The sequence below is a fragment of the Methylobacterium sp. V23 genome, assembly GCF_002917135.1.
Taxonomy (GTDB): domain Bacteria; phylum Pseudomonadota; class Alphaproteobacteria; order Rhizobiales; family Beijerinckiaceae; genus Methylobacterium.
This window is the reverse complement of record NZ_PDHT01000011.1, coordinates 54,711-112,178: the sequence shown is the minus strand read 5'-3', so window position 1 is coordinate 112,178 and position 57,468 is coordinate 54,711. Positions and strand designations below refer to the sequence as shown.

Genomic DNA, 57,468 nt, shown 5'->3' with positions numbered 1-57,468 from the left:
CCACCCAGGAGCCTATCAACGCCACGCTTCCCAGCCTCTACTGGCCGATGACGACGCAGTCGGCGCAGGTCGATACGGCGACGGCCCGCGACATGATCTCGGCCTACCGCGCGCGAAACGGAGCAGGGCCGCTGCGCCTTGACCCCGAGTTGCAGAAGCTGGCCGAGACGGAAGCAGCCGCGATGGCCGCGGCCGACCGACCAAGCCGGGCTCAGACCGTCAAGAATGCAGTCGAGCGGCTCGGCTTCCAATCGGCGGAGGCTAATCTGTCGGCCGGTTACCACACCCTGGCCGAGGCGTTTTCAGGATGGCGTGACAGCCCGGCTCACAACGCCGCGATGCTGGCACCCGGTGTTCAGCGCATGGGCATCGCGACCGCCTACGCGCCCGGGTCAAAGTACAAGGTTTACTGGGCGCTCCTGTTGGCCCGCTAGACGGCGTTTATGCACGCCTGTCCCGGCCGGATGTTGGCTTTACCGTCAGACACGAAACTGTAGGCGCATCTTCGGAGGGGTTCCCGGACGGCTAGCGGAGGGAAACTTCACCGTTGCGGATGACGCCGCCCGATCCGACCGGGCTTTGAGCCAAACTCTGCGCGCAGCGCATCCTCGGCGGCTCAGGGAAAATTCTTCATCCGAGGCGTCGGTGACGTTTCGCTGAGGAGCGTCACGGTCACTCGGCGGTTGGCCGGGAGGTAGGGATTATCCGGAAACAGGGGCTCCGTGTCGGCTTTCCCGGTTACGGCTGCGAAACGGTCATCGGGAACGCCGCTGCCGGCCAGAATTTCGCGGACGCTGATCGCGCGGTTGGCCGAGAGCTCCCAAGGTGGAGCGGAAGGTCGCGTTCCGGGTCTCTCCGTCGCGGTGTAGCCCGTGATGGCGATACGATTGGGCATCTTGCGCAGAGTTCCGGCGACCCGCTCCAAGAGGCGTCGGGTACGGGCATTGGGCCGCCTCGATCCATCAGGAAACATTGAAGCTCCGTCCTGATCGACAATCGAGACGTCGATCCCGCGCTGCGAGGGAGCGACGATGATGTTCTTCGATAGCTCGGCGACCTCGGGCATGTCTTGCAATGCCTGCCGCAGGCTTGCTGCGGCAAGACCGGCACCGTCCGGGTAGCCCTTGTCCGGCATACCCTCGTCAACGTTGCCATCGACCGCAGGTGGGGTGGTGTGATCGGTAGCGAGGTCAGGGGGAATGTCGCGTTTGTACTTGACCTTGTCGGCGTGGGCGAGGCCGTCCTTCTCGATAATGCCAGCAAAGCGCGACTCCTTGTTGACGCCGAATGCGTCTCGCATGGAGCCGGCCACCGCCTGCATCTTCTTCTGGTCCTGAGTCGAATAGGCGGCAATCATCACGAAAAAACTCATGAGAAGTGCCATCAGGTCGGCGAAGGTCACGAACCATCCGTGGCCACCATGAGCGCCGCCGCGCTTTTTCTTAGCCATCTGCGCCGTCGCGCGTGATGTGGGTGGACGCCATTACGCCGGCTCGGCCACGAGTTCGTCGCGGTGGTTGTGCGGCAGATAAGCGATCAGCATCTCGCGCACCAGTGACGAGCTCTTGGCGTCGCGGATCAGGAGGATCCCGTCGATGATGAGTGAGCGCGACACATCCTCCTCCTCCAGCTTCACGTGGAGTTTGTCGGCAAGCGGCAGGGTGATCATGTTGGCAATCAAGGCACCGTAGAGCGTGGCGAGGAGGGCGGTCGCCATGGCCGGGCCGAGCTTCGAGGGGTCGGACATGTTGGCGAACATCGTCACCATGCCTAGGATGGTTCCGATCATGCCCCAGGCGGGGGCGCAGTCTCCGAAGGCACGGTAGATCTTCGAGCCTTCGTCGAGGTGCATCAGGAAGTTGTCGCGGTCGCGCTCCATCGTGTCCCGAATGAACTCGCGGTCATAGCCATCGGCGATGTAGCGCGCGCCCTGGGCCAGGAAGGGATCGGAGATCTCCATGTTCTCCAGAGCCATCAGCCCGGATTTCCGCACCACATCAGCGATCTTGGTGATCTCCTCAATGAGGTCGCGGGGCTTGATGGCGCGCATTGAGAAGGCATAGCGCAAGCCCATCGGCAGCCCGTGCATCATCGTCGAAAAGGGAAAGCGCATCATGGTGGCGGCGGTGGCCCCACCGAAGATCACGATGACGGCGTGCTTATCGAAATAGGCGGCGAAGTTGCCGCCATCGATCATGATCAGGACGAAGACGACGCCGAAGCCGCCGACGAGGCCGATACCGGTTGCGAGATCCATGATCACTCGAGCCTGGGCGGCTGCCCGCATGCCGCGTTGGCGCCACAGGACGAGGCGCCGTCCCCACCGTTACGGATTCAGGTTGAACGAACCGTAAAAACCCTGGCCAAACGCTACGCGATCGCGTCATGCACCGTTCAGGGAGGCCACGACATAAGGCACGGAGCGCCAAAGGTTTGGCCGCCTCTGCCGGGAAGCGTCGTCGCAACCTGGTCCGGCATCGGAGCATACGGTATCATGTCGTTGGTTCGTCTCTACGCGCGAGTCATGGGTCTTCTGGGCACCGACCGCCGCTTGGCCGCTGTCCTGGCCTGCGCGAACGTGGCCCTGGCGGTGGCAGCCTTTGCCGAGCCGCTGCTGATGGGCCGCATCATCGACCAGCTGACGCATCTCAAGAGCAGCACCAGCGCCTTCACCACGCTGGCGCCGCTGATCGGCGCCTGGGTGGGCTTCGGCCTATTCACGATCGCGGCCGGCGTGACGATCGCGCTGCATGCGGACCGGCTTGCCCACCGTAACCGCTTGTCGGCCATGGCGAATTACTTCGAGCACGTGTTGGAACTGCCGCTGGCGTTCCACTCGTCGAACCATTCGGGTCGCGTTCTCAAGGCGATGCTGGAGGGCTCGAATGGCATGTTCTGGCTCTGGCTCGGCTTCTTCCGTGATCACTTCGTGGCCTTTGTCTCGCTCATCGTCCTCCTGCCGATGACCCTGTTCGTGAACTGGCAGCTCGGCTCGATCCTCGTGGTGCTCGTCCTGGCGTTCACGGCCCTGACCACGATGGTCATGCGTCGCACCGAGACCCTCCAGGGGCGGGTCGAGGCCTATCAGTCGGGTCTGGCCGAACACGCCTCGGATGCCCTCGGCAACGTCGCGGTCATCCAGTCCTTCACGCGCGCTAAGGCCGAGAAGGACGCGATGCACGACATCATCCGCAACCTGCTCGCTGCGCAGATCCCGGTCCTGTCTTGGTGGGCGCTTGCAAACGTGGCCACGCGCGCCTCGGCGACTCTGACGATGACCGCGATCTTCATCACCGGCATCGCCCTGCATCAGCACGGTCAGGCCAGCGTCGGGGAGGTCGTAGCCTTCATGAGCCTTGCGACCATGCTGGTTTCACGTCTTGACCAAGTTGCCACCTGCATCAACGGCCTGTTTCAGCAGATGCCCAAGATCGACGAGTTCTTCGAGATCCTTGACACGACGCCGGCGGTACATGACCGCCCGGGCGCCCAGCAGGTCGCGCGGTTCGACGGCGAAGTGGCTTTCGAAGGTGTCGGCTTCTCCTACAACGCCCGCCGCAAGGCCTTGGAGGATGTCTCCTTCATCGCGCGGGCCGGCGAAACCGTCGCTCTCGTCGGCACCACCGGGTCGGGAAAGTCGACGACGCTCGGCCTTCTCCACCGCGCTTTCGACCCCGACCACGGCGCAATCCGCATCGATGGCACCGATATCCGCGACATCGGCCTGTCGTCGCTGCGCCACAACATCGGAGTGGTGTTCCAGGAGCCGATGCTGTTCGCCCGCTCGATCCGCGAGAACCTGCAGGTCGGCCGCCCCGACGCCACCGATGCCGAGATGCTCGACGCCCTCGAGCGGGCTCAGGCCAGCGAATTCATGGCTCGCCAAGCGGATGGTCTCGACACGGTGATTGGCGAGCGCGGACGCTCGCTCTCTGGCGGCGAGCGCCAGCGCCTCTCGATCGCCCGCGCGCTCCTGAAGAACCCGCCGGTGCTGATCCTCGACGAGGCTACATCCGCCCTTGATGCCACCACCGAGCGCAAGCTGCAGGGTGCCTTGGAGGCCGTGATGGAGGGCCGCACCACCTTCGTCATCGCCCACCGTCTGGCAACGATCCGTAACGCCGACCGTATCCTCGTCTTCCACGAGGGCCGGATCGTCGAATCGGGTAGCTTCGACGATCTCGTCACGCAGAACGGACGTTTTGCCGATCTCGCCCGAGCTCAGTTCATGGCGAGCGCCGAGCCGGAGGGTATGCCGCTCGCGGCCTGATCCACGCGACGCAGGTCGACAAGAGAAGCCCTCATCCGGCACTCGGGTGAGGGCTTTTTTTAAAACAAGGTCTTCGGCAAAGACTTGGAGGAGATAGACCCACGCCGCCATTGTGACCGGACGGCTATCAGGTACGGTCCGATGACCACCCAATCCGGTGCAGGCGATCAATCCGCCGCAGACAACGCCGCATCTTCCGCCCAGACCCGGAATTTTGTCAGGCGGTTCGATCCGAAGGTGTGGGTCAGGGGTACGTCCGCCGCATCGCGCCCGCGTGCCACCAGGATCCGGCCCCGACGAGGGGCATTGTTGCGCGGATCGAAGACGTGCCAGCCGCCGCCGAGGTAGACCTCAGTCCAGGCGGCAAAATCGCCTGGAGCATGCGGTTCAGGCTCTCCGATGAAGCTGAGATAGCCAGTGCAGTAGCGCGTCGGGATATTCAGGGCCCGGCAAAAGGCGACGAACAGGTGGGCATAGTCGCGACATACACCGCGCCGACTCGCGAAGGCGTCGGCAGCGGTGCGGTCGACATGGGCATACCCGTAGCCGAAGGTGATGTGGTCGTGGACGAAGTCGCAGATCGCCTGCACGCGCGACCAGCCGGGGTCAAGGTCGCCGAACAGTCCCCAGGCCTCGTTCGAAAGCAGGTCAGATTCGCAATAGCGGCTCGCCACGAGGAACGGCAAAGCCTCTTCTGGCAGATCCTCGACCGCGTGCTCCTCGGCTTCCGGCACGACTGGATCCAGGGTGCCGTCGTCCTCAGTTTCGGCATGAACGCTGAGGGTCAGGGCGCCGCCGGGAGCTACGAAGCGCACGGTCCGGTTACCGAAGACATCTCGGAAGGTCCGCAGGGGCAGCGGCGGATCGAGGGTGAGCACGTCCGGCGGTACGGCAGCCAAGCCGTTCGACGGATAGGAGTTCAGGCGGGCGATCACGGGCGTCGGCTGAGGGAAGTCATAGCCCATCTCGCAACCGAACCTAATTCGCATCGAAGCTCCCCCGGGCCGCCCGCAGCGCCGCCGCCTGCGCCCTCACTGCCCGCGCTCGGACCGAGACACTAGGCCGCCAGGGTCACAGACGGATGTCATCGCGCGCCCTGCGCGCAGATGAAGCAGTGCAGGTTCAGAGCCCTCGGGCCCGCGCCTGCTTCTCCTGCATCCGCGCCTGAAGCCGCACGCGCCGCGCTGCAATGACGGTGCCATTGATCTCACCGCCGAACAGGAACATCGCGGCAAGCCAATAGAGGAACACGAGGAACACCATCGCGGTGGCAAGGCCACCATAGGTGGAGGCGTAGGCGTTGGAGAAGCGGTCGAGGTAGTAGCCGAACCCGAGGCCGGCCAGGAACCACAGCAGCAACGTCACCGCGATTCCAGGGACCACTGCCAAGACGGAGCGGCGCCCTGTCGCCACAAACTTATGAGCGATCACCAGCACGGTGAGGAGCAGGAAAGCCGTGATACCGATCCGTCCGATCGCGACGGTCAAGCTGAGGGGCTCGAGCCCCGGCGCCACGTTGATGACTTTGCGCCAGATCAGAGGGCCCAGCACTACAAGGAGCGCAAAGGCCAGCATCGCGAAGGCGCCGCAGACGACGTAACCGATAGATTCGAGACGCGTCAGCCACCAGGGCCGCACCTCGCGCAGGCCGTAGGCGCGATTCAGCCCGACGCGCAGGCTCTCCACACCCGAGGATGAGAAGTACAGCGCCAAAAGCGCGCCGAGAGTGAGCACGCCGCCGCGTTGCTCGGTCAGCACCCGGTGCACCTCGTTGACGATGGGTTTGGCCACCTCGCGCGGCCAGGCATCAAAGATGAGGACGCTGGCTTCGTCGGCGAGCGATTTCGTCCCGAACAGGCCGGCCAAGGCCGCGAGCAGGATCAGAAACGGAAACAGCGCGGTCAGACTCGAGAGAGCGATGTGGCTGGCGATGGCCCAGCCGTCATGGGCGACGAAGCGCAGGGCGGCGACGCCTGCGATCTCGAAAGGCTTGCGGAGACGTCTCACGGGGCTGGGGGTCGTCCTCGAGCGGGGCAGGCGGGTAGGCGCGTCTTCTAAACGCAACGCAGCCTGTTCGCGCAACGTACCGTGCGTGACCCAGCGCCGTACCCGCTTGAATTCGACGCGGCCGTGTGATGCGTGGCTGCCATCATGCCCGCTCCCGCTCCGTTCCTCGTTCCCGCCCTGTTCGTTCTGATCTGGGCGACCGGCTTCGTCGCGGCCCGCTTCGTGGCTCCCCATGCCGAGGCCTTCACCTTCGTGGCAATCCGCGTGGTCGCAGTCGCGCTCGTGCTGGGGGGCCTCGCTCTAGTGCTCCGCGCACGCTGGCCGCGTGGCCGAACCGGCTGGCTCCATGCCGCGTTTGCGGGCGTGTTGATGCAGGGGATCTACGTCATCGGCGTGTTCTGGTCGGTGCAGCATGGTTTGCCGGCGGGCATCGCCGCCCTGGTGGGCAGCTTTCAGCCCCTGTTGACCGCGACCCTGGCGGGGCCCGCCCTCGGAGAGCCCGTGAGCCGGCGACGTTGGTTTGGCATCGCGACCGGTTTCGCCGGTGCGCTCTTCGTCCTGTTGCCGAAGATCGGCGCATCAGATTCGGCCGGCATCCCGGTCGCGGCTCTGGCTGCCTGCCTCTTCGCGATGGCGGCGATGACGGGTGGCACCCTCTTGCAGAAGCGATACGGGGCCGGAGGGGACCTCCTCAGCAACGCCGCCATCCAGTTCGTGGGGGCCGCTCTCCTCGCCGTACCGGTCGCCCTCATCTTCGGCACCGGTGGCTTCGATGCGTCCACCTCCCTGTGGCTCGGCCTCGCTTGGTCGGTCCTCGTCAACTCCGTCGGAGGTATCCTGCTGCTGCTCTTCCTGATCCGTCGCGGCGCGGTGGCGGGGGTCGCCGCGCTGCTGTTCCTCGTCCCGCCAGTCTCAGCGGCGATGGCCTACGCACTGTTCGGCGAGGCACTTGCCCCGATCCAGATGGGCGGCATGGTCATCGCGACCCTGGGCGTCGCGCTCGCCAGCCAAGGGTGATCGACGGGTTCGGAGATCAACTTTTTCTTTGAGAAACATCTCAATAAAATTCATCATCGCTCGAATAGCAAAGAGAAATCACGGCTTTTCAGCTTGGCGCATAATGCATTCAGGCGGGATAGTGCCGCAGTGCGGCGAGACGCCTCTACAGGCGCAGCAAACCTGCCTATAATGAACTGCAAAGCCCCATTCCTTTGCCAGCGAGCTTACCATGTCAGCCTCCCCCGTCGTCTCGACCGAACCGCAGGATCTCGTGACCATGGCCCGTGATGCGGCCGAGGCCGCGAAGGGTCTTGTCGCCGAGGCCACGCGGCGCGTGCGCGCCACGATCCTGTCGGACGAGGGCAAGATCTCGGCCGAGAAGATGGAGATGCAGCAGCACGCCACGCATGGCCTCGCCTGGATCGCAACCTACGCCGAGGGCGTGCGTGAGCTCGGGGCCTACGCCCAGCGCCTCACGGAGAGCGGGGAGTTCGGCGAGACCGAGAGCCTCTTGGTCCGGATCGGCCTCGGCGAGTACCTCGATCAGATGTTCTCCGGTATCCCGATGAGCCAGGGCGAGATGGTGCGACCCACCGGCTCCCTGGGCCTGGGCGCGCGCGAGGTCGCCAAGTTCCGTACCGAGGCGGTGGAGACCCTGATCGCCGAAGGCAACACCCCCGAGAACCGCGCTGCCCTCGTGGCCCGCATCCGCGACAATGGCGGCGCGGCCACCATCGGCAAGTCCGGCCTCGACGAGGACATGGAAGCGATCCGCTCCGAAATGCGCCGCTTCGGCCTTGCCGAGGTCGTGCCACATGCTCACGAGTGGCACAGCCAGAACGCCTACATACCGATGGAGATCGTCACCAAGATGGCCGAGCTCGGCGTCTTCGGCCTGACGATTCCCGAGGAGTACGGCGGCATGGGCCTGCCGAAGATCTCGATGTGCGTGGTCTCCGAGGAATTGTCGCGCGCCTATATCGGTGTCGGTTCCCTCGGAACTCGGTCGGAGATCGCCGCCGAGCTGATCCTGTGCGGCGGCACCGAGGAGCAGAAGCACCGCTTCCTGCCCGGCATCGCTTCAGGCGACACCCTGCCCACCGCCGTGTTCACCGAGCCGAACACCGGCTCCGATCTCGCGAGCCTGCGCACCAAGGCCGTCAGGGACGGCGATGTCTGGAAGATTTCGGGCAACAAGACCTGGATCACACACCCGGTGCGCGCCGACATCATGACCTGCCTCGTGCGCACCAAGCCGGAGGAGAAGGGCCACAAGGGCCTGTCGCTCCTCATCGCCGAGAAGCCGCGCGGCACCGATGCCGAGCCGTTCCCGGTCCAGGGGCTGTCCGGCGGCGAGATCCACGTGCTCGGCTACCGCGGCATGAAGGAATACGAGCTCGCCTTCGACAATTTCGAGGTCCCGGCTGCCAACCTGCTCGGCGAGGTCGAGGGCAAGGGCTTCGCCCAGCTGATGCAGACCTTCGAATCGGCGCGTATCCAGACGGCAGCCCGCGCCATCGGCGTGGCGCAGAACGCCCTCGACCTCGGCCTGCGCTACGCCGAGGAGCGGGTGCAGTTCGGCAAGGCCCTGATCAACTTCCCCCGCGTGGCCGACAAGATCGCCATGATGGCGGTGGAGATCAACATCGCCCGGCAGCTGACCTACTTCTCGGCTCGGGAGAAGGACGAGGGCAAGCGCTGCGACCTCGAGGCCGGCATGGCCAAGCTCTTGGGCGCCCGTGTCGCCTGGGCGGCGGCCGACAATGCCCTGCAGATTCATGGTGGTAACGGCTTCGCGCTGGAATACGCGGTGAGCCGCGTGCTCTGCGACGCGCGCATCCTGTCGATCTTCGAGGGGGCCGCCGAGATCCAGGCCCAGGTCATCGCGCGCCGCCTGCTCGAAGCCGCCTGAGCCGCGAGGACCGGCACCGCGTTGCGAGGCCGATGACGCGGGACCGCCGGGGCGATCCGATCGCCCCGGCGGTCTGGTATTCAAACAGGGTGTCGTCGAGGTCGCGCTACTTCGTGATCTTGACCGACACGGGGTCGCTCGACGGGAAGGTCTCCTCCAGGGCCTCATCGAGGCGCTCGTCGAGTTCGCCCTTCTGATTCTCGGGACGGTTCCTGTCGGATCCTTTCGGGGCTGCCTGACCCGTGGTGGAGATGATGTCGGTCTCCGGCGTCTTCTGGTGATCGGCCATCCTGGGCACTCCTTCGGTTCGTAGGTCCGCGCCTGCGTCGGCACATCGTCCGGGACAACGCCGCGGGCGCGTCCGGTTTCCATGGACGCGCCGGGATCCTCCCTCAGGGGGCTGCCGGGATCTGCGTCCGGGTCGTGGCCCGGTCGGGGCGGGCGGGCGCCGTCCGGGCCTCCCGCAGGACGAAGTCGTAGACCTGCATCAGGCGGTCGAGATGCGCATCCGACGTCAGGGGTGAGGCCCAGTAGCGTTCGTATGCCGCCCGGCTCATGCGCTCGGCGAGCGCATCGTCGGAGAGCCGGACGAGGTGCGCGGCGAGGGAATCCGGGTCACCCGAGCGGAACCAGAAGCCGGTCTCGCCATCCTCCACCGCTTCCCGGCCGGCGCAGGCATCGCTGACGATCACGGGCGCGCCGCAGGCCAGGGCCTCGTACACCGTGAGGGGCTGGCCCTCGTACCAGACGCTGGGAAAGATCAGGGCTCGGGCCCGTCGCATCAGGGCCTGGACGCCGGCCTCGTCGCGCCAGCCCAGCATCGCCGCCTCCGGATACCGGGCCGAGAGATCGGCGCGGGCCGGCCCGTCCCCGACGAAGACCGGCCGGATTCCGGCGCGGCGGGCCGCCTCGGCGAAGATCGGCGCGCCCTTCTCGGTGGAGATGCGCCCGACGAACAGGAATTCGCCCGGCGGCCCCGAGCGGAGAGGGGCCTTGTCCACCGCGATGGGGTTGTCGACCCGGTGGAAGCGGGTCGCGCTGGGAAGATGCGGGGCGACCACCCGTTCCTGCAGGGCGCTGAGCGTGACGATGTGCGGGAACAACGCCTTGAGGCCGGCCACATGCTCGAGGCCGAGGTGGCGCACCACCCGCAGCAGCTTGCGCGGGTAGCTGCGGGCATCGCAGTTCGTGCTCAGGCAGCCCAGGGACATCGGCGTGCGGTGGCAGATCCGGGCGGCCGGATACTCGTAGAAGCCGCCATTCGGGCAGACGAGGAAGAACTCGTGCATCGTGTAGAGCAGCGCCAGACCGGACGCCGCGAGGCTGCGCCCGATCGAGGGCGAGAGCGCCTTGGCGAAGGCATGGACGTGGACGACGGTGTCGCGCGGGTCGAGGCCCTGCAACGCCGTGGCCAGGCGCCGGGCGGCCGGACGGTTCCAGATCGCCTGGGCGGCGAAGGCGAGCTTGTTCGTCGTCGTGCCGATATCGTCCTGACCGAGGCAGATCACCCGGATTCCGGCCGCCTCCAAACGCGGATCGGCGGGACCGACCGCGGCGAACACCGTGACGCTGTGGCCCCGCGCGCGCAGGCCGAGCGCGGAATCCAGGGCCACCTTGGCCTGTCCGCCATTGATGAAGGCATGGTCCACGACGAGGACGAGGTGCATGGTGGACAGTCCCGGCCAACGACGAGGTCTTCGCCGATCTTTACCGAACGTACGTTGATCGCCGGTAAATCCGATCTCTTGCGGTGGTCGTCGGACGAACCGCTTCGAATTCCTCGGGCATCGACACAGTCTCGGACCTCACATGCAGATCGTCGTGTTGGCGGAGTTCGCGGTGGCGAGCGGCGGCGCCGAGAAGGTGGCCGTCGAATCGGCACGCGGCCTCGCCGAGGCCGGACTCGACGTGACCTACATCCAGGCCATCGACGGTCCGGTGGATGCCCTGCTGGCGCATCCCCGCATCCGTCGAATCGGCCTGGGCAACACCGACATCTGGCAGCGTCCGACGCATCGCGCCGCGCTCACCGGGCTCTGGGACGCGGAGGCCGCGGCCCGTCTCGGAGCCGCCCTCGACGCGTTGCCGGTGCGGCCGGACCTGATCCATCTCCATCAATGGACGCGCAGCCTGTCGCCGAGCGTCTTCCCGGCCCTGTTCGCGCGCAACCTGCCCGTCGTCACGACCCTGCACGACTACTTTCTCGCCTGCCCGAACGGCGTCTATTATCGCTTCGATCAGGCAGAACCCTGCGCGCTGAAGCCGCTCTCGGCCGCCTGCATCGCAGCGCCCTGCGACGGCCGGAGCCGGCTCCACAAGCTGGTCCGCGTCGGACGCTCGGTCTCCCTGCGCGCCGCCCTGAAGCGCCGGCGTCTCGACGTCATTCATGTCTGCGACGCGAGCGTGGCGCGCATGGGGGCGCTCCTAGAGGGCCTTTCGGTCACCCATCACCGGGTCGACAACCCGGTGGGCGTCACGAAGCAGGGGCCGGCCGATCCGGCCCGGGGCGATGCCCTGGCCTATGTCGGCCGCCTGACCCGCGAGAAGGGCGTCGACCTCGTCGCGGACGCCGCCCAGGCCGCCGGGCTTCCGGCCCTGTTCGTCGGCACCGGTCCCCTGGAGAACGAACTTTGTGGGCGCCCCGGGGTCGAACTCGTCGGCTGGCAGACACCGGAGGCGGTCTGGGCGCTGCTGCGCCGCCGGGCCCGGGCGATCGCTGCGCCGTCACGCTGGTACGAGACCGGGCCGCTGACGGTCTACGAATCCCTGGCCCACGGCATCCCGGTCCTGGCCTCGAACCGCTCCGGCGCTTCCGAGAAAGTCCTCGATGGGGTGAACGGTTATTCCGTTTCTCCGGAGCCTGAGGCCTGGGCGCGGGCTGCCGCCACGCTCCACGACGACGCCCTTACGGCCCGTCTCGGCGCCGCCGCGCATGCCCGCTACTGGGCGAGCCCGATGACGCTCGGGGCTCACAGCGATGCGCTGATCGCGGTCTACGAGCGCATCCTCGCGACGCGGGCCGTCGCGCCGGAGCACGCGCGGGCCATCGCCCCGGCGGCTTGAAGACGGCGCCGAAACTTGGCAAAATTCTGCAACTTTCGAGATCCGTGATCTTGACGCAGATGTTGCACCGCAACATAAGTCTCTCGCACTGCATTGAATGAGTCGATGCACAGTGGAGAGAAGCCAGATGAACGGTCAGACCTTCGAGATCCCCGCCGAGATGCGCGCTTTCGCCGAGAAGGGCGTCGATCAGGCCCGTACGGCCGTGAGCAGCTTCATCGGAACGGCCGTCAAGACGGCCGAGCAGATGCAGACCACGTCGAAGTCGGTGCAGGAATCCTTGCAGACCGTCGTCGCGAAGGGTCTCGACCAGGTTCAGGAGAACGCCGCCGCGACGTTCGACTTCGCGCAGAAGCTGGTCCGGACCCGCGACGTCCGCGAGGCGATGGCGTTGCAGGCCGAATTCATCCGCAGCCAGATCGCCAACCTGCAGGCGCAGGCCAAGGATCTGGGCGCCGTGGCCCAGAACACCCTTCGCCCCTCGGCCTGAGCCCGGCCTCGGACTCGCGACCCGCGGACGTCGCCGTCCGCATTGTTGGGATTCGCGGACGTCACCGTCCGCATCGCGGGAATCCGCGGACGTCGCCGTCCGCATTACGGGAACCCGCGGACGTCACCGTCCGCATCGCGGGGCGCCGGCCGTGTGCGCGGCGCCCCGCAGACATCCCGCCGATTCGGGCTATTCTTCCCCTGACGTCGTTCGTCCCCCGAAGCGGCAAGGAGACACAAAGCCATGGCCAGACGGCGCAGAACGCCCTCCAAAGCTCAGGACCGAGCCGGAACGCTGCCGCAGACCGCGGCCAGCCAGGAAGATGGGCCGATGAACACCGACATCGCACAGGCTGTCGCGGTTGGTGATCCGAAGGAGTCATCGGGACCGGAATCCTCGGGACAGGAATCCTCGGGACAGGACTTCTCGGGACAGGACTTCTCGCAGACGGAATCCCCGGGATCGGAACACGGGCGGAACGTCCATGACGCGCTCCTCGAAGGTGTGTCCCCGGGCGCGCTGGCGACGGCGAGCGACAGCGATGGCGAGCCATCCCCCGTCGTGACCGCGTCCGCTCCGGCCGCGACCGAGACCCCGGACCGCGTCGCGGATCTCACCGTGGTCCCGGAGGAGACGGCGGGACCGGCCGCGGGCGTGCGGGAAACGCTCGAGGCCGCGACCGACGCCGTCGAAACCGTCGTTCAGACCCTGCCCGCGACCATGGCCGAGCCCCTGCCGGCGGCGATGTCCACCCGCGAAGGCTCCCCGGCTTCGTTCGGCACGAGCGCCGAACGCGCCCTGTCGCCACGGATCTCCGAGGGGCGGATCTCCGGGGTGCGGATCTCCGGGGTGATGGGCGAACTCGGTGAGGTGAACACCACCGTGCTCAGCTACCTGCGCGGCGAGGGCGCCGCGGCTCTGGCCCACTGGCAGGCCCTCTCGGGGGCCAAGAATCCGGCTGATGCCATCCGCCTCCAGGTCAGCGAGATGCAGCGCGCGGCCGACGCGTCGCTCAGCTGCTTCGCGGCCCTCGCCAGGCGCGCCAGCCGGTTCACCGGCACGATCGGCCGGCGCTGACACATCCGGCGCCGGCGCCCCTCGCGCCGGCGGCCCGACCCGTCTAGATATCCCGGAATCCGTCGCGGCGCCGTCCCAGACCGGGGCAGGGCGCCGCGCCCTCGTTCCGGGAGTTTCCATGCCGCGCACGTCCCTCATGCCGCGCACCCTCCTTCTGCTCGTCCCGCTGCTGACCGCGACGCTCGCCGCCGTGCCTGCCACGGCGCAGATGATGAAGTCGCCGGCGGTCCCCGAGCCAGGCACGCCCGACAAGGTCGTCCCCCTCGCCAAGGGCCAGGTGCAGCTCTCCTTCGCTCCCGTGGTGAAGCGGGCCGCCCCCTCCGTGGTGAACGTCTACGCCTCGCACGTGGACACGCGGGGCCAGAGCCGCAGCGCCATGGACGAGTTCATGCGGCGCTTCTTCGGCGACAATGGCGGGGGCCGCGGGCGCGGCGGCGCGCCGGGCGAACGCGCCCAGAAGTCCCTCGGCTCCGGGGTGATCGTCGATGAATCCGGCCTCGTCATCACCAACAACCACGTCATCGAGAACATGAACGAGGTGCGCATCGCGCTCGCCGACCGGCGCGAGTTCGAGGCCACCATCGTGCTGCGCGACCCCCGCACCGATCTCGCCGTGGTCAAGATCAAGAGCCCGTCCGGCGGGCTGATCCCGATGGCCTTCGGCGATTCCGAGTCCCTCGAGGTCGGCGACTTCGTGATGGCGATCGGCAACCCGTTCGGGGTCGGCCAGACGGTGACGCAGGGCATCGTCTCGGCGCTGGCGCGCACGCAGGTCGGCTCCTCCGACTATCAGTTCTTCATCCAGACCGATGCGGCCATCAATCCGGGCAATTCCGGTGGTGCTCTGGTCAACCTCCAGGGCCAGCTGGTCGGGATCAACACCGCGATCTACTCGCAATCGGGCGGCAGCCACGGCATCGGCTTCGCCATTCCCGCCAGCATGGTCCGCGCCGTGGTGGAAACCGCCAAGGGTGGCGCCACCGCCGTGCGGCGCCCCTGGCTCGGCGCGCGCGTGCAGAGCGTGACGCCCGATATCGCCGAGAGCATGGGCCTCGATCATCCCACCGGCGTGCTGGTGGCCAGCCTCCAGGCCAAGAGCCCGGCGGAGGAGGCCGGCCTCAAGCGCGGCGACCTCATCCTCACGGTGGACGGCAAGAGCGTCGACGACCCGGAAGCCTTCGGCTACCGCTTCGCCCTGAAGGGGCTCAGCGGCCAGACCCAGTTCGGCATCCTGCGCGGCACCGGGCGCTCCACCGTCTCGGTGAAGCTCAGCCCCGCGCCGGAGACGCGTCCGCGCGAGACCCTCAAGGTGCGGACCCGCTCGCCCTTCCTGGGCGCCACCCTGATGAACACGTCACCCGCCGTGGCGGAGGAGCTGCAGGCCGATTTCCCCGCGGACGGCGTCGCCGTCGCCAGCGTCGACGAGGGCTCGATCGCCGCGCGGGCCGGCCTGCAGAAGGGTGACATGATCGTGGCCATCAACGGCATGCCCGTCGCCACCACGAAGGACCTCGAGCGGATCACCCGCAACAGCCTCAACATGTGGGAGGTCTCGATCAACCGCGGCGGCGAGGTCATGACCTCGATGTTCGGGGGCTGAAGGCCTAGCCGACAGCCTAGTCGACAGGGGAGGCCGTGATTTTTCCGGTTGCGGGCGACGGATACCCGCGTCTTTGATGCGCCGATGTCCGATCTGTTCGCCTCGGCCGGCTTGGCAAACGCCGCCCCCCGCCCCCTCGCCGATGCCCTGCGTCCGAAAACCCTGGCGGAGGTCGTCGGGCAGGAGCACCTGACCGGGCCCGACGGGGCCCTGACCCGGCTCCTCAACGCCCGCTCCTTCGGCTCGCTGGTGTTCTGGGGCCCCCCGGGCACCGGCAAGACCACCGTGGCGCGGCTGCTGGCGCACGAGACCGACCTGCATTTCGAGCAGATCTCGGCGATCTTCTCGGGCATCGCCGAACTGCGGAAGGTGTTCGACGCAGCGCGCGGGCGCCGGGCCATGGGGCGGGGCACCCTGCTCTTCGTCGACGAGATCCACCGGTTCAACCGGGCGCAGCTCGACGCCTTCCTGCCCGTGATGGAGGACGGCACGGTGACGCTGGTCGGCGCCACCACGGAGAACCCCTCCTTCGAGCTGAACGCCGCACTCCTGTCGCGCGCCCGCGTCCTCCTGTTCCGCGCGCTCGACGACGCGGCCATCGCCAAGCTGCTGCTGCGGGCGGAGGCCCTGACCGGGCAACCGCTTCCCCTCGACGCGGAGGCGCGGGGCGTTCTGGTCCGCATGGCCGACGGGGACGGGCGCGCCGCGCTGACCCTGGCCGAGGAGGTCTGGCGCTCGGCCAAGCCCGGCGAGATCTTCGATGCCGAACAGCTGCAGGCGATCATCCAGCGGCGGGCGCCGATCTACGACAAGTCGCAGGAGGGGCACTACAACCTCATCAGCGCCCTGCATAAGACGGTGCGCGGCTCCGACCCGGACGCGGCGCTCTACTATCTCTGCCGGATGCTCGATGGCGGCGAGGACCGCCTGTTCATCGCCCGCCGCCTCGTGCGCATGGCGGTGGAGGATATCGGGCTGGCCGACCCGCAGGCCCTGGTGGTGGCGACCGCCGCCAAGGACGCCTTCGACTTCCTCGGCTCGCCGGAGGGGGAACTGGCGCTCGCCCAGGTGACGGTCTACCTCGCCTGCGCCCCGAAATCGAACGCGGTCTACAACGCCTACAAGGCCGCGACGCGGATCGCGAAGGAACACGGCTCGCTGCCGCCGCCCCGCACCATCCTCAACGGCTCGACGAAGCTGATGCGGAAGATCGGCTATGGCGAGGGCTATCGCTACGATCACGACGAGCCCGACGCCTTCTCGGGCCAGGATTACTGGCCGGAAAAGCTCGGGCGCCAGCGTTTCTACGCGCCCACGGATCGCGGCATGGAGCAGCGCTACACCGAGCGGCTGGCCCATTGGGAGGCCTTGCGCCGGCAGCGACGCACCGACGAGGCCTGACCCTCCCGTCCTGCCCGCCGAAGGTCCGCGAACCGCGCGCGCCGGCGGGAGCCTAGTCGTCCGCGCCGAGGCGGAGATGAAAGCCGTCGCGGATGGCGCTCGGGACCGGTCCGGTGAACTCCGCCGCCTCGCCCAGGCGCAGGGCGAAGGCCGCCTCGTTGGTCAGGAGCGGCGTCGCGGCGACGGGCGGCATCGCCTGCGCCAGACAGGTGCCGAGGCCGATGGCCGCGGCGACCTGCGCGCCGATCCAGGGAAGGAGCTTGCGGAGGAGGGGATTGGGCTGCGACCCGGTGGTGGTTGCGTCCAGATTCGCCGGCAGCGTGACCAAGGTCGCCCCGGGGACCGCGCCGTTCGGCGCCAGCGGGAATTCGCTGAAGTCGAACACAGCGGAGTCGTGGCTCTGCGGAAAGGGCAAGGTATCCATATCGCTCAGACTGGATCGATTCCGCTAACATCGTCTTAACTGCTTCGACCCGCGGCGAATCTGCACCGGCGCGCAAGAAAGCAAATCTCGCGAGAGACAAGTCTTGCGAGGACCAAGTCTTGCGGGGTGTGCGCTGCCCAGCGCCGGTCGGGCCTCGGGACGAGGCGATCGCGCGCGCCGGCCTTGCAACCTGAGGGCCGCCATGGTGGGATTCGCGCCGCGGGCCGTCCGGCGCGTGACGCCCCAGACCCGTTTTCCCGCGGCCGGCCGGCACCGTGTCGTGCCCGCGCCGCGATCCGACAGGACCCTTCGAGCCAGCATGCAGGCCTACGCGATCCTCTCCGCCCGCTTCGCGCGCCTCGGCGCCCTCGGTGACGCCGCAGGGCTTCTCCACTGGGACCGCCAGACGCTGATGCCCGCCGGTGCGGCCGAGATGCGGGCCGAGCAGCTCGCACACCTCGCGGTCATCGGCCACGAGATCCTGACGGCCGCCGAGACCGGCGACCTGATCGCCCGGTCCCTCGACGACGCCGCGAGCCTCGGGCCGTGGGAACGGGCGAACCTGCGTGAGATGCGCCGGGCCTATCTCCACGCCGCCGCGGTCCCGGCCGATCTCGTCGCCGCGAGCTCGAAGGCGTCCTCGCACTCGGGCATGATCTGGCGCGAGGCGCGGGCGCGCGCCGATTTCGCGATGCTGGCGCCGGCACTGGGCGAGACCCTGCGCCTGCAGCGGGAGGTCGGCGTGGCGAAGGGCTCCGCCCTCGGCCTCGATCCGTACGATGCCCTCCTCGACGGCTACGATCCCGGGATGCGCCGCGGGACGATCGACCCGCTGTTCGCCCAGCTGCGCGCCGCGTTGCCGGACCTGATCGCGGCGGCCCACGCGCGCCAGGCGCGGGAGCCGGCCCCGCTGCCGCTGACCGGCCCATTTCCAGTGGCGGGTCAGAAGGCGGTCGGCGAACGGCTGATGCGCGCCGTCGGCTTCGATTTCGAGCGGGGCAGGCTCGATGTCAGCCTTCACCCCTTCTGCGGCGGCGCCACGGACGATGTGCGGATCACCACCCGCTACGATGACGCCGATGCCACCAGCGCCCTGATGGGCGTGCTGCACGAGACCGGCCACGCCCTCTACGAACAGGGCCTGCCCGCCGCGTGGCATCACCAGCCGGTGGGGACCGCCCGCGGCATGACCCTGCATGAGAGCCAGTCTCTGCTGGTGGAGATGCAGGCCTGCCGCTCGGAGGCGTTCTGCGCCTATCTCGCGCCGATCCTGGCGGAGGCCTTCGGCCGGGAAGGCCCCGCCTGGAGCGCCCGGAACCTGTACCGGTGCTACACGCGGGTGGCGCCGGGCTTCATCCGGGTGGATGCGGACGAGGTCACCTATCCGGCCCACATCCTCCTGCGCTACGCCCTCGAGACCGCGATGATCGCGGGCGATCTCGCCGTCTCCGACCTGCCCGGCGCCTTCAACGACGGCCTTCACGATCTCCTCGGCCTCACCGTCCCCGACGACCGGCAGGGCTGCCTCCAGGACATCCACTGGCCGAGCGGAAGCTTCGGCTACTTCCCGACCTACACCCTCGGCGCGATGGCGGCGGCGCAGCTGTTCCGCGCGGCGCGGGAACAGGTGCCGAGCGTCCCGGCCGATCTGACCCGCGGCGATTTCACGGCCCTGCGCGGTTGGCTGCGCGACGCCGTCCACGCCCGCGGGTCCCTGCTCGAGACCGATGACCTGCTCATCGCCGCCACCGGCAAACCCCTCGGCGCGCAAGACTTCATGGATCACCTGCGGCTCCGGTATCTCGGCGAGGGGGCGGTCTGAGGATCCGCACCGCCGCTGCCGGCTGCCCGAACGCGTGGCGATCTCGCGGGGGTCGAAAAGTCGGGCGGTCCAAGAGTCGGGCGGTCGAAAAGTCGCGCGGTCCAACCGTTGCAGCGCGCCGCGATCCGCCCCGGCCCGGGGCTCCGCGCGTGCAGGATGGTGGACCGGAAGCGGGTCAGCCTGTAGGCCGACGGCCCCTTACCCCAGCGGACCTGATGTCCGGAGATCCTCATGGCGGCCTGCGGCCTCGATTTCGGCACCTCGAACACCACCCTTGGCCTCGTCACCGGACAGCGCCCGCAGCTCGTGCCCCTGGAGGGGCGCCACGTCACGATCCCCAGCGCGATCTTCTTCCCACCGGGGCAGGCGCCCTTCGTCGGTCGCGCCGCCATGGCCGAGTACCTCGAGGGCACGCCGGGCCGGTTGATGCGGAGCCTCAAGTCGGTGCTGGGCTCGTCCCTCCTGGAGGAGACGACCCCGGTCGGGCGCGAGCGCATCAAGTTCCGCGACGTCATCGCGCGCTACCTCGCAGCCGTGAAGACGCGGGCGGAGGCTGAGGCGGGCCGCGCCCTCGACACGGTCGTCCACGGCCGGCCGGTTCACTTCGTCGACGGCGATCCGGAGGGCGATGCCCGCGCCGAGGACGCCCTTCGCGCGATCGCCACCGGCATCGGCTTCCGCCACGTCTCGTTCCAGTTCGAGCCGATCGCGGCCGCCCTCGATTACGAGCAGCAGGTCCGCGCGGAGGAGATCGCCCTCATCGCGGATATCGGCGGTGGCACGTCGGACTTCTCCATCGTGCGCCTCTCGCCGGAGCGTCATGCGCGGCCCGATCGCAGCGGCGATATCCTGGCCAACGATGGGGTGCGCATCGGCGGGACCGACTTCGACCGCCGGCTGAGCCTCGGCACGGTGATGCCGCTGCTCGGCCTCGGCAGCCCGATGACGCGGGGCGATATCGATGTCCCCACGGGCTATTTCCACGACCTCGCCACCTGGTCGAGCATCAACCGGCTCTACAATGCCAAGACCCTGCGCGAGATCGAGGAGGTTCGCCGCGATGCGCAGCGTCCCGACCTGCTGGCGCGGCTGCACACCGTCGTCGAAGCCGAGCGCGGGCATTCCCTGGCGATGGAGGTGGAAGGCGCCAAGATCGCCACCTCGGAAGCCGGCCAGGGCCGGATCGACCTGGACTGGGTCGAGGCGGGCCTCGAGGCCGAGATCGACCGGCAGGGCCTCATGGTCCAGACGGACGCGCTCGCGCGACGGATCGCCGAGCGGATCGAAAGGTGCCTCGCGCAGGCCGGCCTGACGGCCGACCGGATCGATGCCCTGTTCCTCACCGGGGGCTCCACCGGCCTGCCGCATGTCCGCGCCGCCCTGACCGCCGGCGTCCCGAACGCCCGGGTGGTCGATGGCGACACCTTCGGCTCCGTGGGCACCGGGCTGACCCTCGAAGCGGCGCGACGCGCAGCCTGACGCCGCCGGGAAGGCCCGAAACATCGGCGCGAACGGGCGACACGCGCCGTGCGCCCTTTGTGGTGGCGCCGTCGGGTGTTACGAGCACGCCATGACCACACGACCACCTTCACGCGGCGGCTCCGGGCGCAAGGGAGCCGGCAAAGGCCCGGGCGCCGGCAAAGGTACCGGCCCGGGCGCCGGCACCGGACGCGGCGCTGCTCCCGGCCGCCCCGGCCGGCCCGGCAAGCCGGGCGCCTTCAAGCGGCCGGACCGCGAGCGCACGGGGCCGCGCACCAGCGCCCTCGATGCCGCCCAGCGGGCAGCGCAGGCCCGCGGAGATGGCGCGGCCAAGCATGCGCCCTGGCGCCCCGGTCAGGAGGCCCGGGACCGCGAGACCGGGTCCCCTGACGGCTTTGAACGTAACGGCTTCGCGCAGGACCACTTCGAGAAACCCGACGAAGCCCCCCGGTGTGCGCCGCGCACCCGCGCCGAGCGGCCGGCACCGGCCGGTGGCGCGCCGGCGCGTCGCCCGGGCGCGGCCTCGCGCGCGACCACGCCGGTGCCGGAGGGACCGACCCGGCGCGAGCAGCGCGCGGCCGCCTCCGCCACCCTGGCCTCCGGCGTCCAGACCCTCACGGTGGAGGAGGACGAGGCCGGGATGCGGATCGACCGCTTCCTCACCACGCGTTTTCCCCAGCTTCCCTTCACCCGCGTCCAGAGCATCGTGCGCAAGGGCGAACTCCGGGTCGACGGCAAGCGTGCCAAGCCCAACGATCGGCTCGAGCCGGGCATGAGCGTGCGCGTGCCGCCGCTCAAGCTCGAGGCCCAGGGCGAGCGCCCCCGCTCGGCCGCGAAGGACGCCACCGACGCCGACTTCATCCGCTCGCTCATCCTCTACGAGGATGCCGAGATGATGATCCTGAACAAGCCCTTCGGCCTCGCGGTGCAGGGCGGCTCCGGCACCGTGCGCCACGTGGACGGTCTCCTGGAGGCACTGACGGGCAAGGACGGCCAGAAGCCGCGCCTCGTACACCGCCTCGACAAGGACACGGCGGGCTGCCTCATCGTGGCCAAGACGCGGCTGGCCGCCGCGACGCTGGCCAAGAGCTTCCGGTCGCGCTCGGCCCGCAAGGTCTACTGGGCCCTGACCGCCGGCGTGCCGCGGGTGGCGCAGGGCCGGATCTCGACCTACCTCGCCAAGGAGGAGCCCACGGACGCGGATGCGCGCATGCGGGTCGCCAAGCACGGCGACGAGGGCGCCGCCCACGCCCTGACGTATTACGCCATGGTCGACAACGCGGCGCAGAAGCTGTCCTGGCTCTCCCTGAAGCCGGTGACCGGGCGCACCCACCAGTTGCGCGCCCACGCCGCCCATATCGGGCACCCCATCGTGGGCGACCCGAAATACTTCAGCATCGAGAACTGGGAGCTGCCCGGCGGCATTCAGAACCGGTTGCACCTGCTCGCCCGCAGAATCGTGATCCCGCACCCGCGCACGGGCCAGCCCGTGGACGTCACGGCCCCGCTTCCGCCGCATATGGCGCAGAGCTGGAACCTGCTCGGGTTCGACGCGTCCCGCTACGATCCCATCGTGGAGGCGCCGGAAGCCTGAGGCCCGCGCCCACCTCCGGGAGGTGCGGCACCTCGCCAGAGGACGAGGGGGAGGGCGGCCACGGTTGCACCTTGGCAAGCGCCCGCCATACCTTATCCTCCTGATCCATCCCGGCGGGCGCGTTGCCACCGGCCAAGGACCGTCGCGCCACGATGCATCGAGACACGATCCTGACGCCGGCGATCGGCTTCGCCCTCCTGGCACTCACGGCGATCGGCGCTGGCAGCACGCTCAGCACCGCCGCGACCGCACAGGCCACGCCGCCCGCCCAGACCAAGGCGCCTCCGTCGGTCCAGGCGCCGGCATCGCCCCCGCCGCAGGCGACGCCGCCGAGTTCGGGACCGCAGCCGCCCTCGGCGGCCGCCGCCCAGCCCCAAGGGTCGGGCGCGCAGGGCCAGGGGTCGGGCGCCCAGCCTCAAGGGTCGGGCGCGCAGGGACAGGGCTCGCGGCCAGCGGGCGCCAGCCAGGCCGTGGGGACGGCCGGTGGCCGTGGCGCGGCGCAGGTCGGCCGGCCCCGGCGGCGATCCTATGCAGCCTGCAACCGCATCTCGCACACGCGCGGTCTGCGCGGCGGGGCCCGGCGTCGGTTCCTCGTCCGGTGCAAGCTCGGCTATGATCGCCCCCGAAACGGTCAGCCCCAGAGCACCCGACAGCCGTGAGGAAGGCCGCTCACAGCACGAGTCCGAACCCGTGAAGCTCATCGTCTTCGACGTCGACGGAACCCTCGTCGACAGCCAGCACCTCATCGTGGCCGCGCAGGGCGTGGCCTTCGCCGAGCATGGCCTGACGGCGCCGAGCCGGATGGAATCGCTCTCGGTGGTCGGCCTGTCGCTGCCGCAGGCCTTCCGCCGCCTGGTCGGGGACGACGGCCCGATCGAGGGCCTGTCCGAGAGCTACAAGCGCGCCTTCAACATCCTGCGCCTCGACCCGAGCTTCGAGGAGCCGCTGTTTCCCGGCATGGAAGCGCTGCTCACGCGCCTGCATGCGCGCGACGACGTGCAACTCGGGATCGCCACCGGCAAGGCGCGGCGCGGGGTCGATCGCCTGATCGAGACCCACGGCTGGGGGGGCTGGTTCGCCACGACCCAGAGCGCCGACGACGCGCCCTCCAAGCCCGATCCGGCCATGCTGCTCCAGGCGATGGCGGAGACCGGCATCGCGCCGGACGCCACCGTGATGATCGGCGACACCACCTACGACATGACGATGGCGATCAATGCCGGGGCCGCTGCCGTGGGCGTGGCCTGGGGCTACCATCCCGTCGGTGCGCTGTTCGGTGCCGGCGCCTCCATCGTCGTCGACACCGCAGAGGATCTCGGGGCCCTCTTCTCCGGCGATCCGCAGGCCGGGGCGGCGATTCGGGCCTGACCGGGCGCGAGACCCAAGGCGCAAGACGCGAGACGGAAGCGGAGAGGCGAGGCGTCTCGCAGCCCGCGCCGCGATGCCCTATCTGCAGGACCATGAGCGACGCTTCCAAACCCGATTGGCTCGGTGCGCCCGAGCCCCCCGCCCAGCCCGATCCGACCCGCGCGGCGCGCGGCCCGGGCAAGCCCGCCTTGCCCCAGCGGTTCTACGCGGAGGCCGGCCTCGCCCCGCATGGCGACGGCTTCCGGCTGACCCTCGACGGACGCCCGGCGAACACGCCGGCGCGCAATCCCCTCGCCCTGCCGACGCGCGCCCTCGCGGAGGCCGTGGCCGCCGAGTGGGCGGCGCAGGTCGCGGTCATCGACCCCGCCACCATGCCCCTGACGCGGCTCGGCAACACCGCCATCGACGGGGTCGCGCCGCGCCGCGAGGCGGTCATCGACGACCTCTCGGCCTACGCGGGCACCGACCTGCTGGCGTATCGCGCCGGCGATCCCGAGCGCCTCGTGCGCGCCCAGGCCGAGGCCTGGGACCCGATCCTCGACTGGGCGCACCGGGATCTCGGCGCGCGCTTCATCCTGGGCGAGGGCGTGATGCACGTCACCCAGCCGGACACCACCGTGGCGGCCCTGCGCCGGGCGATCGAAGAGACCGAAGGTCCTTTCCGGCTGGCCGCCCTCCACACGCTGACCACCCTGAGCGGATCGCTCGTCCTCGCCCTCGCGGTGTTGCGGGGTCAGGTCGGTCCGACCGACGCCTGGACGGCGGCCCATGTCGACGAGGCGTATCAGGCGAGCGTCTGGGGCCGTGACGCGGAAGCCGAGGCGCGCCACGCCGTTCGGCAAGCCGAGTTCGAGGCCGCGGCCCAGTTGGCACAATTGAGCCGTTAAATCGATTTTCGCGGAAAGCGCCGCGTGCTAAGGCCGGTTCAAATCGCGACCGCCAAGGTTCGTGCGGAACGCGACGGGATCTCTCCAACCAGGGCTGGGCGCGCATGAAGGACATTCTCGAGAAGCTGGAAGAGCGGCGCGCCCAGGCCCGCCTCGGCGGCGGCGAGAACCGCGTCGTGGCCCAGCACAAGCGCGGCAAGCTGACCGCGCGCGAGCGCATCGAGCTCCTCCTCGACCACGGGTCGTTCGAGGAGTTCGACATGTTCGTGCAGCACCGCTCCACCGATTTCGGCATGGAGAAGCAGAAGATCCCCGGCGACGGCGTGGTCACGGGCTGGGGCACCATCAACGGCCGCACCGTCTTCCTGTTCTCCAAGGACTTCACGGTGTTCGGCGGCTCCCTGTCCGAGGCGCACGCGGCCAAGATCGTCAAGGTCCAGGACATGGCGCTGAAGATGCGCGCGCCGATCATCGGCATCTTCGATGCCGGCGGCGCCCGTATCCAGGAGGGTGTCGCGGCGCTCGGCGGTTACGGCGAGGTCTTCCGCCGCAACGTCGCCGCGTCGGGCGTCATCCCGCAGATCTCGGTCATCATGGGCCCCTGTGCGGGCGGCGACGTCTATTCGCCGGCCATGACCGACTTCATCTTCATGGTGCGCGACACGAGCTACATGTTCGTGACTGGCCCCGACGTGGTGAAGACGGTCACCAACGAAGTCGTGACCGCGGAAGAACTCGGCGGTGCCAAGGTGCACACGACCAAGTCCTCCATCGCCGACGGCTCGTTCGAGAACGACGTCGAGGCCCTGCTGCAGGTCCGCCGCCTGGTCGACTTCCTGCCCGCCAACAACATCGACGGCGTGCCGGAGATCGAGAGCTTCGACGATCCGCTGCGCCTCGACCTGAGCCTCGACACGCTGATCCCGGACAACCCGAACAAGCCCTACGACATGGGCGAGCTGATCCGGCGCGTGGCCGACGAGGGCGACGTCTTCGAGATCCAGGCGACCTACGCCCGCAACATCATGACGGGCTTCGGACGCATCGAAGGCCGGACCGTCGGCTTCGTGGCCAACCAGCCGATGGTTCTGGCCGGCGTGCTCGATTCGGACGCCTCCCGCAAGGCGGCCCGCTTCGTGCGCTTCTGCGACGCGTTCTCGATCCCGATCGTCACCTTCGTGGACGTGCCGGGCTTCCTGCCGGGCACCGCGCAGGAATACGGCGGCCTGATCAAGCACGGCGCCAAGCTGCTCTTCGCCTACTCCCAGGCCACCGTGCCCCTGGTGACCATCATCACCCGCAAGGCCTTCGGCGGGGCCTACGACGTGATGGCGTCCAAGCACGTGGGTGCCGACCTCAACTACGCCTGGCCGACCGCGCAGATCGCCGTGATGGGGGCCAAGGGCGCCGTGGAGATCATCTTCCGCAGCGAGATCGGCGATGCGCAGAAGATCGCCGAGCGCACCAGCGAGTACGAGGACCGCTTCCTCTCGCCGTTCGTGGCCGCCGAGCGGGGCTACATCGACGAGGTGATCATGCCGCACTCGACCCGCAAGCGCATCGCCCGCGCCCTCAGCATGCTGCGCACCAAGGAGATGGAGCAGCCCTGGAAGAAGCACGACAACATCCCGCTCTGAGGGTGGGGACCGGCCCGGTGTCCGACCGGGCCGGCGTCGCGAAACATTCCGGTGGCCTATTCCCGGAACGGTGCCATGATCCCGCACCCACAACCGGGAGGAGACAGGTCATGGCGACTGAACAGAAGCGTGGAAGTCGCGAGGCGAAGAAGCCCAAGAAGCCGGTGACGAAGACGATCGCGGCGGCGCCCTCGACCAAGGGGACGGTGGTGGCCGCGCCGAAAGCCGGCAAGAAGTAGGCCCGCAGGGCACCGGTGCGGGTCAAGCCCGCGCCGGGTTGCGGCCGAGGACCCTTCAGCCCTGGGCGTGCCCGGTTCCCTGGACGGTCTTGCCCGCCGGATCGGACGCGCCGCCGAGGTTCAGCAGGACGATCTCCGGCGGTACCCCCAGGCGCACCGGGATGCGGCTGACGCCGAACCCGCCCGAGACGATCATCTGGCGGCCTTTCCGGACCACGTGGCCGTAGGCGAAATCGTTGTTGCCGTGGATCGCCGCAATGGCCGGCGAGTAGCCGAACAGGCGAACCTGGCCGCCATGGGTATGGCCCGCGAGGGTCAGGGATACGCGGTCCGGCACGTCGAGGAACAGGTCCGGCTCGTGGATCATCAGGAGCACGGGCGCGGAATCGGTCACCTTCGCGAGCGTACCCGGCAAGTCGTCGCGCCCACCCGCGTCATCGTCCACGAGGAACGGGATCTGGTCGCCGACGCCCGCGATCCAGAACGGCTTGCCGTCCTTCACGAGACGCAGGGCGTCGTTCTCCATGACGGGAATCCCGACCCCCTCCAGGGCCCGCTGCGCTTCCACGGGTCCGTCGCGGCGCGCCTGCGCCTGCTTGTCGTCCCACCAATCATGGTTGCCGAGGATCGAGTAGACGCCGAGGGGGGCGCGGAGCCCCGACACCACCTGGGCGAAGTCCGTCAGCGGGACCTTCCGGTGGGTGACGTTCGGTCCGGCCGGGTAGTCCCCCAGCATCAGGATGAGATCGGGCTTCAGCGCATTGGTGGTGTCGACGATCTCGGCGATCCGGTCGAGGGGCATGAACGGCTCGCCGACATGGAAGTCGGCCAGCACGGCCACGCGCAGGGACAAGCCGGGGGTCCAGTTCGGAAGGACAGGCGCGTAGGGCGTGACGACGAGCCGGTAGAGCGGCTCGATGCCGAAGGCGTAGACGCCCGTCGACCCGACGACACCCGCACTCGCCCCGAGCCCGGTCAGGAACTGCCGGCGGCTCGGCAGGATCAGCATGGTCAGGCTCCTCGGTCGCGCGACGGGCGCGGTGCGTCCCTCTCGCCACAAAGGATGACGAAAGCGAGGAGCGTGCCGCAGGCGCGGTGACGGATAGGCCCGCGGCGTCGAGGAGGGAAGACCGCTGCGGTGGATTCGCGCCCGGCGACGCAACCCACCCCGGTCGGTCAGGAGAGGGGCGTGTCCTCGTGCTCGAAGCGCGCCGAGCGTGTGCCGCTCAGGAGCCCCGTCCGGGCCGACTTCTGCGCCGTGGACACGGCCTGCACGGCCGCCGCCAGGGCCGGAAGCGCGACGGGCCGGAACGTCTCGGCCTGATGATCGACGATGATGGTCGAGCGATCGGAGCGTCGAGCGGTGCCTGAAATCTGTTGGCGCGGATGCATATCACCAGTGTCCTGTTGTGCTCGACAGCTTCGGTCAGGGTCTCGTGCTGAATCCTGAGCCATGAACGTCTCGCGGGCACCCAATGGTTTGACCCGGACGCCTGTCGAGCGACGTAAAGACCATACAGCCGCGGCCGACCTGAATGAAAGCTTAAGGCGCTCACGATCCCTCGACCAAAGCGCAAATCAAGACGCTTACCGACCTCCGGAACACTTAAGCAGCGACAGTTTTGCGGCGCAAAAGACATCATGCACTGCGAAGAATACCTTCGCAGTGCCGTCTCGATGGTCACGCTTCGCGGAGCGGCGCGGCCTCGAGCTTCTGCTCGGCGATCCAGGCCGCAGTCCGGTCAAGGGCGCGCGTCAGGCGATCGAACAGGGTGTCGATCTCGGACGGTGCGATCACCAGGGGCGGGCAAACCGCGACGCGGTCCCCGGCGAGGAAACGCACGATCAGCCCCTCGGCCTGGGCGAAGGCGACCACCCGAGCCGCCACACCGGCCTTCGGCTCGTATTGCCGCCGGGACGCCTTGTCGGCCACGAGCTCGATGCCGCCGATGAGTCCGATCCCGCGCGCCTCACCCACGAGGGGATGATCGCCGAGGGCCGCCAGGCGCGCCTGGAACTGCGGCGCTTTCTCGGCGACCCCCTCGACGATGCGGTCGCGCTTGTAGATCGCGATGGTCTTGAGGGCGACGGCGCAGGCGACGGGGTGCCCCGAATAGGTGGTGCCGTGCCCGAAGGTCCCGAGCTTAGCGCTCTGCTGCACCATCAGGCGGTAGAGCGGCTCGTCGACGGAGATGCCGCCGAGCGGGAGGTAGCCTGAGGTCAGTGCCTTGGCGAAGGAGAGGCTGTGGGGCCGCATACCCATCGCCTCGGATCCGAACCAGGTGCCGAGCCGCCCGAATCCGCAGATCACCTCGTCGGCGATGAAGCGCACGTCGTGCCGGTCGAGCACGGCCTGGATCTTGGCGTAGTAGCCCGCGGGCGGGAGGATGGCACCGCCGGCACCGAGCACCGGCTCGGCCACGAAGGCTGCGACGGTCTCGGGGCCCTCGCGGAGGATCACCGCCTCCAGCTCGGCGGTGAGGCGGGTGGTGAAGGCCTCCTCGCTCTCCCCCTCCTGCCCGAAGCGGTAATGGTGCGGGCAGCCCACATGCAGGAATCCCGGCAGCGGCAGGTCCCAGTCGGCGTGGTTGGCGGGCAGGCCGGTCATCGAGGCGGTGGCCACCGTGACGCCGTGGTAGCCCTTGATGTGCGAGAGGATCTTCTTCTTGCGCGGTCGGCCGAGCGCATTGTTCATGTACCAGGTCAGCTTGACCTGGGTGTCGTTGGCCTCGGACCCCGACGAGGTGAAGAAGATCTTCGAGGTCGGCACCGGCATGAGCTCCTTCAGGGTCTCGGCCAGCTCGATCGCCGGGTCGTGACTGCGCCCCGAAAACAGGTGCGTGAAGGGCAGGCGCGACATCTGCTCGCTGGCCGCCTCCACCAGTTCCTCGTTGGAATAGCCGAGCGCCGTGCACCACAGCCCGGCCATGCCCTCGAGATAGGGTCGGCCGTCGCTGTCGTAGACCCAGACCCCGTGGCCACGCTCGATGACGAGCGGACCCGTCTCGCGAAAGGTCTCCAGGTTGGTGTAGGGATGGATCAGGGTTTCGACGTCGCGGGTCGCGAGGTTCGAGAGCATATTTTTGCCTGACGGTTGGCTGATGGCCGACATGGGTGCGAGACTGTAACGAGGGGCGCCCGCCGTAGAAACCCGCGCGTCGTCGCAACCGGACCCGAACCCATGCTCGACCCCGCAACCATCGTGGCCCACCCCGCCCCCGGCCGCGTCTGCGGAACCTGCACCCTCTGCTGCAAGGTCTACGACGTGCCGGCGGTGGAGTCCGTTGCCGGGCAATGGTGCCGGCACACCAAGCAGGGGCGGGGCTGCGCCATCCACGCGACCCGGCCCGATCATTGCCGTGCCTTCCACTGCCTCTGGATGACCGAAGCCTGGCTCGGCCCGGAATGGAAGCCCGAACGCGCCAAGATGGTGCTGAGCCTCGACCCGGTCTCGCGGCACATGAACGTGCAGGTGGATCCGGGCCAGCCGAATGCCTGGCGGCGCGAACCCTATTACGGCCAGCTCAAGCGCTGGGCCGTGTCGTCCCTGGCCCAGAAACGCCACGTCCTGGTCCATCTGAACAAGACCACCACCGTGGTGCTGCCCGACCGCGACGTGCCTCTCGGCGCCTTCGAGCCGGGGGACCGCATGGTGGCGCGCGAGCGCATGACCCCGCAGGGCGTGGTGATCGAGGTCGAGAAGGTCCGCGATGCGGCCTGAGACCCTGGGGACGACGATCCGCGGCATCCTGTTCGACAAGGACGGGACGCTGGTGGATTTCGACCGGACCTGGGGACCGGCCGCCTATTCGGTGATGTCCGCGCTGTCGGGGGGCGACCGGTCGCGGCTCGAGGCCCTCATGCGGGTGAGCCACTACGACGAGGTCGGCCAGCGCTTCGCGCCGACCTCGCCGCTCATCGCCGGCTCCTCGGCCGGCTACGGCCCCCTCTGGGCCGAGGTCCTGGACCGGCCCGCCGGCCCAGCGCTCTACGCCGAGATGGACGCGCTGTTCCGCGCGGCCGGCCTCGCGGCGCTCACGCCGATCGGGTCACCGTCGGACCTCGCCGCATGCCTCGTCGCCGGCGGCTTCGCCCTCGGGATCGCCACCAACGACGCCGAGGCCTCGGCGCGGGCTCAATGCGCCGCCCTCGGCCTCGCGTCGCACTGCGCCTTCGTGGTGGGCTATGATTCCGGTCATGGCGCCAAGCCGCAGCCCGGAATGGTCACCGCCTTCGCCGACTCCCTCGGATGGCCCGCGAACCGGATCGCCATGGTGGGGGATTCGCCCTACGACCTCATGGCCGCCCGCGCCGCCGGGGCGATCGCGATCGCGGTGCTGAGCGGCCCGCTGGGCCCCGCAGCCCGGGACGCGATCGCCCCCCTGGCCGACGTCATCCTCGACTCGGCGGCGGACCTGCCGGCGCTCCTCGGGCTCTAGCGGTTGTCCGGGATCAGCGGGAACCGGTTAGCCCGATACGACAAACGTCAAGACAGGGATCACCGGTCTGTCCGGCTCAGGGTGATCCTGACAGACCCTCGCCGGCTTCGCCCGTGACCGGCTGCGCCCGGGCCAGATCGCGCCACCGCAACACGAGGCGCTCGAAATCCGCGATGTCCTGCGCCGGCAACTGCCCGAGGGTGCGGGCCACATACGCCTTCTGCGCCACGATCCCCCGCGTGGCGAGGTCCGCTCCCGCGGCGGTGAGGTAGAGGGCGTGCGAGCGCCGGTCGCCCGGGATCGGACGACGCTCGACGAGGCCGGCTTCGACGAGACGATCGATCAGCCCGGAGACGTTGCCCTTGGTGACGTAGAGCCGCGCCGCGAGGTCCTGCTGCGTCATGCCCTCGCGCTCGGTGAGGGTCGAGAGGGCATCGAATTGCGGGATCGACAAGCCCAATCCACGCAATTCCCCGGCCATCGCCGCGGTCACCCGCCGGTTGAGGCGAATGAAGCGAAACCAGACCCGCAGAGGATCGGCAGCCTCGGCGGGCGTCGGAGTGGGTGGGGGCGCGGGCATCGTCGGGCGGCTATAGCAGAGACGGCGCCAGTCCCGGAAGCTTCGCGATGCACGGCCCGGGTGGCGCCGGGGAGCGCGGACCGGTAAAGCTCCCAACGCACGGCCCCGCGGATCTTCCGGACAGCGAATCTCGTCACAGCATGCGTCGTCTGCCCTACGAAGATCCGATCACCCGCGCCGGCCCGGTCTCGCGGACCGTTGCGGTGCTGGCGCTCCTCGTCAGCCTGTTCGCCCTCCTGCTGGTGCGCGATCCGCGCGCCGAGGCCGGCCCGGCCCTGGCGACCCTCGGCGCCGGTCTCGTGCTGGCGGTCGTCGCGGTGCTCCTCGCTCTCGTCGCCTTCGTGCGGGTCTGGCGCGAAGGTGCGCGGGGCCTCGGGGCGGCCCTGGCGGGCCTGTTCCTGGCGAGCCTCGTCCTCGCCTATCCGGCCTACGCCGCCCTGCGGGCCGTGAGGCTTCCGGCGATCGCGGACGTGACGACCGACACCGACAATCCCCCGGCCTTCTCGCGCTCCCGCACCGCATTCGCCGCCCGCGATGGCCGCTATCCGCCCGATCCGGGCCCCGCCGCCCGGACCGCCCAGCGCGCGGCCTATCCGCAGATCGCGCCGCTGACCCTCGACCTCGATGCCGACGAGGCCTTCGAGCTCGCGCGCAAGGCGGCCGTGAACCGCCGCTGGCAGATCGTCGAGGCGATCCGCCCAGGCGGCCGTGTCGGGAACGGCCGCATCGAGGCGGTGTCGCGCGGTCCCATCCTCAACCTTGCGGATGACGTCACCGTGCGGGTCCATCCGCGGGCGGACGGGGCCCGCATCGATGTCCGCTCGGCCTCGCGCCTCGGGACGCGGGATCTCGGCAGCAACGCCGACCGCATCCGGGCCTACCTGGACGAAGTCGCCAACCTCGCCATCGCGGTGAAGTGAACGGGCGTCAGGCCGGCCTGTAGCGGCTGTCGAGCCGAGGCGGGCCGTCGCTCCGCACCATCCCGCGTTCGACCAGATCCTCGAGGTGGGCGAAGACCGACAGGGCCGCCGCCCCGCGCAGGGCGGGGCTCAGGCCCTGGTAGATCGACGCGACGATGGCGCGGATGTCCCGGTCGCCCGCCTCCAGGCGGTGGCGGATCGCGCTCTCGCGCTGGCGGCGGTGGGTGGCGAGGCCCCGCACGAAGCGGCGCGGATCGCGGACCGGTCCGCCGTGACCCGGCCAGTAGATCGTCTCGTCGCGGTCGCGCAGGGCCTCGAGGGACGCCATGTAGGCGCGCATCGCGCCGTCGGGGGGCGCCACGATGGTGGTCGACCACGCCATGACGTGGTCGCCCGAGAACAGGGCCGCTTCCTCCTGCAGGGCGAAGGCGAGGTGGTTCATGGTATGGCCCGGGGTCTCCAGGGCCTCCAGGGTCCAGCCCGGCCCCGCGACGGTGTCGCCCGTGCGCAAGGCCCGGTCGGGGACATGGTCCCGGTCGGCGCTGGCATCGAGCGGGGCGATCTCGCCCGCGCCGAGGCTGCGCGCCGCCCGGTGCGGACCGCAGCCGAGGATCGGCGCTCCCGTGCGGGCCTGGAGCAGCCGGGCGCCCGGCGAGTGATCCCGGTGGGTATGGGTCACCAGGATGGCCGTCACGGGTGCCCCGGCGCAGGCCGCGACGAGCGCCGCGATGTGCGCCTCGTCCGCCGGACCGGGATCGATGATGGCGACGGCCTCGTCGCCGACGAGGTAGCTGCAGGTCCCGGTGGCCGTGAACGGTCCGCCGTTCGGTGCGATCCGCCGCCGGACCAGGGGCGAGAGCCGGACCGTCTCACCGCTCGGAGGCGGAGCCCGGTCGAAATCAGGATCGGACGGCGTCTCGCTCATCGGAGCTCCTGAGCGCGTGGGATCGAACCCGCCCTAAGCCATCGCCGGTGCAGGGACAACGCCCCGCAGGCGGCCGGCGGCCGCTTCTACAGGCGAAGGACGGCCGGCGGCCGCTTCTACAGGCGAAGGACGGCCTGCAGCCGCTTCCACAGACGAGGGACGGCCAACGGCCGCCTTAGTAGACGAAGGGCGAGGCCATCACGACCCGGGTCGGTGCCCGGGCTGGAACGAAGCGCGGCTCGACTTCGATCGGCGGCGGCACCGGCTCGAAGCCGGCGGAGGCCGCCACGCGGATGCGGGGCGCCCGATCTGCGCTGCGGACACCCTGGCGGAGGGCGCGGGCATCGGCCTCACGGCGGACCACGTCGACCTTGGCGTCGATGTCGCGCCGCGCCCGGCGCGACAGGCCGCGCGCCTGACGGAAGTCGACGACGGTGAAGCCGCCGGCGCGGAGCGGCGTCACGACGGCCGCACTCGCCTCGGTGGCGACGACGTCGCCGGCGCGCGCGGTCATGTCCTGGAGGATCGACAGCGGCGAGGCCACACCCTGGTCGGGCTGACAGCTGCAATGCTCCACGCGCTTCGTGCGATAGAGGTTGGCCACCGCAAGGCTGCGGTAGGGCTGTCCGTCGAGGCCGACGGCACGGTCGAGTTCGGTTTCTCCGCCTCCTAAGGTGAAGAGCCGCGTTGGGGTGTTCGGGCAGGCCGCCGCGCAGGCGGCCTCGTGGACCGGCAGGTCGGATCGGGCGCCGAGGCGTCCGAGGGGGAAGACGTAGCCGTCGCAGGATCGCACGCAGACGGTGCGGGCGCCCATCGCGGTGCGGGCCGGGCCGAAGGGACCCGCCGCCAACGGCCCGACCGCGGCCGGAGCCCGGGTGCGCCGGGCTCGGATCTGCCGGGTCGCCGTCGCCTCGACGACGGGGCGCGGAGTCTGGCGCAGGGGCCGCACGGCGCTCACCCGCCGGGCGTCGGGAAGGGACACGTAATGCCCGCGCCGGCGCGCCGGCAGCGATGCCGCCGGTGCCGGGGCCGGCTCGCGGAACAGCGTCTCGAGGAAGTTGAAGAGGCCCCCCTGTTCCGAGGCCTTGACCATCGTCGTCCCCGCCGTGACTCCACCGAGGCCCAGCAGGAGCCCAGCCAGCGCCGTCGCGACCATCTGCTCTCGCGTACCGGCCGGTGCGAGACGCTGCCACTTCATACCCGCCGGCTCCGATTCCGTCGCTCTGATCATCTAGGCCGCATCGCTCAGGGCGCGGCGTCCCCACGTACGCATCATCACGGACGGGGCGCAACGGCGGCAAACCACCGAGACGGGCACGCGCGGACGTTGCTTCGGCGCCCTGGACGGTCCGGGGCCCCGCGCGGCGGCCCTTTCCTTCGCCGCTGGCGGCCTGGACCCTCCGTGAGGGACGCAGCCAAACCCTGGAAACATAACTTATGATACGCGCCAATCGCCTTATGGATCCGCTGGGCCCGACCGCTTCCCTGGAAGTGAAACCCCACCACAGGACGGCACCGCCGACGGCAAGCCCGGTCTCGGGAAAGATGACGGCCCTGCGTTCATCGGCCGAGTCTTTCGACGCCTCCTCACCGCGATCGGTCCGGAGCCGCGGGAGGCGAACCCGACGGGCGAAGAGTACGAGCAATGCTTCGTGAAAGCCGACAATATGCTTTGTGCGTATTTCACGTATGATAATGACCTGAATTACAGATCTGCGGGTTGATCACAGGGAATTGACCCGTGCTTTAATTCAGACTTAAGCCTTGTGCGCTTCCATCGGCGAGCACCCGTGAGAGTGCCAGCGGCTTCTTGCGAGGCTGCAGCAGAAACAGGCCACAGGGGATGTCGAGCGTTCCGGATCGTCGAGTCGACAACACCGTTCCCCCGGGGAATCGCGCCGCGCTTCCTCACCGGTGGCAGGGCCCGTCTCACGGCCCCCACGGAGGGCGCGGAGCTGTCGGCATCGCAATGGACCGCATCGCAGCCGAGGATTGCCCATGACGTTCTTCAACAGCCGCACCGCGGCGAAGCTCGAGGCGCTCGACCGGTCCCAGGCCGTGATCGAGTTCCTTCCCGACGGCACGATCGTGGCCGCCAACGAGAATTTCCTGAAGACCGTGGGCTATGACCTCGCCGAGATCAAAGGCCAGCATCATCGCATCTTCGTCGATGGAACGGATCGGGACAGCCCGGCCTATAAAGCCTTCTGGGCCGCCCTGGCCGGGGGAGAATTCCAGCGTGCCGAGTACAGACGGATCGGCAAGGGCGGCCGCGAGATCTGGTTGCAGGCGACCTACAATCCCATCCGGGCTCGGGACGGCCGCGTCACCGGCGTGGTCAAATTCGCCACCGACATCACGGAGGAGAAGCGGCGAAGCGCCGATACGCTGAGCCAGATCGAAGCCATCGACCGGTCGCAGGGCGTGATCGAGTTCGACCTCGACGGAACGATCCTGCGTGCCAATCGCAATTTCCTGGATGTGGTAGGCTACAGCCTCGAAGAGGTGAGGGGGCAGCATCATCGCCTGTTCGTCGACGGCCCCGAGCGGGACAGCGCTGCCTACCGGGTCTTCTGGGAGGGATTGGCCAAGGGCGTCTTCCAGAGCGGCGAGTTTCGGCGCGTCGGCAAGGACGGCCGGGCGATCTGGCTGCAGGCCACCTACAACCCGATCCTCGACCCGGCCGGGCGGCCGATCAAGGTGGTCAAGTTCGCCACCGACATCACGGCCGAGAGGCTGCGGACGGCAGAGCTGCAGGGCCAGGTGGAAGCGATCGGCCGCTCGCAGGGCGTGATCCATTTCGACCTCGCCGGGCATGTCCTGGATGCGAACCCGAACTTCCTGGCCGTCCTGGGCTACGATCTCGCCCAGATCCGGGGGCAGCACCACCGCATGTTCGTCGAACCGAGCTATGGAGCCTCGGCGGAGTACGGCGCGTTCTGGACCGCCCTGCGCCGGGGCGAGTTCCAGAGCGGTATCTTCCAGCGCGTCGGTGCGGGGGGCCGCATCGTCTGGATCCAGGCCTCCTACAACCCGATCCTGGACATGAGCGGCACGCCGTTCAAGGTGGTCAAGTACGCCACCGATATCACGGCACGGATGCGCTCGCAGATCGAGGCGGCCAGCGCCTCGTCGCAGACCCTGGTCAACGTCCAGACGGTGGCCTCGGCCGCCGAGGAACTGAACGCCTCCATCGGCGAGATCGCCAGCAGCCTCGCCCGATCGCGCCAGGAGGTGGACGAGATGGACGAGCGCGCCCAGAAGGCCGATCGGTCGACGGGCCAGCTCGCCGACGCCGCCACGTCGATGAACGGGATCGTCCAACTGATTCAGGGTGTCGGAGGACAGATCAATCTCCTGGCCCTCAACGCCACGATCGAGGCGGCGCGGGCCGGCGAAGCGGGGCGCGGCTTCGCCGTGGTGGCCGGCGAGGTCAAAAACCTCTCCAACCAAGTCACGAACGCCACCGCACGCATCGCCGAGGACATCAAGACCATGCAGACGGTCTCCGGCGACGTCGTCGCCTCCCTGACGGCGATCGGACAGGCGATCGACGTGGTTCGCGGTTTCGTCACCGGCGTGGCGTCTGCGGTCGAGGAGCAGAGCGCCGTCACCCAGGAGATCTCCATGAGCATGCAGACCGCGGCCCACGGGGTGGCGCAGATCGATCGCAACCTGCAGGCCCTGGCATCCTGACGGCCGGCGCAGTCGAACGACGCGGCATCGCAGACGCGCCGACTTAGCCGTTTGATCTTTTTATAGCCCCTGCTATAACGCGGTGGGCTGCCTGCAGGCGCCTGGCGGTCCTCTTGCCGGAAACACGCGTGCGCATGGCTCGACACGAACATCTCACGGCTCCGGGGGCCGTCTCGGCACCGGAGGGTCCCCTGGCGCACCAGGCGCCGGCGGAAGGATCCTGGCGCTTCAGCCGGGACACGGGAGCCCAGCCGAGCCTCGGACGGATGAACGGCAGCGTTCCGGTTCAGGCGACCGGCACCTGGCTGCGTCGGCTGCTCGCCTTCATCGGCCCCGGCTACATGGTCTCGGTCGGGTACATGGATCCCGGCAACTGGGCGACCGACATCGCCGGCGGTGCGCAGTTCGGCTACACGCTGCTCTCGGTCATCCTGCTGTCCAATCTCATGGCCATCGTGCTCCAGGCCCTTGCGGCCCGGCTCGGGATCGCCACGGGTCGCGACCTCGCCCAGGCCTGCCGGGATCATTACCCACGCCCCATCAGCCTGGTCTTATGGCTCGCCTGTGAAGCAGCGATCATCGCCTGCGACCTCGCCGAGGTCATCGGGACGGCCATCGCCCTCAAGCTTCTGTTCGGCCTGCCCCTCGTCGTCGGGGCAACGCTCACGGCCCTCGACGTTTTCCTGATCCTGCTTCTAATGCGGCGGGGGTTTCGCGCGCTCGAGGCCTTCGTCATCGCGCTGCTGGCGGTGATCTTCGTGAGCTTCGGGATCCAGATCGCCCTCGCGGCCCCCCCGATCCAGGCGGTGCTCGGAGGCTTCCTGCCCTCATCCGAGATCGTGCGGAATTCGGCGGCGCTCTACATCGCCATCGGCATCATCGGCGCCACCGTGATGCCCCACAACCTCTACCTGCACTCGTCGATCGTGCAGACCCGAGCCTATCCGCGTACCGAGGAGGGCCGGCGCGGAGCGATCCGCTTCGCGGTCGCAGACTCGACGATCGCCCTGATGCTCGCCCTGTTCGTCAATGCCGCGATCCTGATCATGGCTGCCTCGGTGTTCCATGCGCAGGGACGCACCGACGTTCAGGAGATCGAGCAGGCCTACGAACTGCTGTCGCCGCTGCTCGGTGCCGGGATCGCCTCGACGCTGTTCGCGGTGGCTCTGCTGGCCTCGGGCCTCAACTCCACCGTGACGGCGACGCTGGCCGGCCAGATCGTGATGGAGGGGTTCCTGCGCCTCCACATCCCCGACTGGGCCCGACGCCTGATAACACGCGCGATCGCGATCGTGCCGGTGGTGGGTGTGACTGCGCTCTACGGAGAGCAAGGGACGGCAAAGCTGCTCGTGCTGAGCCAAGTCGTGCTGTCGATGCAGCTCCCCTTCGCCGTCATCCCCCTGGTCGGGTTCGTGTCGGACCGGCAGAAGATGGGCGCGCATACGATCCGGCCATGGCTCAAAATCCTGTCCTGGGCCATCGCGGCGGTCATCGTCGTGCTGAACGGGAAGCTGCTGTTCGACACCGTGATGGGCGCCTGACGGCGCCGCACCACGTCGATCTCAACGAGAGGGCCTCAACGGCGACGGTCGGCGCGGACGCGCACGGGAACCGGCTGGGGCGCGGGCATCGGGCCTTCGAGGATCGCACCGATCAGCGAGCGGCTCGCTTCGGCGACGGTTTTGATCAGACGTCGCGCGATGGAGGCGACAGTCGATTGTCTCATGACGGGCTCCTGACCGACGGGCTGAGGACGAACGTCGCAGTCCGGGCCGGGTTCCGGTTGCGATGAGACAGAGATAGCAAGTTCAGTGTCTCCTGCTCAGGGGTCGAGGGCAATCGGCCGCATCGGTGCGAAGCGCGCAAAAAAGCACCGGCGTGGTGACGCCGGTGCCCAGAACTCGAGCAGGCCGATTCTCCTGCAACCCGATTTTCTTGCGACTTGCTTCTCCTGCGCCGCGATTCTCCTGCGCCGCGATTTCCTTGCGACGCGGTTCTCGCAGCCCGCTGGACGACGCAGGCGTCGCGCTCCGGCGCCGCCTACGGCTTGCCGCGCTTGGCCATGAGTTGCTCGATCAGCGAACCACCCTTCTCGATGGCCGCCAGTTCCTCGGCGACCGCATCCACGGTCTCGCGGATCTGCTCCGGCGTATGCTCGGAGGTGATGAAGAAGCGCAGGCGCGACGCCCGCTCCGGCACCGCGGGATGGATGATCGGCTGAACGTTGATGCCGCGCTTGAAGAGGCGGTCCGACAACGTCACCGACTTGAGGGAGTCGCCGACGATGACGGGGATCACCGCGAGGCCGAGGCTGGTCCCCGTGTCGAGCCCGTGCTTCTTCGCACAGGACAGGAACAGGTGACCGTTCTGGCGCAGGCGCTCCACCCGGTGCGGTTCGGCATGCATGATCTCGAGCGCCGTCTCGGCCGCGGCGGCGAGGGGCGGCGAGATGCCGACGCTATAGATGAAGCCGCCGGCCGTGCACTTGAGGTACTCGATCAGCGCCGCCGGTCCGGCGACGTAACCGCCGCAGGTGGACAAGGTCTTCGAGAGCGTGCCCATCCAAATGTCGACCCCGTGGGGATCGACGTCGCAATGCTCGGCGAGACCGATGCCGGTCCGCCCGAGGACGCCGAGCCCGTGCGCGTCGTCGACCATCAGCCAGGCATCGTAGCGCTGCTTCAGGGCGATGAGCGCCGCGAGGTCCGGCGCATCGCCGTCCATGCTGTAGAGGCCTTCCACCACGATCAGCGCGCGGCGATGCTCGTGGCGCGTGGCGCCGAGCAGCGTCTCCAGGGCGTCGAGATCGTTGTGGGAGAACGAGCGGCGCTGGGCCCCCGAGAGCTGGGCACCGGTGACGATGCTGTTGTGGCTAAGGGAATCGTGGAAGATCACGTCGCCCGGCTCCAGCAGGGCGCCGATCGTCGTGACGTTGGTGGCGTGGCCGCTGACCATCACCACGCAGGCCTCGGTGTCGTAGTGGTCGGCCAGGGCCTTCTCCAGGGAGAGGTGTCCCGGTCGCTCGCCGGCCACGATCCGACTCGCAGAGGCCGAGGTGCCGTAGGTCTCGATCGCACGGGCCGCCGCGGCGTTGACGTCGGGATGCCCGTTCAGTCCGAGATAGTCGTAAGACGAGAAATTGACGAACGACTTGCCGGCGATGCGAGTCGTGGCGCCGGCCTTGGTCTCGTGCACCCGGAAGAAGGGGTTGCTGAGGCCGATCAGGTCGGCCGCCGAGCGCTGAAGGCGCAGCTCCCGGTAGCCCGGCAGCGACTCGAAGTTCTGCACGGACGCATCGCCCGACGGGCGCTGGGCCGCACGGGCCGGCGCCGGCCGGTTTGCGTTACGCCCGAGGCGGTTGGTGACGAAGCCCGCCAGGGCCGCGCGTCCGCCGTCGGGTCTCGCGGAATTGCTCATGCGGCATGCCTCAAGGGGGAATCGCTCACGGGAGGATTTCTTTGATCGCGAGGCTGTTCTCTTCGACCATCGCGTGGAAGGGCTCGAGGGTGCGGACATCCACCCCCTCGCTGGCATGACGTTGGGCCAGGCTCATCACGGCCGCCGCCGCCTCGTCCACCGGCGCCGCGATCGACTGGATCAGGGTCTCGGTGAGTTCGTTGACGGTGAGGCCGGAGGAGATGCCGGACGGCGGCGCCTCGAGGGCGAAGCGCTCCTGCAGGCTTGCGCCGAGCTCGACGCCCATCAGCGAATCGAGGCCGATCTCGGAGAGATGACGCACGCGGCTGATGTCGTCCTTGGGCAGGCGCAGGATGCGGGCGATGTCCTCCACGATGGCGTCGGCCACCGTCTTGCGCACCGAGTCGATGTCCTGCGTCTTCAGGAGCAGGCCGATATGGATGGCCGCCACCGTACCGGCTTCCATCTGCTGGTCCGAACCGAGCTCCGCGTAGCTCGGGCTCTTCATGGTGGCGAGGCGCTCGCGCGCCTTGCCCCAATGCATCGACGCGATGGCGATCACGGCGTCGTCCGGGTTCGTCCCCTGGCCTTCGAGCGCGTCCGCCATGAGGTCGAGGCAGTGGCGGGCATCCATCGGCGTCACGCCGACGCGACCGGCCAGGGTCTCCATGACCGCGCGGTTGCGGGCCAGCACGCCGACATCGCCGATGGCGCCCCAGGCCACGGCGAGCGCCGGCAGGCCGAGCTTGCGCCGGCGGCGGGCGAGGCCTTCCATGAAGCCGTTCGCGGCGACGTAGGCACCCTGTCCGGGATTGCCGATGAAGGTCGTCGCCGAGGAGAACATCACGAAGTAGTCGAGCGTGCGCTCGCGCGTCGCCGCGTCGAGGTGCTCGGCGCCGATGACCTTCGGACGGATGACCGTGTCGAGGGCCGCGGCGTCGATGTTGGCGATGAGGCCATCCTGCAGCACCATCGCGCCGTGGATGACACCCGCCAGGGACCGGCCCTCGCGCTCCACCGCGGCCAGCAGCGCATCCACCGCCTTGCGGCTGGTGATGTCGCAGGCCATCGCGGCCACGTTGACGCCCCGGGCTCCGAGATCGGCCACCACCTGCTTGGCCTCGGGGCTCGCGGCCCCGTTGCGCCCCACTAGGACGATGTGCTTGGCGCCGCGATCGGCCAGCCAGCGCGCCGCCTCGATCCCGAACCCACCGAGACCGCCGGTGACGAGATGGACCCCCTCGGGCGAGATCGTGAAGGCCGATTTCTCCGCTTGCATCACGCTGCCGGGCTTCGGCGGGGCGATGACGATCTTACCGACATGCCCCGACTGCTGCATCAGCCGGAAGGCATCCGAGACCTCGTCCGCCGTGAAGGGCTGGAAGGGGAGCGGCTTCAGCCCGCCTTCCTTGAACAGGGACATCACCTCGCGGAACAGCCGCGCCCCGTCCTCGCCCTGGTGCTGAAGCACCTGGTCGAGATCGACGCCGAAGTAGGACAGGTTCCGCCGGAACGGCCGCAGGCCGATATGGGTGTTGGCGACGTAGTCGCGCTTGCCCAGCTCGATGAAGCGGCCGAAGGGCTTGAGGACGTTGAGGCTGCGCTCCATCGCTTCGCCGAACAGGCTGTTCAGCACCACGCCGACCCCGTCGCCGGTGATGCGGCGGACGTCGTCGACGAAGGCGAGGGACCGGGAGTCGAGCACGTGCTCGGCGCCCAACGCCTTGACCAGGGCGCGCTTCTCCCGCGAGCCGGCCGTGGCGATGACCCGGGCGCCCTTCATCTTGGCGATCTGCAGGGCCGCGAGACCGACGCCGCCGGCGCCGCCATGGATCAGCACCCACTCGCCGCGGCGCAGGCGGGCGCAGCTGACGAGGCCGTAATAGGCGGTGAGGAAGGCCACCGGCACGGTGGCCGCGGCCTGCGGATCGAGGCCGGGCGGACTCGGGGCGACGACGAGTTCGGGGACGACGATGTGGGTCGCGAAGCCCGACTGCGCGAAGGCCACGACGCGATCGCCGGGCTTGAAGGCATCGACGCCCTTGCCGACGGAGAGGACCCGGCCGGCCACTTCCAGTCCGAGGCGCGGACCGGCGAAGCCGTCCTCCAGGATCTCCTCCGGCAGCATCGACAGCGCCCAGAGGACGTCGCGGAAATTGAGACCCGTGGCCTCGACCGCGATCTCGACCTCACCGCGCTCGGGAGCCCGGCGCGTCGCCGGCCCCCAGGCCATCTCGTTGAGGCCGCCGGTGTTGCTGCGCTCCAGGCGGGACGCCTCGGCCGGGACCGCATCGGCGCCGGGACGGCGCGAGAGCTGGCCCGGGGAGAACCGGATCACGCGGGTCCGGTCGGCGTCGAGAATGATCTCGGTCTCGAGCGTGCCCGAGAGGATGAGATCGCGCAGGCGCTCGGCGGCAGCCTTGGTCGAGAGCGTCTCCGCGAGGTCGATCCGACGCACGTCGAGGTTGGCCACCTCGTTGGCGAGCGTCCGGCTGAAGGCCCAGACGCCGGCCTCCACGGAGCCGGTGGGATCGCCCGCATCGCGGGTGGCACCGGGGCAGACCACCCAGAGCCGGGTCTGGCGGCTGCCGAGATGCTCGACACAGCGCGTCAGGCTGAGGCAGCGCTCGCGCAGGCGGTCTGCCGCCGCGCCGGCATGGTTGAAGGCGCCGGCGAGGAAGACCACCGTGTCGGGGGTCTCACGCTCCAGTTCGAGCAGCGACTGCTCCGAATCCAGGATGATCGAGACGTGGACGCCGCTCGCCACCAGCAGGGTCGCCAGCGAGGAGGCCGTCTCCGCCGCGACGGCGTCGTGCGATCCGATCACGAAGGCGAAGGTCTGACCGGGCGCCGGCTTGGCGCGCACCGGGGCCTCGGCGATGAAGAGAAGATCGTCGCCATTGGCCGAGACGGCGCGATCGACGGCCACCCGCACGAGGCCGGTATCGCTGAGGGCACGCTGCCAACCGGTGATGTCGTCGAGACGGCCCACCGGCAGGTCGGCCGTCGCCTCGAACCAATCCGGCGTCAGACCGAACACCAGATCGCGGAACAGCGACGCCCCGGGCTCGACGGCGGCGAGGAACCCACCGGTCGCCAGAGCGTCGGCGACCTTGCCGAGCAGCGTGCGCTCGGAGCGATGCAGGACGTTGCTGGCCAGGATCACGTCGAAGCTGCCCGCGGCCAGCTCGGCCGTATCCTCGATCACCGTGACGCCGCGCGGCAGGGCGAGGCGCGCCCGCTCCGCCAGGCGACGATCGGCTTCGAAGACCGTCAGCTGCGCCTCGATGGTGTCCGTGAAGGCGGCGGCCTGAGCCGAGAGAGGCCCGAAGCCGACCTGCAGCACCCGCAGGGCACGGTCGCGGGGCAGGGCGCCGCGGCCGGACTCGGCGAGAGCCGCGATCACGTCGGCCGCGGCCCGTGCCGTCGCGCTGCGCAGGACGAAGGCGTCCAGCGCATTCTGCGACAGGGTCGGAGCCTCGCTCAGGTCCCCCGTGAGCAGGCGGCCGACCACGGCACCGATATCGGCGGTGAGCACGAGTTCGGCGGAGAGTTCGGGATGATCCGCCGCGATCCAGCGCATGATCTCGTCGGGGGCCGGCAGGGAGACATCCTTGCGCAGGGTCCAGCGCTCCCCCGTGAGGGTGGCGAGGTCGCTGCTCTCCAGGGCGTAGAGGGCGTTGAGGAGCCAGGGACGCATCGCCTCGGGCACGCGGTCGTCGATCGCCACGGTGCCGGAGCGCTGCAGGCCTTCCGCCAGGCGGTAAGCCATCGAGGTCGCCCAGCCTTCGAGAAGCAGGTGCCCCGGTGCCAGGGGTGCTTCGGCGGGTGCGACGGCGGCCTTGCAGGCCGGACGGATCGCGTCGGCGACGCGCTTCCCGCGCTCCATCGCGATGGCGGTGGGCTCGGTGGCGAGTTCGGGCCGCTGCGCGATGGCATAGGCGGCCAGATCGCTGCCGTTCTTGGCGCGGAGCGCCTGGAACCGCCCCTCGCGCAGGGTGGCGATGACGGCGCCCTCGGCATCCACCAGGGTGAAGTCGGCCAGGATGCTGCGCTCGTTGGCACGCCGGGTCCGGATCATCGCCCGGGCAATGACGGCCCCCGGCTTCACGAGGCGGATTTCCCCGAAGCGAACCGGGACATAGGCCTTGGTCGCCCCCTCGCCCATCAGACCGGCGAAGAGCAGGATCAGGCCGTGGAAGCAGGAATCGAGGCGCGCGGGGACGAGCCCGAACCGCTCGTCCGCCTCGGCGGGCAGGAGCTCCGAGACGATGGTCGTCTCGTCCAGGCGCGCACTTGCCGCGACCTGGCGGAAGCTCGGGCCGAAGCCGAGACCCGAGGCGGCGGCGAGGCGGTAGAGGCCTTCGCCCGCCACCGCCGTTTCGGCGGGAACGTGCATGTCCACCGGGGCAGGCGCCGGGAAGCTCCCATCGATGATCTTCGCCGCGGCGTGGAGCTGCCACGCGGCCTGGGTCAGGCGGGGGCGGCTGAGAATCTGGATGGCGTTGCCGGAGCCGGCGACCCGCACCGCGACCTCGCGCAGGGATTCCTCGCCGAACACCATCGGCGACTGGATCTCGAAGTCGGCGAGCGTGACGCTGTCGCTCTTCATCGCCTCGCGGGCGACGCCGAGCGCCATCTCGATGAAGGCGGCACCGGGCAGGATCGCCTGCCCGTCGATGCGGTGATCGTCGAGTTCCGGCACCGTCGCGATGTCGACGTGACCGTGCCATTCGAGGCCGTCCGGTGCGACGCGGGAGCCGTAGAGCGGATGATAAGGACGCGGTGTCGCCGCGCCGACGCCCTCGGTGGTCTCGGCGAGCCGGAAGGGTCGACGCTGCCAGGGATAGAGCGGCAGCGGCACGTCGCCGGTCGGATTCGTGCCGAACACTGTCGCCTCATCGACGGCGGCGCCCTGCACGAGGGCTGCCGCGACGGTGCGGGCGATCGGATCGCCGCCCGCCGGCTTGCGGTGGAGAACGCCGATGGTGGCGTTCTCGATGCCGAGGGGCTCGATGGCGTCGCCGATATGCGACAGCAGGGTCGCGCGCGGGCCGACCTCGATGAAGACGCGGGCGCCCTGTCGGGTCGCCTCCTGAACCGCCTCGCAGAAGCGAACCGGCTCACGGATGTTGCGCCACCAGTAACCGGCCCCGAACTGGTCGCCGGCCAGCACCTTGCCGGTGACGGTCGACACCATCGCGGTCGTCGCGGCATGCGGCTTGAGCCCCGCGAGATCCCGCAGCAGCGGCTTTTCGGTCGGGTTCATCAACCGGCCGTGGAAGGGGTACTCGAGGTCGAGCTTGCGCCCGCGGCGACGCTTGCGCGTCAGCGCCTTCATGGCCGCGTCGATATCCTCCACCGGGCCCGCCACGGTAATGGCCTTGGGGCTGTTATAGGCGGCGATGTCGAGGCTCGGATAATCCTTCAGGAACAGCTCGATCTCGTCGGCCGGGGCGAGCAGCACGGCCATGGTGCCGAAGCCGCGCGTCGTCTCCTGGTGCTTGCTCCGGTAGAAGATGACCTTCACGGCCTGTTCGAGGCTCAGGATCCCGGCGGCTTCCGCTGCCGCGATCTCGCCGACGCTGTGGCCGAGGACGTAGCTCGGCTTGAGGCCGCGGGCCCGCAGGGCCGTCGTCGAGGCGCTCGAGATGGCGAAGATCAGCGGCTGCGACACCCGCGTGAGGGCGAGGCGCTCCTCGAGATCCTCGGCGAACAGGGCGTCTTTCAGGGACCAGCCGGACAGGGTGTGGAACAGGCCGTCGATGCGGTCGAAGGCCTCGCGGAACGCGGCGTTCTCGTCATAGGCCTCGCGACCCATGCCGGCCCACTGGCTGCCGTTGCCGGAATAGACGAAGGCGACCTCCGCGGCGCGGTCCACGGCGGTCCCGAGAAGGGCCTCGGGGGCATCCTCGGCCTCACCGACGGCACGCAGAACCCCCGGGAGATCGGCGTCCAGGGACACGGCCAAACGCGAGGACAGGCGCTCGCGGCGATGCGCGGCGGCGGCCGCGATGCGGGCGATCTCGGCCTTGCCGGCGCCGTCGAAGCGATCGGCGTAGTCCAGGGCGAGTTCGTTGAGGGCGGCACGGCTCTGGGCGGAGAGCAGGAGCACCTCCGGCATCCGGGCCGCATCGGGCGCGACGGAATCGGCACGGACCGGCGGTCCGTCCGTGAGAACGACGTGCGCGTTGGTGCCGCCGAACCCGAAGGAGTTGACGCCGGCGAAGCGCACCTTGCCATCGCGGGTCAGCGGCAGCGGCTTGTTCGTCACCGACAGGTTCAGATCCTGAAACGGGATCTCGGGATTCAGTTCGGCCGCGTGAAGCGAGGTCGGGAACAGGTCATGCTCGAGGGCCAGGCTGGCCTTCAGGAGACCGGCGAGGCCCGAGACCGGCTCGGTATGGCCGATGTTGCTCTTGATCGAGCCGATCGGCAGCGGCGCCTTGCGCGGGCGACCGAGCTTGCCGCCGATCGCGCTCGCCTCGATCGGATCGCCGACCGGCGTGCCGGTGCCGTGGGCCTCGACGAAGACCACGGAGTCGAGGTCGATCTCGGCCTCGCGATAGACCTGCTCCAGGAGCGCGCCCTGGGCATAGCCGGAGGGCAGGGAGATGCCGGTGGTGCGCCCGTCCGAATTGACGCCGCTGGCCGCGATGACGCCGCGCACGGTGCTGCCGTCGCGCAGGGCCGCCTTGGCGGATTTGAGCACGAGCACGACACCGCCCTCGGAGCGCACGTAGCCGTCGGCGCTCGACGAGAAGGCCTGGCACAGGCCGGTGCGCGAGAGCATCTGCGCGTTCGAGAAGCAGATGAAGTTGAAGGGGCTGGCGAGAAGGTTCACGCCGGCGACGACCGCCGTGTCGATCCGACCGCTGGAGATGGCCGCCACCGCGGCGTCGAGGGCGACAAGCGAGGACGAGCAGGCCGTGTCGACGGTGAAGCTCGGTCCCTTCAGGTCGTAGATGTAGGAGATGCGGTTCGACAGGATCGAGAGCGTGTTCCCGGTGGCTGCGTAGGCATCGCCCGACGACGTGTCGAGGACGCGCAGGTTGCCGTAATCCAGGGAGGAGGCGCCGACGAAGACGCCGATCTGGGTCCCGGCCACGTCCGAGGGGCGCAGCCCCGCATCTTCCAGGGCCTCCCAGGTCAGTTCCAGCAGCAGGCGCTGCTGCGGGTCCATCTGCTCGGCCTCGCGGGGCGAGATGCCGAAGACACCCGGGTCGAACGACCAGATGTCATCGAGGACGCCGGCGGACCAGGTATAGCTCTTGCCGCGCTCCTGCGCGCGCGGGTGGCCGAACCGCTCCAGGGACCAGCGGTCGTCCGGGATCCGACCGACGGCGGATCGCGCCTCGGTGAGCAATTGCCAGAGCCCGTCGACGCTCGAAGCGCCGGGAAGCCGGCAGGCACGGCCGATGATCGCGATGTCTGTACGTTGTGTCACGTTCGATTCGCACACGCTCTTGAACGGGGGACAGGATCGACTTGTACCACCGGCGGCAACCAACCCGATCCTTAGTATGGCTCCAGGCTACTGTCCAACCGGAGCGCCCGGAATCCGGGCAATCACCAACCGGGAACAGTCACCCTGTTGCACGTATTCATCGGTCTTCCGGCAAGACGAGGGTGCAGCGCGCCGTCACGTGCGACGACTTTCACTCGATCTCAGGCAAGACTTCCAAACAAATGCCACAAATCAGATCGGCTCGCCCGGTCTGAGTCCTGTGTTATCACCGACCCGTGCCAAAGAGCCCGTGCCTTCGGCATCCCGGCCGCGGAGGGCCCGGACAGGCCGCGCGGATGCGAACCATCGTCGCCCCGAAGGTTCCGGTCTCGGTGCCGCCCTCTCCGGTACCGACGCATCGCTTTGCCGGCACCACTGAAGGTAGGCGGATAGAGCGTCCGATTACGGCGACTTTGCGGTGCGACAGGACGCCGCTGCGGCGCACCATCAAAGCCGATAGCGCGCCGCGGTCTTCGAGAGATTGGGATTGTAGTACGGATCGGCGCGCAGAACCGGTCCCCAGCGGTCCTGCATGATCCGGACCTCGCGCTCGAACCGGGCCAGCTTCTCGGGCGTGTCCTCCGCGCCGCGGCTCTTCGATTCGTGGTGGATCAGGCGCGCATGGGGTGTCCACACGATCCGGTACCCGTGCGCGCGCAGCTTGAGGCAGAGGTCGACGTCGTTGAACGCGACGGCGAGTTCGTCGGCGTCGAAGCCCCCGCTCTCGGCGAAGACCGAAGCCCGCAGAAGCAGGCAGGCCCCGGTCACGGCCGAGACTTCCTGGGTCAGGACCATCCGGGCGAAGTATCCGGAATCGTCCTCGGACAGCCCGGGATGGCTGTGGCCGGCCACGCCGCCGATCCCGAGGACGATGCCGCCGTGCTGGAGCGTCCGGTCCGGGTAGAGCAGCTTCGCGCCCACGGCGCCGATGTCGGGCGTCAGCGCGATGGACACCATCTCGCGCAGCCAGCCGGGCTCGATGACCTCGACGTCGTTGTTCAGGAACAGCAGCAGCGCGCCCCGCGCCGCTGCGGCACCGCGGTTGGAGAGGTCGGAAAAGTTGAAGGGCCCGGGCACGGACACGACCCGCACCCGCGGGTCGTTCGCGAAGCGCGCGAAGAGATCGCGCGTGCGGGTCTCCCGGCTGTCGTTGTCGACGATGAGCACCTCGATGGCCGGATAGTCTGTCCCGTCGAGAACCCCCGCGAGCGCCACGGCGAGCAGGTCCGCGCGGTCGCGCGTCGGAATGATCACCGAGACGAGGGGCGCGGGCCCCGGGACCGGACGGACGAGCCGGTTGAAACCGAGGGGGCCGCGGACCGCCGTTGCCTGCAGGGGTGCTGCAACCTCGGCCAGGGCGCGCAGCCGCGCCACCTCGCTCCGCTCCAGGGCCCGGTCCGAGAACGTCCCCGAGCCGCCGGCCGCCCGCCAGTGGTAGAGGATCCGCGGAATGTGCCGGATGCGATCCGGCATCAGTCGAGCCGTGATCCGCAAGAGCAGATCGTGGTCCTGGCTGCCCTCGAAGCCCGGACGCAGGCCCCCCACGGCCCGGATCGCCTCCGTGCGGATCACTGTGAGGTGATTGATGTAGTTCTGGCCGTAGAGCAGCTCCCGATCGAAGCCCGACTTGAAGTGCGGCTCGAAGCGACGCCCCCGGCCGTCGATCTTGTCCTCGTCGCTGTAGATTAGAACCAGTTCGGGGGCGGCACGGATCGCGGCCGCGACGTGGTAGAGCGCGCCCTCGGCCAGCACGTCATCGTGGTCGAGAAAGGCGATGAACGGTCCGTTCGCCTGCGCGAGGGCGTCGTTGGTGGCGCGCGCGATGTGACCGTTCTCCGCACGCCGACGCACGTGGATGCGCGGATCCTGCTGCGCGTGACGGGCGAGGAGGCGCGGGATGGCCGGATCCGTCGAGGCATCGTCGACGATGGAGAGCTCCCAGTTCGGGTAGAGTTGCGCGCGGACCGACCGGATGGCGGCGTCCAGGACGCGCGGCGCGGGATCGTGCACCGGCATCACCACCGAGATCCGCGGTGCGTCCGGCCACGCGTCGATCTCGTCGCGGATGCGCCGCCGATCGGCCTGCGAGAGGGTATCGAAGCGGGCGATCCAGGTGGCGTAGCCGGTCTCCGTCCGATCGTGCAGGGCCCGCAGGAGCAGCGCCCGCCCGCGGACCTTGAGCCCAAGGGCGCGCCAGTACACGGCGCGCGCGGTGAGACGGGGGTTCCGGGGCAGGGCGCGTGCGACGAGGCCGATCCGGCGGACCCGGCGGATCGTGAAGCCGTCGAGGTGGAACGCGGTTTCGCGGGTGAGGGGGGTCACCCGCAGGGCGCGCAGCCCCTCCGGGAGACGCCCCGTCCAGACGAAGCGATCCCCGCCCTCGGCCTCCTCGGAGAGGGCGACGATGCCGGGCCGACCGTCAGGCCCGAGCACCCGTGCGCTCAGCACCAGCCGGCAGACGCCCGCGCTTCCGACGTCCCGGAAGCGGATCGTCGCCCAGCTCCCGCCGAGATCGGTATCGGCCAGGTCGAGATCGCGGGCCGCTCCATCCGGGACGAAGCTCTGCGTCGCAGGCCCCCTGCGACTGCGGGGGAGGGAGGCCGCCTGCGGCGAGCCGGACCGGTTCAGGGTCGTCATCCCTGCCTCACGCCATCGTAGACCGTGCCCGAGGTGGCCCGGCCGGACAGTCCCGTACTCCGCCTCGAACGACGGGATCCCGCAGGACAGGCCCGATCCACGCGCGCGCGCGCTCGGTCGGCGTCGCCGCCCCCACCGCGAACGGCCTCTCCGCGCCCACCCTCGTCCCCGACACGCATCGTCTCAACGCAGCTCCAACCCGCCCGTGCTGGCCGCCGCCCCCCTCAGCGGACCGGACCGGACCCCGCCACCGGGACGCGACGCGCACGGCTTACCGCATTTTCAAAGGCGACACAGGGCCGATGCCAAGGTCGACGATCGGCGAACCGAGAACCCGAACATTCGCGCCGCGAGGGCTCTTGCGTACCCCGGAACCCCAGGCTATAGCCCCCTCCACCGGCGCCGAGCGCACCGGTGAGGGCGCGTAGCTCAGCGGGAGAGCACTACCTTGACATGGTAGGGGTCACAGGTTCGATCCCTGTCGCGCCCACCATTAACTGCCTGATGTCACAGGGTTTTCCCTGAAGTGCAGTTAGTGACCCCAGGTTCAGCGAACCTGGATGAGGTTCAAAATGGGTCTCTAGCAGGTTCGCCCTTGGCTCGAACCTCCCTTGCGAGATCCATGCTAACCTTCGCAAAACCGAAGCTCATTCCAGCCGAACCGAAGCTCTGGCATCAGGGCTTCCTCGACCTCCGGCCCAGTGTCGTTCCGTGCCCAAGTTTCACACTTGAGTTCTGGGGCAGCGCGCACGAGGCGTACGTCGAGTTCCTCGACCTCCTCGGCGTCCATCCCGATGTCGGCACGATCCGACCGGACTTCCGCGGCGTCATCAAGTAAAAATTAGATCTACATCTCACAATTATATCAATTCCATGCATAATAACTAATATCATTAAGTATATACAAATTTATTCCAGTACGAGTTTAATAGCTTTGATGTATATAATAATAGAGACTGCTTGCTGAGGTGTGCCGCGCTGAAGTCCCGGCTCGCTTCCGCAATGAATTTGTATTTACCCGGGTGATTTAGCTCCTCCGCGACCACAGTCAGGACTTCTGCATCCTCAGACACGGGAATGTAATGCAGCCATGGTATAAGATTGTCAGAATAAAATAGAACGTTTTCGGATTTGTATTTGATCAGAGCGCTGTTGCTAAGTAGTGCGCGTGATACCCGCGAGCATGTCGCACCATTGCCATCCAATGAAAGGATGAATTTGCCCTTGAGGCATTCTGACCAGTCTACGACTTTTCCGCCATAGCCCAGGCTGCGGAGGTACTCTTCGACCCCTGGACCGAAGCATTGCACAAGCTGGGTAATGCTGAACTCGACGTGCGGTGTATTTTTAAAGAATGCTGCAGCCCTCAGCCGAGGGATCTCCAGATTGACAGCGGCTTCCATCGTTATAGGAAGCCCACCACTTGTTGAAGACCCGTAAAAGCTAGCTAGAGTCTTCTTCTCTTCATATTCCGTAGTCTCATGCGGCAAGTTTTCGAAATAGGCGTACTCCATAAACTCGTGGTCCGGCAGTAGGATGTTTCGCGATCCTCTCTGCTTCTGAAATGTAAAAAGTGGGAACGCTGAGCAATCGCCTCGCATGTCTCCTGTATCGACGGCGATCTCAAATCTTCCAGGGATGGGAGCAAGCTTCAAGGCCTCCGATATATGCTGCCAGTAATGGTAGGCTCGGTCTTCAAAGACCTGCATCGGCGCTCCGACCGTCCGGAAGTACGCTGCTTGTGCCTTGTCCTTCAAGGTTGCCGACGACCCATCGATTTGGATCACAAATATCGTGCACTCGTTCTCGACCGCGTTATCGATCGCGGGCTGGATCTCGCGTAGCTTTATGGTCGCATCGGCCCACGGGGCCATCTGCTGAAGCACACATGCTTCAGCAAACTGAAGCATAGCTTCATTATTCGCCGCATTTAGAATTCCGTATTGTTGTGCGTCGGGTCGCTTTCTCTTACTCGAATACGCAAAAATATCTCTGATGCTGTTCAAGATGTGCGGCATTTGCGCTCAAATTTGTTGTCAGGTGACATGCGAGACCGGGTGCCCTCGAACTTATGGATCGGCGCTTCTGTGGTGGGAAGGGTGTGAAGAAAGCCGCACCCTCTGCGCCAGTTGAGCCAATCACGTCCTCACGTGGCATGCTATCCTCAGCGCATGGCTGTTTCGAATCCGACCACCGGCGACCTTTATAAGGCCAATGAGGCCCCCGACGCCGATTTGACCGCCGCGGTGGACGCCTACATGGCTGACCCGACCAACACTAGAGAGGTTTGTGGTGCGTAGGTACGAATAGTAAGCTGGCGACCCTGGCGCAAATCTTGTACCTATTTTAGGTGCAGATAAGAATTCTATATTTCTTTTTGCTGCATACTCTGTAGAGCATCAATTTTGGTTCATCTGGCTTTTTAGAATCAACGAGTGTTCGCGAAACAAGCGTGGATACAATCAATTTTTTCTTTCTAAGCACCCCTAAGGAATGATAATGCCGTCGCGAAGGCCCTTTAAAAAGGCTTTATCGCCAACTCTAGCCAGCATCAGGCGTGAAGCAGGAAGTCGTTATGGATCAAGCAAAAATGACGCTTGAAGACGTAGACCGTGAGATTGCTGCTGCTGATCAGCCTGGAGTTGACCGCGGTAAGATAATCAGCGACATCCAATACTTTCCAGATCTGTCGTCGCTGGATGGGAAGGATCCTTTTTCAGCCGAATATAAGTCGGCAATCCTCGAAATTTTCAATGATATGAAAGAAGGGGGATATTGTCTCGATGACGAGGCTATTATATTCGATAGCCCAATCGAGGAGCCAAGTCCCTACAACAGTCATCATCCCGCTATGATAGGCGGACACCTAGCTGCTATTGCAACCTTAGTCCGTCACATCGACGTGCTGCCGCCCGGTCGCGTCTTAGATATGGGCTTCGGGACTGGAGATACCTCGTTACTTTTGGCCCGATGCGGCTTTCATGTAGATGCTGTGGATGTAAACCCACGTTTTATTGAAATGTTGACCCACTGGAAAGAGCGTGTCTACGTCGGAGATAAAATCAAGGTTCTTCAGACCGACTATGACAGCTTGGAAGGCGTGGCTGGTCCTTACGATGCGATAACGTTCTTTGAGTCATTCCACCACTCTCTTAATCATGTCGACTTGTTGAAGCGACTGACCGCGATGCTCAAGCCCGGCGGTGCGATCATCTTTGCTGGTGAGCCAATCTATGATCATTTTTCGATCCCCTGGGGTCTGCGACATGACGAAGGCTTAGCTACCTATTGCATCCGAAAAATGGGCTGGATGGAGCTAGGGTTTAACACACAGTATTTTCTTGAACTCCTCGAAAAGAATGGCCTTTGCGCCACCCGAAGGACGTTCACGGACTATCCAGTAGCAAATCATTTTCGTGCGATGAAGGCGCTCAATAATATTCCGATATTAGGGCTTTGCTTAAGCGATAAATTTTCACAGGGCTGGCACCCGGCGGATGGTAAGGTTCGCTGGACGAAGGGTAGCGCAATCTTACCGCTTGCCTATTTCAAAGGTGCGAACAGTGTGTCTTTAACGCTTAGTAATCATAAGCCCGCCGACTTACAGGTAGCTATATATGCGGACGGACAAGTCCTTACTGCAAAGGTGCTCTCGCCTGGCGAGCACGCCGTTCTTAACTTCACACCTCCGTCGGACGCGGCCGTTCTTACAATCGGGTGTGATGCGTGGTCTCCATCCGAGCTTGGCTACAACGCAGATGGCCGCAAATTGGGAGTCGCCGTTCACGCAATCGACTTCCATGTTCCCTAACCCGGTACGGCTCTGAAAGGACAAAAGCCCCGCGTGGTGACTGACATTGGGGTTAGGGAGTACTGATGACTATGGACAAGGCCCTCCCGCCATCCCAGCATCCGCCTCTAACAGAAAAGCCAGATCGTTCCCCCGCTGGCCTGCGCGCAACCGCCGATCGGATCGACGAGCGCAAGGATGCTGGCTTCTTCGTGCCTGGGTCGGCCGCCGGCATCTATGCCGAGGCTATGCGCGCTTTGGCGCGGGAGCGAGAGCAGAACCCGAAATAGCGAAAGCCCCGGAGCCGAAGCTCCGGGGCGCTGTGGACGGTGGTGGATAGCTGGGATCAGTGAAGTAGGCCGACCTTCGTCAGGATCACCGAGCCGAATGCGCCCACCGCGCTGATGAGCGCGCCCCATACCCGGTTCTGTATGCCGTCAACACGCTTCTCCAGGCCCTCGATGCGTTCGTGAATTGCCTTGTTGTCCTTCTCGATCTCAGACCGGGGCACGAACGTCGAGATCGCCGCCATTACGTTGACGTGCCGAGCCTCGGCCGCTTGCTGCGAAGCCTTCGAGACCTCGACCATCGAGTTTTGCCGCTCCTCAATGCGCGCCAGCGCCACCAGGATACGGGTCTCTGTACCGCCTTCGGCGGACGGTGAATGCTCAGGCATCGCGTAGGAGCTCCGGCGAACGTGCTCCAAGAGGCCTTCACCGAGGCTCGGAGGCTGGGGCGGGGGGATCAGGTGGTCGAGCCGTTCGCCAATCGCCTCAAGGGTGTCGCGGACGTGCGCCGGACTACGCTGGCGACGCGGCCGGCGCGGAGCAGAGGTGTCAGCCATCGGAGATCAGGCCTTCAGCAGCCGCGCCGCACCGGCCCGGGCCAGCGTGGTCATGGGCGAAGAGACGAAGAACGCCGTTAGGATGGTCGCCTCGATCGGCACGTAGGTCGCGGGCAGGTCCTTCACCGGCCACCCGAGATCGAAGGTTGCCGAGAGGCACAGCGCACCGAAGTGGAACGCGGGCGGGATGCCGATGCCGTAGATCAGCCCTTTGAAGGCGGGCGCGATCGCGGCCTTGGCCGAGTTCGCCGCCATCTCCGCTTGGACGATGGAGACTGCAACGTCTTTCTGCGCGTTCTGCCCGTTCTCCAGGGTCTTGAGGATCGGTGCGAGCACGCTGTTGCCCAGCACCTTGATAATGCCTGAGCCAAATAGGCCGGCGATCTTTCCGATGGGGTTGAAGAGCCAGTCCATCAGCGCGGCCCCCGGTCCGGATCGCAGTCGGGGCGCTGCGCGCGCGCCGCGTCGCGTACGTTCTTGAGGATCGGGATCAGCGCGAGCCGGGCCAGCGAGAGCGCTGCGCCAATGGTGACACCGAGGCCCTCGTGTCCGGCCGGCAGGAGCGGGGTCCAATCGAACCCGACCAGGGCCGACAGCACGTCGGGCAAGGCGAAGACTATGGCGAGCAGGTAGATCCGCACGCCGGCGAGCCGCGCGTTGGCACGCTTGAGCATATCCATGGGGTCAGGCCTTCCGTGCCAGCGCATTGTGGATGCCGGAGAACAGGCCGTTGAGCAGGCCGCGCGTGGCGGTGCCGGTCGCCTGCGCCCCGGAACGAAGAAGCCCGCCGGTGAGGGCGGGCTGGGAGGTGAGCTTGGGAGAGGAACCGGCCGTCATCGGCGCCAGCGGGTCTGGTAGAGGCGCCGGTACCGGCTTGGCGACTGCCGGGGCGGCAATCGGGACCAGGTCAGTACGCCGAGCCTTCGGCAGCGCCTTGCCATAGGGTATACGGAACTGATCCGCCTCGGCCTGACGTCGTGGAATGATCTCGGCCGGCTTCTTCCAGAGCAGGATGGCGTCGGCGCAGCCCTGCGGGTCGCCAGCCATGAACCTGCGCAGGAAGGTCGAGCCCTGGAAGCCGCCGGGCCCGATGTTGAAGACGATCGACACGAAGGCATCGAACTGGTGCTGCTGAATGGGCTTGTCGCCGATCGCGGCTCGGACGTAGCCCGCGTATCTGGCGAAGGCACGGGCGTTCAGCTCGTCTGCCTGCGCCTCGGTGATCCGAAGCCCCGGCGTGACCTTGATGAGGCCGGAAGCTGTGGTCACGCCGCAGGCGATCGTCCAGACGCCGACGCTGTCGCGATAGGCTTCGAGGCGGCAGCCCTCGCGTTTCTCCAAGGCCTCGCGACCGATAGGGGAGAGGTCCATCTCAGGGCACCCGTGCAAAAGAAAAAGGCCGCACAGGGCGGCCAGGAAGGGCGACACGTCAGAAATGCGAGGCGCGCCGCGCCTCTCTGCCGAACGGCCTCATCGGAGATCCTCTGGGCATGAAAAAAGCCGCCCAGCGGCGGCTCTTTCAGATCAGGTGCAGCGGCGAGCTACGCGTCAGCGGCGAATCCAAGCACCGGCGCCGACCACGTAGACGAAGCTCACCGGCTGTCCGGCCACGAAACTCGTCGGCGGGTTGAGGACGGTCTGTCCTGAGACGGCGTTGACCGTCAGCGCCGTGACTGCCACCAGCGGCGATATGAAAACCTCCTGCCCGTCATATGGCGTCGCCGGCAGGGTTATCGTGTAGCTTGCGATCGTGCCTGCACCCGTGAAGACAAAGCCCTTACGGTCGCTTGTCATCGAGAATGTGCCGCCAGCAGTCATGGTGACCGAGCTACCCATCGCCAGGGGAGCCGAGAAGGCTGCGGAGGTGAGACTGGTCAGCTGACCATTAGCGATTGATGGAATAGTCGCGATCGACACATCATCGTTGGCTCCCTGGACCATACTGATAGCGGGGCCGCCATAACTGCGCGCGTAGAAATCGCCAATACGAAGGCGGGTTGGGAGGCTGGTGTTCGCGAGGTTGATTGCAGACCCCGCCGACACCTCGGATGAAAGGCGTCCATAGGAGAGGTCCATTCCGCCAGCCGGGTCGATTTGCACCGAAGAGCTTCCAGCAATCGGGGCGTTGCTCGGGCTGTTAGGAACAATACCGGCAAATTCGAAGGTCTCGAAGCGCCCTTGTGCGTATTGGAACGGCTGCGTCCCACCGGCCTTGGTATTCCAAACTCCCCACTTGCAGCTATCGCAGTAGAAGTTGCCGAAATGGACCTTGCTTGCGAAGCCAGTCGCTCCACCGGGGTCGGCCGTGGTGGACTGCTCAAATCGCACACCGGCTCGATACCCAAAGACGAAGGTATCAGGCGCTTCCAGTCCGTCCACGCGACGAAGGATCAGCACGTCGGCGTTGGCGACCTGCCAATCCATAACGCCCTGAGCCGCCGACC

The 57,468-nt window shown here is 67.9% G+C and carries 48 protein-coding genes and 1 tRNA gene (2 of these 49 running past the window's edge); 26 read left to right on the top strand and 23 right to left on the bottom strand.

What is annotated here, in order from left to right; genetic code table 11:
- A protein-coding gene (locus tag CRT23_RS12625; RefSeq protein WP_103709982.1) for a CAP domain-containing protein crosses the window boundary here: on the top strand, positions 1-434 show its 3' portion. The gene continues 37 nt to the left of window position 1, outside the view; 434 of the gene's 471 nt are visible here — the last part of the coding sequence; its start codon lies beyond the left edge, outside the window; the stop codon is at positions 432-434.
- 182 nt (positions 435-616) lie between these two features.
- Here the strand turns inward: CRT23_RS12625 and CRT23_RS12620 are convergent, their stop codons facing one another.
- Both CRT23_RS12620 and CRT23_RS12615 read right to left on the bottom strand, forming a co-directional pair.
- Positions 617-1,450, bottom strand: coding sequence for a flagellar motor protein MotB (locus CRT23_RS12620; RefSeq protein ID WP_103709981.1), 834 nt, complete (start codon positions 1,448-1,450; stop codon positions 617-619).
- Between the two features lie 33 nt (positions 1,451-1,483).
- Positions 1,484-2,257 carry a MotA/TolQ/ExbB proton channel family protein gene (locus tag CRT23_RS12615; RefSeq protein ID WP_103709980.1) on the bottom strand — a complete coding sequence of 258 codons (774 nt, stop codon included), beginning with the start codon at positions 2,255-2,257 and terminating at the stop codon, positions 1,484-1,486.
- Positions 2,258-2,494: 237 nt separating this feature from the next.
- Between CRT23_RS12615 and CRT23_RS12610 the strand changes: the two genes are divergently transcribed.
- Complete coding sequence (locus tag CRT23_RS12610) at positions 2,495-4,270, top strand: glucan ABC transporter ATP-binding protein/ permease (protein WP_103709979.1); 1,776 nt, start codon at positions 2,495-2,497, stop codon at positions 4,268-4,270.
- Positions 4,271-4,437: 167 nt separating this feature from the next.
- Here CRT23_RS12610 and CRT23_RS12605 read toward each other — a convergent pair whose 3' ends face one another.
- Together CRT23_RS12605 and CRT23_RS12600 are read right to left on the bottom strand one after the other, a co-directional pair.
- The gene (locus CRT23_RS12605; RefSeq protein WP_103709978.1) at positions 4,438-5,259 is read right to left on the bottom strand and encodes a transglutaminase family protein; all 822 of its coding nucleotides are present in this window, start codon (positions 5,257-5,259) and stop codon (positions 4,438-4,440) included.
- A 133-nt stretch (positions 5,260-5,392) separates the two neighbouring features.
- Positions 5,393-6,277: a YihY/virulence factor BrkB family protein gene (locus tag CRT23_RS12600; RefSeq protein WP_055950316.1), complete on the bottom strand. Its 885-nt coding sequence runs from the start codon at positions 6,275-6,277 to the stop codon at positions 5,393-5,395.
- A gap of 144 nt (positions 6,278-6,421) precedes the next feature.
- Here CRT23_RS12600 and CRT23_RS12595 point away from each other — a divergent pair, with 144 nt between their 5' ends.
- Together CRT23_RS12595 and CRT23_RS12590 are read left to right on the top strand one after the other, a co-directional pair.
- Positions 6,422-7,294: a DMT family transporter gene (locus CRT23_RS12595; RefSeq protein ID WP_103709977.1), complete on the top strand. Its 873-nt coding sequence runs from the start codon at positions 6,422-6,424 to the stop codon at positions 7,292-7,294.
- A gap of 211 nt (positions 7,295-7,505) precedes the next feature.
- Positions 7,506-9,188: an acyl-CoA dehydrogenase family protein gene (locus tag CRT23_RS12590; protein ID WP_103709976.1), complete on the top strand. Its 1,683-nt coding sequence runs from the start codon at positions 7,506-7,508 to the stop codon at positions 9,186-9,188.
- 106 nt (positions 9,189-9,294) lie between these two features.
- On the opposite strand, the gene CRT23_RS12585 is transcribed toward CRT23_RS12590, so the two are convergent.
- Both CRT23_RS12585 and CRT23_RS12580 read right to left on the bottom strand, forming a co-directional pair.
- Complete coding sequence (locus tag CRT23_RS12585) at positions 9,295-9,477, bottom strand: hypothetical protein (protein ID WP_055950325.1); 183 nt, start codon at positions 9,475-9,477, stop codon at positions 9,295-9,297.
- A 103-nt stretch (positions 9,478-9,580) separates the two neighbouring features.
- Positions 9,581-10,855, bottom strand: coding sequence for a glycosyltransferase family 4 protein (locus tag CRT23_RS12580; RefSeq protein ID WP_103709975.1), 1,275 nt, complete (start codon positions 10,853-10,855; stop codon positions 9,581-9,583).
- Positions 10,856-10,997: 142 nt separating this feature from the next.
- Between CRT23_RS12580 and CRT23_RS12575 the strand changes: the two genes are divergently transcribed.
- The 5 genes from CRT23_RS12575 (at position 10,998) to CRT23_RS12555 (ending at position 16,819) form a co-directional block, all read left to right on the top strand.
- Complete coding sequence (locus tag CRT23_RS12575; protein ID WP_103709974.1) at positions 10,998-12,251, top strand: glycosyltransferase; 1,254 nt, start codon at positions 10,998-11,000, stop codon at positions 12,249-12,251.
- A 127-nt stretch (positions 12,252-12,378) separates the two neighbouring features.
- The gene (locus CRT23_RS12570) at positions 12,379-12,741 is read left to right on the top strand and encodes a phasin (protein ID WP_103709973.1); all 363 of its coding nucleotides are present in this window, start codon (positions 12,379-12,381) and stop codon (positions 12,739-12,741) included.
- A 330-nt stretch (positions 12,742-13,071) separates the two neighbouring features.
- Positions 13,072-13,818 (top strand): hypothetical protein, encoded by a 747-nt coding sequence (locus CRT23_RS12565; RefSeq protein WP_103709972.1) that lies wholly within the window; start codon positions 13,072-13,074, stop codon positions 13,816-13,818.
- A gap of 136 nt (positions 13,819-13,954) precedes the next feature.
- Complete coding sequence (locus tag CRT23_RS12560) at positions 13,955-15,418, top strand: Do family serine endopeptidase (RefSeq protein WP_103710032.1); 1,464 nt, start codon at positions 13,955-13,957, stop codon at positions 15,416-15,418.
- A gap of 84 nt (positions 15,419-15,502) precedes the next feature.
- On the top strand, positions 15,503-16,819 hold the full coding sequence (locus tag CRT23_RS12555; protein ID WP_103709971.1) for a replication-associated recombination protein A: 1,317 nt from the start codon (positions 15,503-15,505) through the stop codon (positions 16,817-16,819).
- Between the two features lie 52 nt (positions 16,820-16,871).
- Here the strand turns inward: CRT23_RS12555 and CRT23_RS12550 are convergent, their stop codons facing one another.
- Complete coding sequence (locus CRT23_RS12550; RefSeq protein WP_146056372.1) at positions 16,872-17,234, bottom strand: hypothetical protein; 363 nt, start codon at positions 17,232-17,234, stop codon at positions 16,872-16,874.
- Between the two features lie 328 nt (positions 17,235-17,562).
- Between CRT23_RS12550 and CRT23_RS12545 the strand changes: the two genes are divergently transcribed.
- The 8 genes from CRT23_RS12545 (at position 17,563) to CRT23_RS29600 (ending at position 26,269) form a co-directional block, all read left to right on the top strand.
- On the top strand, positions 17,563-19,065 hold the full coding sequence (locus CRT23_RS12545; RefSeq protein ID WP_103709969.1) for a carboxypeptidase M32: 1,503 nt from the start codon (positions 17,563-17,565) through the stop codon (positions 19,063-19,065).
- A 231-nt stretch (positions 19,066-19,296) separates the two neighbouring features.
- Entirely contained in the window at positions 19,297-20,544 is a 1,248-nt protein-coding gene (locus tag CRT23_RS12540; RefSeq protein WP_055950348.1) for an Hsp70 family protein, read from the top strand.
- A gap of 91 nt (positions 20,545-20,635) precedes the next feature.
- Positions 20,636-22,138 carry an RluA family pseudouridine synthase gene (locus tag CRT23_RS12535; protein ID WP_103709968.1) on the top strand — a complete coding sequence of 501 codons (1,503 nt, stop codon included), beginning with the start codon at positions 20,636-20,638 and terminating at the stop codon, positions 22,136-22,138.
- 152 nt (positions 22,139-22,290) lie between these two features.
- Positions 22,291-22,797 (top strand): hypothetical protein, encoded by a 507-nt coding sequence (locus CRT23_RS12530; RefSeq protein WP_103709967.1) that lies wholly within the window; start codon positions 22,291-22,293, stop codon positions 22,795-22,797.
- A 31-nt stretch (positions 22,798-22,828) separates the two neighbouring features.
- Complete coding sequence (locus CRT23_RS12525) at positions 22,829-23,506, top strand: HAD-IA family hydrolase (RefSeq protein ID WP_245436169.1); 678 nt, start codon at positions 22,829-22,831, stop codon at positions 23,504-23,506.
- A 92-nt stretch (positions 23,507-23,598) separates the two neighbouring features.
- Positions 23,599-24,393 (top strand): ATP12 family protein, encoded by a 795-nt coding sequence (locus CRT23_RS12520; protein ID WP_103709965.1) that lies wholly within the window; start codon positions 23,599-23,601, stop codon positions 24,391-24,393.
- Between the two features lie 104 nt (positions 24,394-24,497).
- On the top strand, positions 24,498-26,030 hold the full coding sequence (locus CRT23_RS12515; protein WP_055950365.1) for an acyl-CoA carboxylase subunit beta: 1,533 nt from the start codon (positions 24,498-24,500) through the stop codon (positions 26,028-26,030).
- Positions 26,031-26,140: 110 nt separating this feature from the next.
- Complete coding sequence (locus CRT23_RS29600; RefSeq protein WP_277996193.1) at positions 26,141-26,269, top strand: hypothetical protein; 129 nt, start codon at positions 26,141-26,143, stop codon at positions 26,267-26,269.
- A gap of 55 nt (positions 26,270-26,324) precedes the next feature.
- Here CRT23_RS29600 and CRT23_RS12505 read toward each other — a convergent pair whose 3' ends face one another.
- The 3 genes from CRT23_RS12505 to CRT23_RS12495 form a co-directional block, all read right to left on the bottom strand.
- The gene (locus CRT23_RS12505) at positions 26,325-27,278 is read right to left on the bottom strand and encodes a metallophosphoesterase (protein ID WP_103709963.1); all 954 of its coding nucleotides are present in this window, start codon (positions 27,276-27,278) and stop codon (positions 26,325-26,327) included.
- 167 nt (positions 27,279-27,445) lie between these two features.
- Positions 27,446-27,661, bottom strand: a complete 216-nt coding sequence (locus CRT23_RS12500) for a hypothetical protein (RefSeq protein ID WP_103709962.1) — start codon at positions 27,659-27,661, stop codon at positions 27,446-27,448.
- 289 nt (positions 27,662-27,950) lie between these two features.
- Complete coding sequence (locus tag CRT23_RS12495; RefSeq protein ID WP_103709961.1) at positions 27,951-29,348, bottom strand: aminotransferase; 1,398 nt, start codon at positions 29,346-29,348, stop codon at positions 27,951-27,953.
- 102 nt (positions 29,349-29,450) lie between these two features.
- On the opposite strand from CRT23_RS12495, the gene CRT23_RS12490 reads away from it, so the two are divergent.
- A complete protein-coding gene (locus CRT23_RS12490; protein WP_103709960.1) occupies positions 29,451-29,990 on the top strand; it encodes a hypothetical protein in 540 nt (179 codons plus the stop codon).
- Complete coding sequence (locus CRT23_RS12485) at positions 29,980-30,708, top strand: HAD-IA family hydrolase (RefSeq protein WP_103709959.1); 729 nt, start codon at positions 29,980-29,982, stop codon at positions 30,706-30,708. Before CRT23_RS12490 ends, CRT23_RS12485 begins: the two co-directional genes overlap by 11 nt.
- Positions 30,709-30,784: 76 nt before the next feature.
- Here the strand turns inward: CRT23_RS12485 and CRT23_RS12480 are convergent, their stop codons facing one another.
- Positions 30,785-31,288, bottom strand: a complete 504-nt coding sequence (locus CRT23_RS12480) for a MarR family transcriptional regulator (protein WP_103709958.1) — start codon at positions 31,286-31,288, stop codon at positions 30,785-30,787.
- 140 nt (positions 31,289-31,428) lie between these two features.
- On the opposite strand from CRT23_RS12480, the gene CRT23_RS12475 reads away from it, so the two are divergent.
- A complete protein-coding gene (locus tag CRT23_RS12475; RefSeq protein ID WP_103709957.1) occupies positions 31,429-32,208 on the top strand; it encodes a DUF1499 domain-containing protein in 780 nt (259 codons plus the stop codon).
- 7 nt (positions 32,209-32,215) lie between these two features.
- On the opposite strand, the gene CRT23_RS12470 is transcribed toward CRT23_RS12475, so the two are convergent.
- Complete coding sequence (locus CRT23_RS12470) at positions 32,216-33,133, bottom strand: MBL fold metallo-hydrolase (RefSeq protein WP_055950389.1); 918 nt, start codon at positions 33,131-33,133, stop codon at positions 32,216-32,218.
- A gap of 175 nt (positions 33,134-33,308) precedes the next feature.
- The gene (locus tag CRT23_RS12465) at positions 33,309-34,331 is read right to left on the bottom strand and encodes a DUF2865 domain-containing protein (RefSeq protein WP_181017337.1); all 1,023 of its coding nucleotides are present in this window, start codon (positions 34,329-34,331) and stop codon (positions 33,309-33,311) included.
- Between the two features lie 800 nt (positions 34,332-35,131).
- On the opposite strand from CRT23_RS12465, the gene CRT23_RS12460 reads away from it, so the two are divergent.
- Complete coding sequence (locus tag CRT23_RS12460; protein ID WP_103709955.1) at positions 35,132-36,829, top strand: PAS domain-containing methyl-accepting chemotaxis protein; 1,698 nt, start codon at positions 35,132-35,134, stop codon at positions 36,827-36,829.
- 134 nt (positions 36,830-36,963) lie between these two features.
- Positions 36,964-38,370, top strand: coding sequence for an Nramp family divalent metal transporter (locus CRT23_RS12455; protein ID WP_103709954.1), 1,407 nt, complete (start codon positions 36,964-36,966; stop codon positions 38,368-38,370).
- Between the two features lie 35 nt (positions 38,371-38,405).
- On the opposite strand, the gene CRT23_RS28485 is transcribed toward CRT23_RS12455, so the two are convergent.
- The 4 genes from CRT23_RS28485 to CRT23_RS12440 all read right to left on the bottom strand — a co-directional run bounded on the left by CRT23_RS28485 (position 38,406) and on the right by CRT23_RS12440 (position 50,390).
- Positions 38,406-38,555 (bottom strand): hypothetical protein, encoded by a 150-nt coding sequence (locus CRT23_RS28485; protein ID WP_181017336.1) that lies wholly within the window; start codon positions 38,553-38,555, stop codon positions 38,406-38,408.
- A 314-nt stretch (positions 38,556-38,869) separates the two neighbouring features.
- Positions 38,870-40,246 (bottom strand): aminotransferase class I/II-fold pyridoxal phosphate-dependent enzyme, encoded by a 1,377-nt coding sequence (locus tag CRT23_RS12450; protein ID WP_103709953.1) that lies wholly within the window; start codon positions 40,244-40,246, stop codon positions 38,870-38,872.
- 25 nt (positions 40,247-40,271) lie between these two features.
- A complete protein-coding gene (locus CRT23_RS12445) occupies positions 40,272-47,693 on the bottom strand; it encodes a type I polyketide synthase (RefSeq protein WP_103710031.1) in 7,422 nt (2,473 codons plus the stop codon).
- A 507-nt stretch (positions 47,694-48,200) separates the two neighbouring features.
- Positions 48,201-50,390, bottom strand: coding sequence for a glycosyltransferase (locus CRT23_RS12440; RefSeq protein WP_103709952.1), 2,190 nt, complete (start codon positions 50,388-50,390; stop codon positions 48,201-48,203).
- 418 nt (positions 50,391-50,808) lie between these two features.
- On the opposite strand from CRT23_RS12440, the gene CRT23_RS12435 reads away from it, so the two are divergent.
- Positions 50,809-50,883, top strand: a tRNA-Val gene (locus tag CRT23_RS12435).
- A gap of 129 nt (positions 50,884-51,012) precedes the next feature.
- Positions 51,013-51,228, top strand: a complete 216-nt coding sequence (locus CRT23_RS12430) for a hypothetical protein (protein ID WP_103709951.1) — start codon at positions 51,013-51,015, stop codon at positions 51,226-51,228.
- A gap of 55 nt (positions 51,229-51,283) precedes the next feature.
- Here the strand turns inward: CRT23_RS12430 and CRT23_RS12425 are convergent, their stop codons facing one another.
- Positions 51,284-52,408, bottom strand: coding sequence for a glycosyl transferase family 90 (locus tag CRT23_RS12425; protein ID WP_103709950.1), 1,125 nt, complete (start codon positions 52,406-52,408; stop codon positions 51,284-51,286).
- 539 nt (positions 52,409-52,947) lie between these two features.
- On the opposite strand from CRT23_RS12425, the gene CRT23_RS12420 reads away from it, so the two are divergent.
- Entirely contained in the window at positions 52,948-54,201 is a 1,254-nt protein-coding gene (locus CRT23_RS12420; protein ID WP_181017335.1) for a class I SAM-dependent methyltransferase, read from the top strand.
- Between the two features lie 71 nt (positions 54,202-54,272).
- Complete coding sequence (locus tag CRT23_RS27785) at positions 54,273-54,470, top strand: hypothetical protein (RefSeq protein ID WP_146056371.1); 198 nt, start codon at positions 54,273-54,275, stop codon at positions 54,468-54,470.
- A gap of 56 nt (positions 54,471-54,526) precedes the next feature.
- Here the strand turns inward: CRT23_RS27785 and CRT23_RS12415 are convergent, their stop codons facing one another.
- From CRT23_RS12415 to CRT23_RS12395, 5 genes are all read right to left on the bottom strand, one after another.
- Positions 54,527-54,856 (bottom strand): hypothetical protein, encoded by a 330-nt coding sequence (locus CRT23_RS12415; protein WP_181017334.1) that lies wholly within the window; start codon positions 54,854-54,856, stop codon positions 54,527-54,529.
- A 174-nt stretch (positions 54,857-55,030) separates the two neighbouring features.
- Complete coding sequence (locus CRT23_RS12410) at positions 55,031-55,438, bottom strand: hypothetical protein (protein ID WP_103709947.1); 408 nt, start codon at positions 55,436-55,438, stop codon at positions 55,031-55,033.
- Positions 55,438-55,704: a hypothetical protein gene (locus CRT23_RS12405; protein WP_103709946.1), complete on the bottom strand. Its 267-nt coding sequence runs from the start codon at positions 55,702-55,704 to the stop codon at positions 55,438-55,440. Before CRT23_RS12405 ends, CRT23_RS12410 begins: the two co-directional genes overlap by 1 nt.
- Before the next feature lie 4 nt (positions 55,705-55,708).
- Positions 55,709-56,395 (bottom strand): lysozyme, encoded by a 687-nt coding sequence (locus CRT23_RS12400; protein WP_103709945.1) that lies wholly within the window; start codon positions 56,393-56,395, stop codon positions 55,709-55,711.
- A gap of 177 nt (positions 56,396-56,572) precedes the next feature.
- On the bottom strand, positions 56,573-57,468 hold the end of the coding sequence (locus CRT23_RS12395) for a hypothetical protein (protein ID WP_103709944.1). 901 nt of this gene lie beyond the right edge of the window; only the last 896 of its 1,797 coding nucleotides appear in the window; its start codon lies beyond the right edge, outside the window; it ends in the stop codon at positions 56,573-56,575.

Bases quoted from the DNA above. Each gene is read 5' to 3' on its own strand.
- CRT23_RS12620 (WP_103709981.1), bottom strand. From the start codon at position 1,450: ATGGCTAAGAAAAAGCGCGGCGGCGCTCATGGTGGCCACGGATGGTTC.
- CRT23_RS12615 (WP_103709980.1), bottom strand. From the start codon at position 2,257: ATGGATCTCGCAACCGGTATCGGCCTCGTCGGCGGCTTCGGCGTCGTC.
- CRT23_RS12610 (WP_103709979.1), top strand. From the start codon at position 2,495: ATGTCGTTGGTTCGTCTCTACGCGCGAGTCATGGGTCTTCTGGGCACC.
- CRT23_RS12605 (WP_103709978.1), bottom strand. From the start codon at position 5,259: ATGCGAATTAGGTTCGGTTGCGAGATGGGCTATGACTTCCCTCAGCCG.
- CRT23_RS12595 (WP_103709977.1), top strand. From the start codon at position 6,422: ATGCCCGCTCCCGCTCCGTTCCTCGTTCCCGCCCTGTTCGTTCTGATC.
- CRT23_RS12590 (WP_103709976.1), top strand. From the start codon at position 7,506: ATGTCAGCCTCCCCCGTCGTCTCGACCGAACCGCAGGATCTCGTGACC.
- CRT23_RS12585 (WP_055950325.1), bottom strand. From the start codon at position 9,477: ATGGCCGATCACCAGAAGACGCCGGAGACCGACATCATCTCCACCACG.
- CRT23_RS12580 (WP_103709975.1), bottom strand. From the start codon at position 10,855: ATGCACCTCGTCCTCGTCGTGGACCATGCCTTCATCAATGGCGGACAG.
- CRT23_RS12575 (WP_103709974.1), top strand. From the start codon at position 10,998: ATGCAGATCGTCGTGTTGGCGGAGTTCGCGGTGGCGAGCGGCGGCGCC.
- CRT23_RS12570 (WP_103709973.1), top strand. From the start codon at position 12,379: ATGAACGGTCAGACCTTCGAGATCCCCGCCGAGATGCGCGCTTTCGCC.
- CRT23_RS12565 (WP_103709972.1), top strand. From the start codon at position 13,072: ATGAACACCGACATCGCACAGGCTGTCGCGGTTGGTGATCCGAAGGAG.
- CRT23_RS12560 (WP_103710032.1), top strand. From the start codon at position 13,955: ATGCCGCGCACCCTCCTTCTGCTCGTCCCGCTGCTGACCGCGACGCTC.
- CRT23_RS12555 (WP_103709971.1), top strand. From the start codon at position 15,503: ATGTCCGATCTGTTCGCCTCGGCCGGCTTGGCAAACGCCGCCCCCCGC.
- CRT23_RS12545 (WP_103709969.1), top strand. From the start codon at position 17,563: ATGCAGGCCTACGCGATCCTCTCCGCCCGCTTCGCGCGCCTCGGCGCC.
- CRT23_RS12540 (WP_055950348.1), top strand. From the start codon at position 19,297: ATGGCGGCCTGCGGCCTCGATTTCGGCACCTCGAACACCACCCTTGGC.
- CRT23_RS12535 (WP_103709968.1), top strand. From the start codon at position 20,636: ATGACCACACGACCACCTTCACGCGGCGGCTCCGGGCGCAAGGGAGCC.
- CRT23_RS12530 (WP_103709967.1), top strand. From the start codon at position 22,291: ATGCATCGAGACACGATCCTGACGCCGGCGATCGGCTTCGCCCTCCTG.
- CRT23_RS12520 (WP_103709965.1), top strand. From the start codon at position 23,599: ATGAGCGACGCTTCCAAACCCGATTGGCTCGGTGCGCCCGAGCCCCCC.
- CRT23_RS12515 (WP_055950365.1), top strand. From the start codon at position 24,498: ATGAAGGACATTCTCGAGAAGCTGGAAGAGCGGCGCGCCCAGGCCCGC.
- CRT23_RS29600 (WP_277996193.1), top strand. From the start codon at position 26,141: ATGGCGACTGAACAGAAGCGTGGAAGTCGCGAGGCGAAGAAGCCCAAG.
- CRT23_RS12505 (WP_103709963.1), bottom strand. From the start codon at position 27,278: ATGCTGATCCTGCCGAGCCGCCGGCAGTTCCTGACCGGGCTCGGGGCG.
- CRT23_RS12500 (WP_103709962.1), bottom strand. From the start codon at position 27,661: ATGCATCCGCGCCAACAGATTTCAGGCACCGCTCGACGCTCCGATCGC.
- CRT23_RS12495 (WP_103709961.1), bottom strand. From the start codon at position 29,348: ATGCTCTCGAACCTCGCGACCCGCGACGTCGAAACCCTGATCCATCCC.
- CRT23_RS12490 (WP_103709960.1), top strand. From the start codon at position 29,451: ATGCTCGACCCCGCAACCATCGTGGCCCACCCCGCCCCCGGCCGCGTC.
- CRT23_RS12485 (WP_103709959.1), top strand. From the start codon at position 29,980: ATGCGGCCTGAGACCCTGGGGACGACGATCCGCGGCATCCTGTTCGAC.
- CRT23_RS12480 (WP_103709958.1), bottom strand. From the start codon at position 31,288: ATGCCCGCGCCCCCACCCACTCCGACGCCCGCCGAGGCTGCCGATCCT.
- CRT23_RS12475 (WP_103709957.1), top strand. From the start codon at position 31,429: ATGCGTCGTCTGCCCTACGAAGATCCGATCACCCGCGCCGGCCCGGTC.
- CRT23_RS12470 (WP_055950389.1), bottom strand. From the start codon at position 33,133: ATGAGCGAGACGCCGTCCGATCCTGATTTCGACCGGGCTCCGCCTCCG.
- CRT23_RS12465 (WP_181017337.1), bottom strand. From the start codon at position 34,331: ATGAAGTGGCAGCGTCTCGCACCGGCCGGTACGCGAGAGCAGATGGTC.
- CRT23_RS12460 (WP_103709955.1), top strand. From the start codon at position 35,132: ATGACGTTCTTCAACAGCCGCACCGCGGCGAAGCTCGAGGCGCTCGAC.
- CRT23_RS12455 (WP_103709954.1), top strand. From the start codon at position 36,964: ATGGCTCGACACGAACATCTCACGGCTCCGGGGGCCGTCTCGGCACCG.
- CRT23_RS28485 (WP_181017336.1), bottom strand. From the start codon at position 38,555: ATGAGACAATCGACTGTCGCCTCCATCGCGCGACGTCTGATCAAAACC.
- CRT23_RS12450 (WP_103709953.1), bottom strand. From the start codon at position 40,246: ATGAGCAATTCCGCGAGACCCGACGGCGGACGCGCGGCCCTGGCGGGC.
- CRT23_RS12440 (WP_103709952.1), bottom strand. From the start codon at position 50,390: ATGACGACCCTGAACCGGTCCGGCTCGCCGCAGGCGGCCTCCCTCCCC.
- CRT23_RS12430 (WP_103709951.1), top strand. From the start codon at position 51,013: ATGCTAACCTTCGCAAAACCGAAGCTCATTCCAGCCGAACCGAAGCTC.
- CRT23_RS12425 (WP_103709950.1), bottom strand. From the start codon at position 52,408: ATGCCGCACATCTTGAACAGCATCAGAGATATTTTTGCGTATTCGAGT.
- CRT23_RS27785 (WP_146056371.1), top strand. From the start codon at position 54,273: ATGGACAAGGCCCTCCCGCCATCCCAGCATCCGCCTCTAACAGAAAAG.
- CRT23_RS12415 (WP_181017334.1), bottom strand. From the start codon at position 54,856: ATGCCTGAGCATTCACCGTCCGCCGAAGGCGGTACAGAGACCCGTATC.
- CRT23_RS12410 (WP_103709947.1), bottom strand. From the start codon at position 55,438: ATGGACTGGCTCTTCAACCCCATCGGAAAGATCGCCGGCCTATTTGGC.
- CRT23_RS12405 (WP_103709946.1), bottom strand. From the start codon at position 55,704: ATGGATATGCTCAAGCGTGCCAACGCGCGGCTCGCCGGCGTGCGGATC.
- CRT23_RS12400 (WP_103709945.1), bottom strand. From the start codon at position 56,395: ATGGACCTCTCCCCTATCGGTCGCGAGGCCTTGGAGAAACGCGAGGGC.